The organism is Variovorax sp. MSC1_012 (genome assembly GCF_023667525.1).
In the GTDB taxonomy this organism is placed as follows: Bacteria; Pseudomonadota; Gammaproteobacteria; order Burkholderiales; family Burkholderiaceae_C; genus Variovorax; species Variovorax beijingensis_B.
In genome coordinates this window covers 4,973,659-5,028,783 of record NZ_CM174443.1, presented here as the reverse complement: position 1 = coordinate 5,028,783, position 55,125 = coordinate 4,973,659, and the positions used below count along the sequence as shown (strand labels likewise).

At 67.7% G+C, this 55,125-nt stretch carries 54 protein-coding genes and 1 riboswitch (2 of these 55 cut by a window edge); of the genes, 15 read left to right on the top strand and 39 right to left on the bottom strand.

All coding sequences use genetic code 11. The annotated features are described in order from the left end of the window. Positions 1 to 847 carry the 3' portion of a phosphatidate cytidylyltransferase gene (locus L1081_RS23675; protein ID WP_489414327.1) on the top strand. The gene continues 107 nt to the left of window position 1, outside the view, so the window shows 847 of its 954 coding nt (coding positions 108-954); its start codon lies beyond the left edge, outside the window; it ends in the stop codon at positions 845 to 847. Then, positions 844 to 1,434 carry a YdeI/OmpD-associated family protein gene (locus tag L1081_RS23670; protein ID WP_489414326.1) on the top strand — a complete coding sequence of 197 codons (591 nt, stop codon included), beginning with the start codon at positions 844 to 846 and terminating at the stop codon, positions 1,432 to 1,434. Before L1081_RS23675 ends, L1081_RS23670 begins: the two co-directional genes overlap by 4 nt. Before the next feature lie 15 nt (positions 1,435 to 1,449). Here the strand turns inward: L1081_RS23670 and L1081_RS23665 are convergent, their stop codons facing one another. Together L1081_RS23665 and ruvA are read right to left on the bottom strand one after the other, a co-directional pair. Next, entirely contained in the window at positions 1,450 to 2,070 is a 621-nt protein-coding gene (locus tag L1081_RS23665) for a hypothetical protein (RefSeq protein WP_489414325.1), read from the bottom strand. A 21-nt stretch (positions 2,071 to 2,091) separates the two neighbouring features. Next, the gene (ruvA, locus tag L1081_RS23660) at positions 2,092 to 2,664 is read right to left on the bottom strand and encodes a Holliday junction branch migration protein RuvA (protein ID WP_489414324.1); all 573 of its coding nucleotides are present in this window, start codon (positions 2,662 to 2,664) and stop codon (positions 2,092 to 2,094) included. Between the two features lie 169 nt (positions 2,665 to 2,833). On the opposite strand from ruvA, the gene L1081_RS23655 reads away from it, so the two are divergent. Both L1081_RS23655 and ybeY read left to right on the top strand, forming a co-directional pair. Next, entirely contained in the window at positions 2,834 to 3,775 is a 942-nt protein-coding gene (locus tag L1081_RS23655) for a PhoH family protein (protein ID WP_489414323.1), read from the top strand. Between the two features lies 1 nt (position 3,776). Further along, positions 3,777 to 4,235 (top strand): rRNA maturation RNase YbeY, encoded by a 459-nt coding sequence (gene ybeY / locus L1081_RS23650; RefSeq protein WP_489414322.1) that lies wholly within the window; start codon positions 3,777 to 3,779, stop codon positions 4,233 to 4,235. Positions 4,236 to 4,253: 18 nt separating this feature from the next. Here the strand turns inward: ybeY and dtd are convergent, their stop codons facing one another. Both dtd and L1081_RS23640 read right to left on the bottom strand, forming a co-directional pair. Next, positions 4,254 to 4,694, bottom strand: a complete 441-nt coding sequence (dtd, locus tag L1081_RS23645; RefSeq protein ID WP_018906190.1) for a D-aminoacyl-tRNA deacylase — start codon at positions 4,692 to 4,694, stop codon at positions 4,254 to 4,256. After that, positions 4,691 to 5,605, bottom strand: coding sequence for a cation diffusion facilitator family transporter (locus L1081_RS23640; protein WP_489414321.1), 915 nt, complete (start codon positions 5,603 to 5,605; stop codon positions 4,691 to 4,693). Before L1081_RS23640 ends, dtd begins: the two co-directional genes overlap by 4 nt. Before the next feature lie 140 nt (positions 5,606 to 5,745). Here L1081_RS23640 and L1081_RS23635 point away from each other — a divergent pair, with 140 nt between their 5' ends. Together L1081_RS23635 and L1081_RS23630 are read left to right on the top strand one after the other, a co-directional pair. Continuing rightward, entirely contained in the window at positions 5,746 to 6,240 is a 495-nt protein-coding gene (locus L1081_RS23635) for a FecR domain-containing protein (protein ID WP_489414320.1), read from the top strand. Next, on the top strand, positions 6,237 to 6,854 hold the full coding sequence (locus tag L1081_RS23630; protein ID WP_489414319.1) for an OmpA family protein: 618 nt from the start codon (positions 6,237 to 6,239) through the stop codon (positions 6,852 to 6,854). The genes L1081_RS23635 and L1081_RS23630 overlap by 4 nt, the downstream gene beginning before the upstream one ends. A 40-nt stretch (positions 6,855 to 6,894) precedes the next feature. On the opposite strand, the gene tyrS is transcribed toward L1081_RS23630, so the two are convergent. Then, a complete protein-coding gene (gene tyrS / locus L1081_RS23625) occupies positions 6,895 to 8,127 on the bottom strand; it encodes a tyrosine--tRNA ligase (protein ID WP_489414318.1) in 1,233 nt (410 codons plus the stop codon). 158 nt (positions 8,128 to 8,285) lie between these two features. On the opposite strand from tyrS, the gene L1081_RS23620 reads away from it, so the two are divergent. Both L1081_RS23620 and L1081_RS23615 read left to right on the top strand, forming a co-directional pair. Next, positions 8,286 to 9,626, top strand: a complete 1,341-nt coding sequence (locus L1081_RS23620; protein ID WP_489414317.1) for a peptidoglycan DD-metalloendopeptidase family protein — start codon at positions 8,286 to 8,288, stop codon at positions 9,624 to 9,626. Positions 9,627 to 9,669: 43 nt separating this feature from the next. After that, the gene (locus L1081_RS23615) at positions 9,670 to 10,797 is read left to right on the top strand and encodes an anhydro-N-acetylmuramic acid kinase (protein ID WP_489414316.1); all 1,128 of its coding nucleotides are present in this window, start codon (positions 9,670 to 9,672) and stop codon (positions 10,795 to 10,797) included. Positions 10,798 to 10,912: 115 nt separating this feature from the next. Here the strand turns inward: L1081_RS23615 and erpA are convergent, their stop codons facing one another. From erpA to rplM, 3 genes are all read right to left on the bottom strand, one after another. Further along, on the bottom strand, positions 10,913 to 11,278 hold the full coding sequence (gene erpA, locus L1081_RS23610) for an iron-sulfur cluster insertion protein ErpA (RefSeq protein WP_007827949.1): 366 nt from the start codon (positions 11,276 to 11,278) through the stop codon (positions 10,913 to 10,915). Between the two features lie 178 nt (positions 11,279 to 11,456). Beyond that, the gene (rpsI, locus tag L1081_RS23605; protein ID WP_319439585.1) at positions 11,457 to 11,849 is read right to left on the bottom strand and encodes a 30S ribosomal protein S9; all 393 of its coding nucleotides are present in this window, start codon (positions 11,847 to 11,849) and stop codon (positions 11,457 to 11,459) included. Between the two features lie 12 nt (positions 11,850 to 11,861). Then, a complete protein-coding gene (gene rplM, locus L1081_RS23600; protein WP_015867439.1) occupies positions 11,862 to 12,293 on the bottom strand; it encodes a 50S ribosomal protein L13 in 432 nt (143 codons plus the stop codon). Positions 12,294 to 12,485: 192 nt separating this feature from the next. On the opposite strand from rplM, the gene L1081_RS23595 reads away from it, so the two are divergent. Next, positions 12,486 to 13,436 (top strand): 23S rRNA (adenine(2030)-N(6))-methyltransferase RlmJ, encoded by a 951-nt coding sequence (locus L1081_RS23595; RefSeq protein ID WP_489414315.1) that lies wholly within the window; start codon positions 12,486 to 12,488, stop codon positions 13,434 to 13,436. A gap of 30 nt (positions 13,437 to 13,466) precedes the next feature. On the opposite strand, the gene L1081_RS23590 is transcribed toward L1081_RS23595, so the two are convergent. The 4 genes from L1081_RS23590 to ahcY form a co-directional block, all read right to left on the bottom strand. Then, complete coding sequence (locus L1081_RS23590; RefSeq protein WP_489416831.1) at positions 13,467 to 14,084, bottom strand: septal ring lytic transglycosylase RlpA family protein; 618 nt, start codon at positions 14,082 to 14,084, stop codon at positions 13,467 to 13,469. Positions 14,085 to 14,173: 89 nt separating this feature from the next. Beyond that, a complete protein-coding gene (gene metF / locus L1081_RS23585; RefSeq protein ID WP_489414314.1) occupies positions 14,174 to 14,998 on the bottom strand; it encodes a methylenetetrahydrofolate reductase [NAD(P)H] in 825 nt (274 codons plus the stop codon). Positions 14,999 to 15,007: 9 nt separating this feature from the next. Continuing rightward, on the bottom strand, positions 15,008 to 15,799 hold the full coding sequence (locus L1081_RS23580) for an SAM-dependent methyltransferase (protein WP_489414313.1): 792 nt from the start codon (positions 15,797 to 15,799) through the stop codon (positions 15,008 to 15,010). After that, entirely contained in the window at positions 15,799 to 17,238 is a 1,440-nt protein-coding gene (ahcY, locus tag L1081_RS23575) for an adenosylhomocysteinase (RefSeq protein ID WP_489414312.1), read from the bottom strand. The genes L1081_RS23580 and ahcY overlap by 1 nt, the downstream gene beginning before the upstream one ends. Positions 17,239 to 17,305: 67 nt before the next feature. Next, positions 17,306 to 17,374: riboswitch (S-adenosyl-L-homocysteine riboswitch) on the bottom strand. Between the two features lie 259 nt (positions 17,375 to 17,633). On the opposite strand from ahcY, the gene phaP reads away from it, so the two are divergent. Beyond that, the gene (gene phaP, locus L1081_RS23570) at positions 17,634 to 18,125 is read left to right on the top strand and encodes a TIGR01841 family phasin (protein WP_489414311.1); all 492 of its coding nucleotides are present in this window, start codon (positions 17,634 to 17,636) and stop codon (positions 18,123 to 18,125) included. A 77-nt stretch (positions 18,126 to 18,202) separates the two neighbouring features. After that, entirely contained in the window at positions 18,203 to 19,831 is a 1,629-nt protein-coding gene (locus L1081_RS23565) for a peptide chain release factor 3 (protein WP_489414310.1), read from the top strand. Positions 19,832 to 19,838: 7 nt separating this feature from the next. Here L1081_RS23565 and L1081_RS23560 read toward each other — a convergent pair whose 3' ends face one another. The 3 genes from L1081_RS23560 to L1081_RS23550 all read right to left on the bottom strand — a co-directional run bounded on the left by L1081_RS23560 (position 19,839) and on the right by L1081_RS23550 (position 22,789). Then, a complete protein-coding gene (locus L1081_RS23560; protein ID WP_489414309.1) occupies positions 19,839 to 20,642 on the bottom strand; it encodes an ABC-2 family transporter protein in 804 nt (267 codons plus the stop codon). 312 nt (positions 20,643 to 20,954) lie between these two features. Then, the gene (locus tag L1081_RS23555; protein WP_489414308.1) at positions 20,955 to 21,797 is read right to left on the bottom strand and encodes an ABC transporter permease; all 843 of its coding nucleotides are present in this window, start codon (positions 21,795 to 21,797) and stop codon (positions 20,955 to 20,957) included. Beyond that, positions 21,794 to 22,789 (bottom strand): ATP-binding cassette domain-containing protein, encoded by a 996-nt coding sequence (locus L1081_RS23550; RefSeq protein WP_489414307.1) that lies wholly within the window; start codon positions 22,787 to 22,789, stop codon positions 21,794 to 21,796. The genes L1081_RS23555 and L1081_RS23550 overlap by 4 nt, the downstream gene beginning before the upstream one ends. Positions 22,790 to 22,886: 97 nt before the next feature. On the opposite strand from L1081_RS23550, the gene L1081_RS23545 reads away from it, so the two are divergent. Next, positions 22,887 to 23,714: an HAD-IIB family hydrolase gene (locus tag L1081_RS23545; protein WP_489414306.1), complete on the top strand. Its 828-nt coding sequence runs from the start codon at positions 22,887 to 22,889 to the stop codon at positions 23,712 to 23,714. A 109-nt stretch (positions 23,715 to 23,823) separates the two neighbouring features. Here L1081_RS23545 and L1081_RS23540 read toward each other — a convergent pair whose 3' ends face one another. The 5 genes from L1081_RS23540 to uvrA all read right to left on the bottom strand — a co-directional run bounded on the left by L1081_RS23540 (position 23,824) and on the right by uvrA (position 34,406). After that, on the bottom strand, positions 23,824 to 25,020 hold the full coding sequence (locus tag L1081_RS23540) for a porin (protein WP_489414305.1): 1,197 nt from the start codon (positions 25,018 to 25,020) through the stop codon (positions 23,824 to 23,826). Between the two features lie 234 nt (positions 25,021 to 25,254). Further along, a complete protein-coding gene (locus L1081_RS23535) occupies positions 25,255 to 26,229 on the bottom strand; it encodes a tripartite tricarboxylate transporter substrate-binding protein (RefSeq protein ID WP_489414304.1) in 975 nt (324 codons plus the stop codon). 101 nt (positions 26,230 to 26,330) lie between these two features. Continuing rightward, positions 26,331 to 27,380, bottom strand: coding sequence for a histone deacetylase family protein (locus L1081_RS23530; RefSeq protein WP_489414303.1), 1,050 nt, complete (start codon positions 27,378 to 27,380; stop codon positions 26,331 to 26,333). Positions 27,381 to 27,388: 8 nt separating this feature from the next. Then, positions 27,389 to 28,438 (bottom strand): ornithine cyclodeaminase, encoded by a 1,050-nt coding sequence (gene ocd, locus L1081_RS23525; protein WP_489414302.1) that lies wholly within the window; start codon positions 28,436 to 28,438, stop codon positions 27,389 to 27,391. 118 nt (positions 28,439 to 28,556) lie between these two features. Beyond that, on the bottom strand, positions 28,557 to 34,406 hold the full coding sequence (gene uvrA, locus L1081_RS23520; protein ID WP_489414301.1) for an excinuclease ABC subunit UvrA: 5,850 nt from the start codon (positions 34,404 to 34,406) through the stop codon (positions 28,557 to 28,559). A 170-nt stretch (positions 34,407 to 34,576) separates the two neighbouring features. On the opposite strand from uvrA, the gene L1081_RS23515 reads away from it, so the two are divergent. Both L1081_RS23515 and L1081_RS23510 read left to right on the top strand, forming a co-directional pair. After that, on the top strand, positions 34,577 to 35,683 hold the full coding sequence (locus L1081_RS23515) for an ABC transporter substrate-binding protein (RefSeq protein ID WP_489414300.1): 1,107 nt from the start codon (positions 34,577 to 34,579) through the stop codon (positions 35,681 to 35,683). A 136-nt stretch (positions 35,684 to 35,819) separates the two neighbouring features. After that, complete coding sequence (locus tag L1081_RS23510) at positions 35,820 to 36,935, top strand: ABC transporter substrate-binding protein (RefSeq protein ID WP_489414299.1); 1,116 nt, start codon at positions 35,820 to 35,822, stop codon at positions 36,933 to 36,935. A 30-nt stretch (positions 36,936 to 36,965) separates the two neighbouring features. On the opposite strand, the gene L1081_RS23505 is transcribed toward L1081_RS23510, so the two are convergent. The 13 genes from L1081_RS23505 to L1081_RS23445 all read right to left on the bottom strand — a co-directional run bounded on the left by L1081_RS23505 (position 36,966) and on the right by L1081_RS23445 (position 47,608). Next, on the bottom strand, positions 36,966 to 37,112 hold the full coding sequence (locus L1081_RS23505; RefSeq protein ID WP_164547807.1) for a hypothetical protein: 147 nt from the start codon (positions 37,110 to 37,112) through the stop codon (positions 36,966 to 36,968). Between the two features lie 120 nt (positions 37,113 to 37,232). Beyond that, positions 37,233 to 38,927 (bottom strand): MFS transporter, encoded by a 1,695-nt coding sequence (locus L1081_RS23500; RefSeq protein WP_489414298.1) that lies wholly within the window; start codon positions 38,925 to 38,927, stop codon positions 37,233 to 37,235. Positions 38,928 to 39,093: 166 nt separating this feature from the next. Continuing rightward, positions 39,094 to 39,738: a 2-hydroxychromene-2-carboxylate isomerase gene (locus L1081_RS23495; RefSeq protein ID WP_319439606.1), complete on the bottom strand. Its 645-nt coding sequence runs from the start codon at positions 39,736 to 39,738 to the stop codon at positions 39,094 to 39,096. Continuing rightward, complete coding sequence (locus L1081_RS23490; protein ID WP_489414297.1) at positions 39,735 to 40,013, bottom strand: DUF1289 domain-containing protein; 279 nt, start codon at positions 40,011 to 40,013, stop codon at positions 39,735 to 39,737. Before L1081_RS23490 ends, L1081_RS23495 begins: the two co-directional genes overlap by 4 nt. Positions 40,014 to 40,017: 4 nt before the next feature. After that, positions 40,018 to 40,506, bottom strand: a complete 489-nt coding sequence (locus L1081_RS23485) for a YbaK/EbsC family protein (RefSeq protein ID WP_489414296.1) — start codon at positions 40,504 to 40,506, stop codon at positions 40,018 to 40,020. A 31-nt stretch (positions 40,507 to 40,537) separates the two neighbouring features. Then, the gene (locus L1081_RS23480; RefSeq protein WP_489414295.1) at positions 40,538 to 41,458 is read right to left on the bottom strand and encodes a hydroxymethylglutaryl-CoA lyase; all 921 of its coding nucleotides are present in this window, start codon (positions 41,456 to 41,458) and stop codon (positions 40,538 to 40,540) included. A gap of 140 nt (positions 41,459 to 41,598) precedes the next feature. Then, complete coding sequence (locus L1081_RS23475) at positions 41,599 to 41,892, bottom strand: acylphosphatase (RefSeq protein ID WP_489414294.1); 294 nt, start codon at positions 41,890 to 41,892, stop codon at positions 41,599 to 41,601. Positions 41,893 to 41,905: 13 nt separating this feature from the next. Further along, the gene (locus L1081_RS23470) at positions 41,906 to 43,075 is read right to left on the bottom strand and encodes an acyl-CoA dehydrogenase family protein (protein WP_489414293.1); all 1,170 of its coding nucleotides are present in this window, start codon (positions 43,073 to 43,075) and stop codon (positions 41,906 to 41,908) included. Then, positions 43,072 to 44,298 carry a CoA transferase gene (locus L1081_RS23465; RefSeq protein ID WP_489414292.1) on the bottom strand — a complete coding sequence of 409 codons (1,227 nt, stop codon included), beginning with the start codon at positions 44,296 to 44,298 and terminating at the stop codon, positions 43,072 to 43,074. The genes L1081_RS23470 and L1081_RS23465 overlap by 4 nt, the downstream gene beginning before the upstream one ends. Before the next feature lie 130 nt (positions 44,299 to 44,428). Then, a complete protein-coding gene (locus tag L1081_RS23460) occupies positions 44,429 to 45,439 on the bottom strand; it encodes a tripartite tricarboxylate transporter substrate-binding protein (RefSeq protein WP_489414291.1) in 1,011 nt (336 codons plus the stop codon). 26 nt (positions 45,440 to 45,465) lie between these two features. Next, positions 45,466 to 45,849: a cupin domain-containing protein gene (locus L1081_RS23455; protein WP_489414290.1), complete on the bottom strand. Its 384-nt coding sequence runs from the start codon at positions 45,847 to 45,849 to the stop codon at positions 45,466 to 45,468. Positions 45,850 to 45,858: 9 nt separating this feature from the next. Then, positions 45,859 to 46,596, bottom strand: a complete 738-nt coding sequence (locus L1081_RS23450) for an IclR family transcriptional regulator domain-containing protein (RefSeq protein ID WP_489414289.1) — start codon at positions 46,594 to 46,596, stop codon at positions 45,859 to 45,861. A gap of 91 nt (positions 46,597 to 46,687) precedes the next feature. Further along, positions 46,688 to 47,608 (bottom strand): NAD(P)-dependent oxidoreductase, encoded by a 921-nt coding sequence (locus tag L1081_RS23445; protein ID WP_489414288.1) that lies wholly within the window; start codon positions 47,606 to 47,608, stop codon positions 46,688 to 46,690. Between the two features lie 115 nt (positions 47,609 to 47,723). Here L1081_RS23445 and L1081_RS23440 point away from each other — a divergent pair, with 115 nt between their 5' ends. Then, complete coding sequence (locus L1081_RS23440) at positions 47,724 to 48,038, top strand: EthD family reductase (protein ID WP_125965217.1); 315 nt, start codon at positions 47,724 to 47,726, stop codon at positions 48,036 to 48,038. A gap of 14 nt (positions 48,039 to 48,052) precedes the next feature. Here the strand turns inward: L1081_RS23440 and L1081_RS23435 are convergent, their stop codons facing one another. The 6 genes from L1081_RS23435 to L1081_RS23410 form a co-directional block, all read right to left on the bottom strand. Continuing rightward, complete coding sequence (locus tag L1081_RS23435; protein WP_489414287.1) at positions 48,053 to 48,997, bottom strand: DUF4349 domain-containing protein; 945 nt, start codon at positions 48,995 to 48,997, stop codon at positions 48,053 to 48,055. Positions 48,998 to 49,055: 58 nt separating this feature from the next. Then, entirely contained in the window at positions 49,056 to 51,059 is a 2,004-nt protein-coding gene (locus tag L1081_RS23430; RefSeq protein ID WP_489414286.1) for an acetyl-CoA carboxylase biotin carboxylase subunit, read from the bottom strand. Next, positions 51,052 to 51,723 carry a DUF4126 family protein gene (locus L1081_RS23425; RefSeq protein ID WP_489414285.1) on the bottom strand — a complete coding sequence of 224 codons (672 nt, stop codon included), beginning with the start codon at positions 51,721 to 51,723 and terminating at the stop codon, positions 51,052 to 51,054. Before L1081_RS23425 ends, L1081_RS23430 begins: the two co-directional genes overlap by 8 nt. A gap of 10 nt (positions 51,724 to 51,733) precedes the next feature. Then, positions 51,734 to 52,525, bottom strand: coding sequence for an enoyl-CoA hydratase-related protein (locus L1081_RS23420; protein WP_489414284.1), 792 nt, complete (start codon positions 52,523 to 52,525; stop codon positions 51,734 to 51,736). Between the two features lie 316 nt (positions 52,526 to 52,841). Then, entirely contained in the window at positions 52,842 to 54,464 is a 1,623-nt protein-coding gene (locus L1081_RS23415; RefSeq protein WP_489414283.1) for a carboxyl transferase domain-containing protein, read from the bottom strand. Then, positions 54,461 to 55,125 carry the final stretch of a fatty acid CoA ligase family protein gene (locus L1081_RS23410; RefSeq protein ID WP_489414282.1) on the bottom strand. The gene runs 1,006 nt beyond the window's last position, so 665 of the gene's 1,671 nt are visible here — the last part of the coding sequence; its start codon lies beyond the right edge, outside the window; the stop codon is at positions 54,461 to 54,463. The genes L1081_RS23415 and L1081_RS23410 overlap by 4 nt, the downstream gene beginning before the upstream one ends.

Sequence of the window (55,125 nt, the reverse complement as noted above, 5' to 3'; positions counted from 1 at the left end):
TGCGGGGCAGCCGAACTCGGTGATCGACAACCTCAATGCGCGCGTCAACGCATGGTGGGTGATGGTGGCGGTGATCGGCCTGGCCTTCGCGTTCGGCAAGGGCGGCGTGATCGTGCTGTTCTACCTGATCTCGTTCTATGCGCTGCGCGAGTTCATCAGCCTGGCCTACACGCGGCGCGGCGACCATCATGCGATTGCGGCGGCTTTCTACATCGGGCTGCCGGTGCAGTATTTCCTGGTGTGGATCGACTGGTACGGGCTCTATTCGATCTTCATCCCGGTCTACGCCTTTCTGGTGCTGCCGATTCTCGCGGCCGCGGGCGGCGACACGCAGCGCTTCCTGGAGCGCACCTCCAAGATCCAGTGGGGCCTGATGGTCTGCGTGTTCTGCATCAGCCACGTGCCCGCGCTGCTTACGCTGCAGATCCCCGGCTTCGAAGGCCGCAACCTGCTGCTGATCGCCTTCCTCGTGATCGTGGTGCAGGGCAGCGACGTGCTGCAGTACGTGTGGGGCAAGCTCTTCGGCCGGCGCAAGGTCGCGCCCGAGCTCTCGCCTTCCAAGACCTGGGAAGGCCTGGTCGGCGGCGTGGCCAGCGCCACCGCGCTGGGCGCGGCGCTCTACTGGGCCACGCCTTTCAACCCGTGGCAGGCCGCGTTGATGGCGCTCACCATCTGCCTCATGGGCTTTTTTGGCGGGCTCGTGATGTCGGCCATCAAGCGCGACCGCGGCGTGAAGGACTGGGGCTCGATGATCGAAGGCCATGGCGGCATGCTCGACCGGCTCGACTCGGTGATCTTCGCGGCGCCGATCTACTTCCATGCATTGCGCTACTGGTGGGTGCCATGAGCACGACCAAACGCGTTCCACACGACACGCCCATCGAATGCACCAGCGCCGCCGCATGGGAACGCTGGCTCAAGCGCCACCATGCGACCGCCGCCGGCGTGTGGATCCGCATGGCCAAGAAGGCCAGCGGCATCGCCTCGATCGACCACCCCGCGGCGCTCGAGGTGGCGCTGTGCTACGGCTGGATCGACGGGCAGCGCAAGGGCGACGGCGAGCAGTATTTCCTGCAGCGCTTCACCCCGCGCACGCCTCGCAGCACCTGGTCGAAGATCAATCGCGACAAGGCCCTGAAGCTGATCGAGGAAGGCCGCATGCAGCCCGCCGGCCTGGCCGAAGTGGAGCGCGCCCGCGCCGACGGCCGCTGGGATGCGGCCTACGACGCCCAGAGCGTCGCCACCGTGCCGCCCGACCTGCAGGCCGCGCTCGATGCCAACCGCAAGGCGGCGGCCTTCTTCGCCAAGCTCGATTCGCGCAACCGCTACGCGGTGCTGTTCCGCACGCAGGGCGCGAAGAAGCCCGAGACACGGGCGAAGCGCATTGCGCAGTTCGTGGAAATGCTGGCCAAGGGCGAGAAAATCCACCCCTGAGGACCGCCGCGGACGCTACGTAACCGCTCGCTGGAGCGTGTACTCGCCGGGCTTGTACGGCCCCATTGCCACGCCGATGTCCCACAGCTTCAGCGCGCCCGGCAACACGGTCCGGCTACCGACCTTGGCAACACCGCGTTTTCGGATCTCGCGATTGAGTCTGGATGAGAAGGACGTGATCTTTGCGAAGTCCCAGGCCTCGACCTCGGCCAGACCCTCCGCTGTGTCCGACCACAATTGCGCACGCTTGAGCGAGTTGTGGTTGGTGTGCGAGTCTTCCAGGCGCACGTCACCCGCGGAAGCCGAGCCCAGGTAAAGCTGCACCAGGCCCCATCCGTCCGCGTTGTAGCGGAAGGTAGCGCCGCCGCAAGCTACCGGGTCCAGTTCCACACGACGGGGCTTGAAGGCAGGACCCGCGCCGCGCACATACAGCTGCAGATGCACCGAACGCCACTTTCTGCCGTTGGAGTAGCTCCGCTCGAATTGCGCCAGCACCTCCGCTGCGGAGCGAAACCGTTTCAACGGCTGCTCGAAGTCGGACGCGAGTTCATGGACGTCGCAGCTCTCTTCCGCAAAAAGCCACGAGAGCAGGCCCCCGTGGTCTTCCTTCGTCGCATAAAAATCGCAATTGGGCATGGACCGTCCCGTGCGTTCGCCCTACTTCGCCAGCGCCTTCAGCGCCAGCTTGATCCCTTCGCTCACCGTCGCGTCCTGGGGCAGCGCCTTGAGCGCCAGCGCGGCTTCCTTGTCGCTGTAGCCCAGCGCGACCAGCGCCTGCAGGATGTCGGCCTGCGCGTCGGTGGCCGCATGCGCAGGCAGGCCGATGTCGGCGCCCAGCTTGCCCTTGAGTTCGAGCAGCAGCCGCTCGGCGGTCTTCTTGCCGATGCCCGGGATCTTCACGAGCCGGCCCAGTTCCTGCGTCGTGATCGCCTGCGACAGCTCGCCCACGCTCATGCCAGACAGCAGGCCGAGCGCGGTGCGCGGCCCCACGCCGGTGATCTTGATGAGTTGCCGAAAGGCCGCACGCTCCTCGGCGGTGCCAAAACCGTAGAGAATCTGCGCGTCCTCGCGCACCACGAAGTGCGTGAGCAGCGAAACGCGCTCTCCGGTGCCGGGCAGGTTGTAGAACGTGCTCATCGGCACATCGACCTCGTAACCGACGCCATTGCAGTCCACCACCACCTGCGGTGGGTTGCGCTCGGCCAATACGCCGGTGAGTTTGCCTATCATTGGCCCACCCCCGTTGCTTGCTCACTTCGTGTAGCCGCCTCCCCCCTTAAGGGGGCAACACCGGCGGCCCGGCAAAGCCGGTTCCGCGGTGTTCCCCGCTTTGGATTGCGTTTTTTCGAGCATGGCTGGTCTTGCATAGGGCTGCCAAAAAGATGGAAATGGATACCGCGTGATTCTGCGACACACCTTTGCTCCTCCCAACAACTCGCGCCTGGGCCACCTGTGCGGCCCGCTGGACGCGCACCTGCGCCGCATCGAGGAGGCCCTGGGCGTGAAGATCGCTCACCGCCACGAGCAGTTCAAGGTCGACGGCCCCAAGGCCGCCGCGCAGCGCGCGATGGACGTGCTGCAGGCGCTCTACGAGATCGCGCAGCGCCCGATCGATCCGGCCGTGGTGCAGCTCACGCTCGCGGGCGACGGCTCGATGAGCGACGAGGACTCGGCCATGCTCGTCACCCGCCGCGCCGACCTGCGCGCGCGCACACCCACGCAGGCGCTGTACCTCGACAACATCGCCAAGCACGACATCACCTTCGGCATCGGCCCGGCCGGCACCGGCAAGACCTACCTCGCGGTGGCCTGCGCGGTCGATGCGCTGGAGCGTGCCGCGGTGCAGCGCATCGTGCTCACGCGCCCGGCGGTGGAAGCCGGCGAGCGGCTCGGCTTCCTCCCGGGCGACCTGACGCAGAAGGTCGACCCCTACCTGCGCCCGCTGTACGACGCGCTCTACGACCTGATGGGCTACGAGAAGGTGCAGAAAGCCTTCGAGCGCAATGCGCTCGAGATTGCGCCGCTGGCCTTCATGCGCGGACGCACGCTGAACAATGCCTTCGTCATCCTCGACGAAGCGCAGAACACCACGGTCGAGCAGATGAAGATGTTCCTCACGCGCATCGGCTTCGGCGCCAAGGCGGTGGTGACGGGCGACGTGAGCCAGATCGACCTGCCCAAGCAGCAGCTGAGCGGCCTCATCGATGCTGAGCGCGTGCTCAGGCGCGTGAACGGCATCTCGATCACGCACTTCACCAGCGCCGACGTGGTGCGCCATCCGCTGGTGGCCAAGATCGTCGATGCCTACGACGGGCAGCGCAAGCGCAGCGGAGCGCATTGAGATGGCATTGCCCGCACTGTCCCTTTCGCTGCAGTTCGCGCGCTTCAAGGGCGTCGAACGGCACCGCGCCGCGCTGCCGCGCCACAGCGTCGCGCGCTGGATCCGCCATGCACTCGAGATCGACGCGGAGATCACGGTGCGCATCGTCGATGCCGAGGAAGGCCAGCGCCTGAACCGCGAGTTCCGCGGCAAGGACTACGCCACCAACGTGCTGACCTTCGACTACACCCAGAGCCCGATGGTGATGGCCGACCTGGTGCTGTGCGCGCCGGTGGTCGCGAGCGAGGCGAAGGAGCAGCGCAACACCCTGGCCGCGCACTATGCGCACCTGCTGGTTCACGGCACGCTGCATGCGCAGGGCTGGGACCACGAGACCGGCGAGGCCGACGCCGAGGCCATGGAAGCGCGCGAAATCGAGATCCTCGCCGGCCTCGGCATCCGCAATCCGTACGGCCGGTGAGGCCCGCGCGCAGCCGCGTTACGCCATCTGCAGCGGGATGGTGACCGGCCCGTCGTTGACCAGATGCACCTGCATGTCGGCGCCGAACTCGCCGGTGGCCACCACCGGATGCGCGGCACGGGCCCGGTCCACGAAATAGTCGTAGAGCCGCCGCCCCTCGTCGGGCGCCGCCGCCTGCGTGAAGCTGGGCCGGTTGCCGCCGCTCACGTCGGCGGCGAGCGTGAACTGGCTCACCACCAGCAGGCCGCCGCCGATGTCCTGCACGCTGCGGTTCATCTTGCCCGCTTCGTCGGAAAAAATGCGCAGCTTCAGGAGCTTGGCAAGCATGCGGTCCGCCATTGCATCGGCGTCGCCGCGCTCGGCGCACAGCAGCACGAGCAGGCCGGCGCCGATCGCGCCGACGGTCTGCCCTGCGATGTCGACGCGCGCACTGGCCACGCGCTGGACGATGGCCTTCATGCGGCTTCTTCCTCGATGCGCGGGCCGCGTGCTTCCATGCCCAGGGGCAGCAGCTGTATGGTCACGCGCAGGCCCGGCACGGCGTCCATCAGCGCCTGTTCCAATTCGTCGCGCATCGCGGCGGCATGCTGCAGCGTCCACTCGCCGGGCACATGCATGTGCAGGTCGGCAAAGCGGCGCTGGCCCGCGCGCCGCGTCACCATGTCGTCGAAGCGCATGCGCGTGCCTTCCGGCATGCGTGCGGCGAACTGGTCGAGCGTGGCGCGCAGCGTGGCAATGGTCTCGGGGTCGAGAGCCTCGTCCATCAGCCCCTGCGACGAGCGCCACACCAGCCTGACGCCTTCACGCACGATGTTGAGCGCCACGCCAATGGCCAGCACCGGATCGAGCCAGAGCCAGCCGCTGAAATGCACCGCCACGATGCCCACCACCACCCCGGCCGAGGTCCACACGTCGGTCATCAGATGCCGCGCATCGGCTTCGAGCGCAATCGAGCGATGCGTTCGCGCGGCGCGGAACAACGCAAAAGCCAGGGCTGCGTTGAAGCCCGAGCTGACCACCGACAGCCCGAGCCCCCAGCCCAGCTGCTCCAGCGGCTGCGGCGAAAGCAGCCGCTGCACCGAGACCCAGAGGATCGCGACCGCCGCGCCGACGATCAGGATGCCTTCGAAGCCCGAAGAGAAATATTCGGCCTTGTGGTGGCCGTAGGGATGGTCTTCATCGGCCGGCCGCGAGGCGATGGTCACCATTCCCAGTGCGAACATCGCGCTGGCAAGGTTGACGAAGGACTCCATCGCATCGGAGATCAGGCCCATCGAGTTGGTCACGTAGCCCGCCAGGCCCTTGAGCAGGATGGTAACGAGCGCAACCGCCACGGAAACACGAAGCAGCGTCTTGGGCGTGAAAGTCATGCGGGGAAGGCGTAGGCGATAAAAGTCGGCAAGAATGCGGCAAAGGTCCGCATCCGCGATCGAATTATCGAGCGCGGCCTCCATCCGCCGACTCTATGTATTTAATATTTGTGGCACCGCGAGACATTCGCAGAAGAACGATGATGAAAAAATTCCTGATCGCCGTGGGAGGCTTCGCCTTCTGGGGCGCAGCGGCGTTGGCTCAGACGCAGACGCCTGCGCGTCCTGCAGGCTCCATGCCCTCCGCAGAACCACAGGCAGGGTTCGTGAAATCGGTGCGGGGCAACGTGCAGCTGCTCAGCACCGCCGGCACGCCCCGCGCGGCCAACGCCGGCGACCCGCTGGCCGCCGTGGACCGCATCCTGACCGGCCCCGACTCTTCCGCTTCCGTGGTCTTGCGCGACGACACGACACTGGTGGTCGGGCCTTCGTCGCGGCTGGACCTGAAGGAATTCCATTTCAACGCCACCACGCACGAAGGCGGCGTGCTGGTCTCGCTGCTGCGAGGCTCCATGCGCATGATCACCGGCCTGATCGGCAAGACCAATCCCGACGCGATACGGGTGGAGACGCAAACCGCCACCATCGGCATTCGCGGAACCGACTTCATCGTGCAGACCGACGGCCAGCCATGAGGAAGATGACGACGGACCGGGCCTTTCTTTTCACTGCCGTGCTGGCCACCGCGCTGCTTGCCGCATGTTCGACGCCGGGCACCCGCGTGGTGCTGCTGCCCCAGGCGGATGACAAGCCTTCTGCCGTGATCGTGCGCGCAAAGGATGGCGAGGAGGTTCTTTCCAGGCCCTACCAGCGTGCAACTGCCGCGGTCGGCGCTTCCGGCGCGCCGGTGGTCGACCAGGCCGACCCCGCCAAGGTGCAGGCGGACCACAAGGTCCTGTTCGACATGCGGCCGCCCGCGCCACAGCGCTACACGGTGTATTTCGAGGTGGGCGGCACCACGCTCACGCCTGCGTCGCAGCAGGTCATGAACGAAGCGCTGATTGCCGCGCAAACCCGCAGCGGCAGCGACATCGTGGTGACCGGGCACACCGACACCAAGGGCGCGCTCGAGCAGAACGACATGCTTTCGCAGCGGCGGGCGCAGGAAGTGGTGCAGCTTTTCGTGGAGCGGCAGTTCCCCGCCCAGCGCATCGAGGCCGTGGGCCGCGGCGAGCGCGAGCTCGCGGTACCCACCCCCGACGAGGTGGACGAGCCGCGCAACCGGCGCGTCACCATCGAAGTCCGCTGACGGCGAGGCGCGCGGCGCCCACCGCCCTCGACCGGCTCCCTCAGCTGAGAGTCACGCGCGCGAACTTGCGCTTGCCGACCTGCACCACATAGCTGCCCGCGGGCAGCTTGAGCGCCTTGTCGCTGATCACCACAGAGTCGACGCGCACGCCGCCGCCGTCGATCAGCCGGCTGCCTTCGGAGGCCGAAGGCGCGAGCCCGGCCTGCTTGAGCAGCTGCGCGATGCCCAGCGGAGCCCCGCCCAGCGACAGCTCGGGAATCTCGTCGGGCACGCCGCCCTTGCTGCGGTTGATGAAATCCTGTTCCGCCGCCTCGGCCGCCGCCGCGCTGTGGAAGCGCGCGGTGATTTCCTTGGCCAGCGCCACCTTCGCATCCTTGGGGTTGCGGCCGGCCGCGATCTCGGCCTTGAGCGCCTCGATCTGCGCGAGCGACTGGAAGCTCAGCAGCATGTACCAGCGCCACATCAGCTCGTCGGAAATCGACAGCACCTTGGCGAACATGGTGTTGGCGTCTTCGCTGATGCCGATGTAGTTGTTCTTGCTCTTGGACATCTTCTCGATGCCATCGAGCCCCTCCAGCAGCGGCATAGTGAGTATGCACTGCGGTTCTTGGCCGTATTCCTGCTGGAGATGGCGGCCGACGAGCAGATTGAATTTTTGGTCTGTGCCACCCAGCTCAAGGTCGCTCTTCAAGGCCACCGAGTCGTAGCCCTGCATCAGCGGGTACAGGAATTCGTGCACCGAGATCGACTGGCCGGACTTGAAGCGCTTGTTGAAGTCGTCGCGCTCCATCATCCGCGCCACGGTGTACTTGGCGGCGAGCTGGATCATGCCGCGGGCGCCCAGCGGGTCGCTCCACTCGGAGTTGTAGCGAACTTCTGCACGATCCACGTTCAGCACGAGGCGCAGCTGGTCGAAATAGGTGGTCGCATTGGCCTCGATCTGCTCCCGCGTCAGCGGCGGCCGCGTGCTGTTTCGCCCGGAAGGGTCGCCGATGGTGGTCGTAAAATCCCCGATCAGGGGAATCACTGTGTGGCCCAGGTCCTGCAGCTGGCGTAGCTTGTTGAAGACCACGGTGTGCCCGAGATGGATGTCGGGAGCCGTCGGATCCAGTCCGAACTTGATGCGCAGCGGCGTTCCAGTGGCTTCCGAGCGCTGCAGCTTGCGCACCCATTCATCCTGCGGCAGCAGTTCGTCGGTGCCCCTGAGCGATATTTCGAGCGCTCGTCTTACACCATCCGAGAGGCTTGTGGATGTAACAGATTCGGCATTCATAGGCTTTTTTTGCTGATTTTCAGGTTGCCGAAGCTATACTCAGCCCGACTTTTCTAGCGCCGAATTCTAAGCGGCGCTTTTTTCCGCACCGCCCTGCCGCCCTGTCCGTCCTGGGCTTTGCAGCGCGGATTTGCAGAACCTGAGCTGGAATTCATAGTTTGATCAACGGCATTCTCGCCGCCGAGGAGCTTTTGGCTTCTCGCGTGGCCTATACGTTCCGGACCTATCCCAAGCAGATCACCGCGCTCATCGCGGCTGCCTTGCTGAGCGCCGGAACCCTGGCAGTGGCCTCCCTGGGCCCCGACGCCTCCGACCTCCCGGTGCAGCAGGTCCTCGAAGCGACCGCTCCGCTGTCTTTCGCCGAACAGAGCGAATCGCTGGAAAACTTCAGCTTCACGCTGTTTCGCACCGACATCACGCGCTCCAGCGACACGGCCGAGGCCCTGCTGAAGCGCCTGGGCATCTCCGACCCTGCCGCCACCGCCTTCGTGCGCGGCAGCAGCGAAGCCCGCAATGCCCTGTTCGCCCGCGCCGGGCGCACCGTCACGGCCGAAGCCACGCAGGAAAACCAGCTCAAGAAGCTGAGCGCCCGCTGGATTCCCGATGGCGACGGCGGCTTCAAGCGCTTCGTCATCGAGCGCACGCCAGTCGGCTTCGTGGCGCTCACCGAGCGCGACACGCTGACGCCGGGCACGCGCCTGGCCAGCGGCACCATCCGCACCTCGCTGTTCGCCGCCACCGACGACTCCCGCGTGCCCGACGCGGTGGCCAGCCAGCTGGCCGACATCTTCGCGGGCGACGTCGACGTGCGCGCGCTGCGCAAGGGCGACCGTTTCGCCGTGGTCTACGAAACCTTCGAGGCCGACGGCCAGGCGCTGCGCAGCGGCCGCGTGCTCTCGGCCGAGTTCGAGAGCGGCGGCAAGGTGCACCAGGCCGTGTGGTTCCAGCCCCCGGGCCAAAAGGGCAGCTATTACCGCCCGAACGGCGATAGCCTGCGCAAGGCCTACCTGAGCTCGCCGGTCGAGTTCTCGCGCGTGTCGAGCGGCTTCGCGATGCGCATGCACCCGATCCTCAACAGCTGGCGCCAGCACAACGGCATCGACTTCGCGGCGCCCACGGGCACCGCGGTGCGCAGCGTTGGCGACGGCACGGTCGATTTCGCCGGCACGCAAAGCGGCTACGGCAACATCGTCATCATCAAGCACCGCAACAACCAGCAGACGGCCTACGCCCACCTGAGCCGCATCAACGTCAAGGCCGGCGAGAGCATCACCCAGGGCCAGACGATCGGCGCCGTGGGCTCCACCGGCTGGGCCACGGGCCCGCACCTGCACTTCGAGTTCCGCGTGAACGGCGAATACCAGGACCCGGCCTCCATCGCGCAGGAGGGCGGCGCCCCGATCACCGCGGCCATGCGCCCGGCCTTCGAACGCATGGCGGTCGGTGCGCGCACCGAACTGGCCGCCGCGTTCTCGGTCGTCCAGGCCAGCGCAGACTGAGCCTCGCGCCGCCCCCGGCGCGCGGCTCGCCTTCCGTATTTCGATGGCCGCCGAACTGTTCATCGGCCTGATGTCTGGCACCTCGCTCGACGGGGTTGACGGCGTGCTGGCGGATTTCGCAGACGGCCGTATCACCGTGCGGGCCTATGCCACGACCCCCTTTCCCGCCGCCTTGCGCGCCGAGCTGATGGCACTCAACGCCCCGGGCGACAACGAGCTCCACCGTGCCGCGCTGGCCGGCAGCGGCCTGGCCCGGATCTACGCCAGCGTCGCCAGCCAGCTGCTGGGGGACAGCGGCACTCCTGCCAGCCAGGTGGCGGCCCTCGGCGCACACGGGCAGACGGTGCGCCACCGGCCCACCGAGTTCGACGGCGTCGGCTACACCCTGCAGATCAACAACCCATCGCTGCTGGCCGAGCTGACCGGCATCGACGTGGTGGCGGACTTCCGCAGCCGCGACCTGGCGGCGGGCGGACAGGGCGCGCCGCTGGTGCCGGCCTTCCACCGTGCGCTGTTCGCGCGCGCGGGCGAACCCGTGGCGGTGCTGAACATCGGCGGCATTTCCAACCTGAGCCTGCTGCCGGCGGCCGATGCGCCGGGAGAGCCGACGGTGCTCGGCTTCGACTGCGGCCCCGGCAATGCCCTGATGGACCACTGGAGCCAGCTCCATACCGGCCAGCCCTTCGATCGCGGCGGGCAATGGGCAGCCAGTGGGCAGGTGCTGCCCGAACTGCTGGCGCGGTTGCAGGCCGATCCGTATTTTGCGAAGGCGCCTCCCAAGAGCACCGGGCGCGACCTGTTCAATCCTGCGTGGCTTTCCGCCTCCTTGGGCCCGGCCACCGGCGCAGCGCCCGCCGACGTGCAGGCCACCCTGACCGAACTCACCGCCAACGTATGTGCAGCCGACGTTCTTCGCTACGGAAGCGATAGCAAGCTGCTGATCGTCTGCGGCGGCGGGGCGCTGAACGACCATCTGATCGAGCGCCTGCGCGCGCACCTGCCCGGCGTGGAAGTGGCCGTCTCCACCGCGCACGGCCTGCCCCCGCTGCAGGTCGAGGCCGCAGCCTTTGCCTGGCTGGCCCGCAGCACGGTACGGCGCGAAGCCGGGAACCTGGCCAGCGTGACCGGCGCAAGAGGCGGGCGCGTGCTCGGGGCGATCTACCCCGCCTGACCGCCGCCACGCCGAGGCTCATGGGCGTTCATGGCCATTGCAGCGGGCAGCAAAAAAAGCCGCCCGAAGGCGGCTTTTTTAAAGGGCGAATGCTGGCGACAGCACCAGCCGGGCATCAAGCCGAGAAGCTCGATCCGCAGCCGCAGGTGCTGGTGGCATTCGGGTTCTTGATCACGAACTGGGCGCCTTGCAGGTCTTCCTTGTAGTCGATCTCGGCGCCGACCAGGTACTGGTAGCTCATGGCGTCGATCAGCAGCGACACACCGTTCTTGGTCATGGTGGTGTCGTCTTCGTTCGTGATTTCATCGAAAGTGAAACCGTACTGGAAGCCCGAGCACCCGCCACCCTGCACGAACACGCGCAGCTTGAGGTCGGGATTGCCCTCTTCGGCGATCAGGTCGGCCACCTTGGCGGCCGCACTGTCGGTGAAGACGATCGGTTCGGGCATCTGGGTCTGGATGTTTTCGGCAACAGCGCTCATGGGGATAACTCCTTGGGGGCCGTACATGCGGCCAATGAACCAATGCTACTGCAATGCCGCATTCCTGGCTGGCGAGTGGCAACGAGCACCCAACACAAGTGGGGTCGAACACACACCCGCCAAGGCCGCGGCAATGAAAAAGCCGCCCGAAGGCGGCTTTTGTTCGCAATGAACAGTATCAGCGCTTGCTGAACTGCTTGCGGCGGCGTGCAGAGTGCAGACCGACCTTCTTACGCTCGACTTCACGTGCATCGCGCGTGACGTAGCCGGCCTGGCTCAGCACCGGCTTGAGGCTTGCGTCGTAGTCGATCAGCGCACGGGTGATGCCGTGGCGCGTTGCGCCGGCCTGACCCGATTCGCCGCCACCATTCACGTTGACCATGACGTCGAACGCTTCGGTGTTGTTGGTCAGCACCAGGGGCTGCTTGGCAATCATGATCGAGGTTTCGCGGCCGAAGAACTCTTGGATGTCCTTGCCGTTGACCGTGATCTTGCCGGTGCCCTTTTTCAGAAACACACGGGCGACGCTCGATTTGCGACGGCCGGTGCCATTGTTCCATTCACCAATCATTCTCAAGGCTCCTTACAGTTCCAGCACTTTGGGCTGTTGGGCGGTGTGCGGGTGCTCTGCACCGCCGTACACCTTGAGTTTCTTGATCATCGCGTAGCCGAGCGGGCCCTTGGGCAGCATGCCCTTGACGGCCTTTTCCAGGGCGCGGCCCGGGTGCTTGGCTTGCATGTCGCGGAAGTTCGTGGCCGTGATACCGCCCGGGTAGCCCGAGTGACGGTAGTAGACCTTGTCGATCGGCTTGGCGCCGGTGACGCGCAGCTGGGCTGCGTTGATGATGACGATGAAGTCACCGGTATCGACGTGAGGCGTGTAAATGGCCTTGTGTTTGCCGCGCAAACGGAGAGCAACTTCGCTGGCTACTCGTCCGAGGACCTTATCGGTCGCGTCAATCACAAACCACTCGTGCGTCACGTCAGCGGGCTTGGCGCTGAACGTTTTGGTCATGAGTTTTCTCTATAAAGAGGGTTTGGCGAGCCCTTTTCCACGGTCGGCGTTCCTCTGACGGGAATCTCTTAGGTGGGGATAATCTCCGCCGCGGGGCTACAAAAACGCTGCGAAGCCCGCGATTATACGAAGAATCGGCCAATCGGGGCAAATTTGGACCAAGAGGCTGCCCAAGCCGTTACCATCGACCCCATGTTCAGTTACCGCCACGCCTTCCACGCCGGCAACCACGCCGACGTGCTCAAGCACACGGTGCTGATTGCCACGCTCGACCACCTGCTCGAAAAAGAAGCAGCGCTGACCGTGGTCGACACCCACGCCGGCGCCGGCCTGTACCGCCTGGACGGCGACTACGCCGGCACCAGCGGCGAGGCCGCCGAGGGCGTGCTGCGCCTGCTGGCGGACAAGAAAGCCCCCGCCTCGCCGATCCCTGCCGCCAAGTCCGCCGCCAAAAAGGCAGCGCCCGAAGCCGAGGCGCCTCTGGCCGACGCGATTGCGCGCTACCTGAGCGTGATCCACGACTTCAACCCCAAGGGCGGCGCCCGCATCTATCCCGGCTCGCCTTTCATCGTGCAGCACCTGCTGCGCGACCACGACAAGCTCAAGCTGTTCGAGCTGCACCCGACCGATGCCCGCACGCTGGACGCCAACATCGCCCAGCTCGAGGCGGGCCGGCAGATCGCGGTGCTGCGCGAGGACGGGTTCGGCAGCGCCACCAAGTTCCTGCCGCCGCCCTCGCGCCGCGCGCTGGTGCTGATGGACCCGAGCTACGAGATCAAGAGCGACTACGGCCGCGTGCTCGACTTCGCGGCCGAGGCGCTCAAGCGCTTTGCCACCGGCACCTACGCGATCTGGTACCCGATCATTCCGCGCCCCGAGGCGCACGACCTGCCGCGCCGGCTCAAGACCCTGGCCACCAAGGCGGGCAAGCCCTGGCTGCACGCCACGCTCACGGTCAAGTCGAGCAAGCTGACCACCACGCCAACGGGTGAAACCCAGCGCCCTGGCCTGCCGGCCAGCGGCATGTTCCTGATCAACCCGCCCTACACGCTGAAGCCGCTGCTGGCGGCCGCCCTGCCCCAGCTGGCGGAGCGGCTGGCGCAAGACCGGAACGCCACCTTCTCGCTCGACGCGGGCGGCTAGCAGCCTCCCCCTGCGGGTCTTCTTGCGGATTTATCGGCGGCGGCGCGGCGGCACTTTCACCTGGCGCCGTGCAGGTGCGGGAGAGGCCGCCGGAGCCTGCGCCTCGCCCTCCTCCACCTCGGAGCCGCCGCAGCGCATGCCCTCGCGGTCGATGATCGTCAGCGCCACCTGCTTGATGCCGAGCCCGATCAGGCCGATGCGCTCGGCCGCGCCGCGGCTCAGGTCGATGATGCGGCCCTGCGCGTAGGGCCCTCGGTCGGTGATGCGCACCAGCACCTCGCTGCCGTTGACGAGGCTGCGCACGCAAACGCGGGTATTGAACGGCAGGGTCTTGTGGGCCGCAGTCATGGCCATCATGTCGAAGCGCTCGCCGCTCGCGGTCTTGCGCTGGTGGAACTGAATGCCGTACCAGGAGGCACCGCCGCGCTCGAAGATCTCGCGCGGGCCGCTGTCTCCGGGCACGCCGTCGTCGGGCCCCAGTTCGCCGGTGCCCGATACCGCGAGGTCATAGCGAACCGAAGGCACGCTCGAGCGGGCCGGGGCGCCCGGCGGCACCGCCAGCTTGCGCGGCAGGGGCAGCAGCTTTGCATTGGCGTCCTTGTCCTTCTGCGCGTCCGCCGCGGCTCCGCCCTCGGTGGCCGGCGGCATGGCGCAGCCGGCCAGCACGCAGGTTGCCGCGACGAGCGCAATGCGAAGCGAAGTGAGCAGCCGATGGCCCGCTCCAGGACGCCACCCCTTCAACCGAGGCGCTCCAGTACAGCCAGCGTGGCCACCGACTGGTTCATCGTGTAGAAGTGCAGCGCCGGCGCGCCGCCGCCCTGCAGCCGCGCGCAGAGGTCGGTCACCACGTCGAGGCCGAAGGCCTTGATGGAGGCCGTGTCGTCGCCGAAGCCCTGCAGCCGCAGCCGGATCCAGCGCGGGATTTCGGCGCCGCAGGCATCCGAGAAGCGCATGAGCTGCGTCGAGCTGGTGATCGGCATGATGCCCGGCACGATCGGCACGTCGAGCCCGAGCTTGCGTGCGTCGTCGACGAAGCGGAAGTACGCCTCGGGGCTGAAGAAATACTGCGTGATCGCCGAGTCGGCCCCGGCCTTCACCTTGGTGGCGAAGGCCTGCAGGTCGGCCTCGGGTGAACGAGCCTGCGGATGCACCTCGGGGTAGCAGGCCACCTCGATGTGGAAGTCGCGGCCGGTTTCCTCGCGGATGAAGGCCACGAGGTCGCTCGCGTACTGGAATTCGCCGCCGATGCCGTAGCCGCTCGGCAGGTCGCCGCGCAGGGCGACCAGGCGCTTCACGCCCATCGCCTTGAGCTCGGCCAGTTGCTCGCGCACGGTGGCGCGCGTGGCGCCGATGCACGAGAAGTGGCTCGCGGCATCGACGCCCTCGGACAGGATCTCCTGCACCGCACCGAAGGTGCCCTGGTGCGTGGAGCCGCCCGCGCCGTAGGTCACCGAGCAGAACTCGGGCTTGCGCGCATACAGCTGCTGGCGCACCGCGCGCAGCTTGACCGCGCCTTCGGGCGTCTTGGTCGGAAAGAATTCGAAACTCAATGGAAGGCGCACCTGCGTCTCCTAGGAACCGTTCGCAGTGTCCGCGCGAACGGCGTGAATGAAAAACTCGCGGTTGCCGTCGCCGCCCGCAATGGGGCTGTCGAACCACCGCAGCACGCGCAGCCCGAGCGCCTCGCAGGCATCGCGCAGCCGCTTCTCGACCACCGCGTACATCGACGCGTCGCGCACGATGCCGCCCTTGCCGACCTGCCCCGGCTGCAGCTCGAACTGCGGCTTGACAAGCATCAGCAGCTGGCCGTCGCCGGCCAGGAACGGCACCACGGCCGGCAGCACCAGCGTGAGCGAGATGAACGACAGGTCGCCGACGATCAGGTCGAAGCGCAGGACGGAAGGCTCCTCGCCTTCCTCCTCCTGCAGATCGTCCGGCGACAGCGCACGCGCATTGACGCCTTCGATGGCCACCACGCGCTCGTCCTCGCGCAGCTTCGGATGCAGCTGCCCGTGGCCGACGTCGACGCCCACCACCTTCGCCGCGCCGCCTTGCAGCAGGCAGTCGGTGAAGCCGCCTGTCGACTGGCCCACGTCGAGGCACAGCTTGCCGTCGGCGCTGACGCCGCTGGCTGCCAGCGCGCCTTCGAGCTTGAGCCCGCCGCGCGAGACGTAGCGCGCCTCGGCCGCATCGTCGAGCTCGACCTCGGCGGACTCGGGCACCTCGTCGCGGTTCTTCACCACCGAGCGCCACGCGTCCGCGCTGCCCGCATCGCGCCAGCGCATGCCGCCGGCAATCAGCCGCACGGCCTGCGAACGCGACGCGGCAAGGCCGCGCTCCACCAGCAATTGGTCGGCGCGCATCAGTACCGGTACGTGTCCGGCTTGTAGGGGCCGTTCTTGCTCACGCCGATGTAGGCGGCCTGTTCGTCCGTGAGCTCGGTCAGCATCGCGCCGACCTTCTTCAGGTGCAGGCGCGCGACCTTCTCGTCGAGGTGCTTGGGCAGCACGTAGACCTTGCCGGCCTGGTAGGCGTCGGGCTTGGTGAAGAGCTCGATCTGGGCGATGGTCTGGTTGGCGAACGACGACGACATCACGAAGCTCGGGTGGCCCGTGCCGCAGCCCAGGTTCACGAGGCGGCCCTTGGCCAGCAGGATGATCTTCTTGCCGTCGGGGAAGGTGATGTGGTCGACCTGCGGCTTGATCTCTTCCCACTCGTATTTCTCGATCGACGCGACGTCGATCTCGTTGTCGAAGTGGCCGATGTTGCAGACGATGGCCTGGTCCTTCATGGCGGCCATGTGCTCGTGGCGGATCACGTCCTTGTTGCCGGTGGTGGTCACGAAGATGTCGGCCTTGTCGGCGGCATATTCCATCGTGACGACCTTGTAGCCTTCCATCGCGGCCTGCAGCGCGTTGATGGGGTCGATCTCGGTGACCCACACCTGGGCGCTCAGCGCGCGCAGCGCCTGGGCCGAACCCTTGCCCACGTCGCCGTAGCCGGCCACGCAGGCCACCTTGCCGGCAATCATCACGTCGGTGGCGCGCTTGATGCCGTCGACAAGCGATTCGCGGCAGCCGTAGAGGTTGTCGAACTTGCTCTTGGTGACGGAGTCGTTCACGTTGATGGCGCGGAACAGCAGCGTGCCCTTGGCGCTCATCTCGTTCAGGCGGTGCACGCCGGTGGTCGTTTCCTCGGTCACGCCGATGATCTCGGCCGACTTGCGGGTGTACCAGGTCGGATCGACCGCCAGCTTGGCCTTGATGGCGGCGTAGAGGACGCGTTCTTCCTCGCTGGTGGGTTTGGCGAGCACGCCCAGGTCCTTCTCGGCGCGCTGGCCCAGGTGCATCAGCAGCGTGGCGTCGCCGCCGTCGTCCAGGATCATGTTGGGGCCTTCGCCCTGCGAGCCCTTGGGGCCGAAGTCGAAGATGGCGTGGGTGTAGTCCCAGTAGTCCTTCAGCGACTCGCCCTTGATCGCGAACACCGGCGTGCCGGCGGCGGCAATCGCGGCGGCGGCATGGTCCTGCGTCGAGAAGATGTTGCACGAGGCCCAGCGCACGGTGGCGCCGAGCGCCTGCAGCGTCTCGATCAGAACGGCCGTCTGGATCGTCATGTGCAGCGAGCCCGTGATGCGCGCGCCCTTGAGCGGCTGCGCCTTCGAGAATTCCTCGCGGATGGCCATCAGGCCAGGCATTTCGGTTTCCGCGATGCGGATTTCCTTGCGGCCCCAGGCGGCCAGCGAGAGGTCGGCAATTGCCTGGTCGGCGGTGGAAACGGGGGTGGGCTTGAGAACAGCGCTCATGAGAACTCCAACAAAGCTAGTTTGAAAGGTGCCACTGCGTTCGGGGGAAAAGACTCACCGCGAGAACAGCGGGTGAGCGTGGTTGCGATGTGGTCCGAGCCTCACGCCTGGCGGCGCTGCAACGCTCCTCGGAACCGCGGATTGTAGACGGGGCGCCCAGGCGAGCCAACCGCCGGGGCATCCCACATGCCGGAAAGCGCAATTCGCATCCGGGGCATAAATCGACTTGGCCCCAACCCCCCGGAAGTTCCAAGGGAAATCCCGCAGGCAAATCTTGCCGCCGCGGCGCCGCGGGCGGGCTGCCGCGGCGTATCGTGGCGAGGGACTGTTGGCCCTCCGGCCGGTCCTTGCCGCTCACCCGTTCGTTCTTCACCCGACACAGGAGATACCGCACCATGGCCACTGCCAAGAAAGCCGCCGCGAAGAAGACCACCGCCAGCAGCAGCACCAGGGCGGCTCCCGAAGCCGCCGACATGCTCGACCCCATGAAGAATCTCAAGGCCATGACCGACCGCCTGCAGGACCTCAACCTGACCGGCGGCGCGAGCAAGTTGCTCGAGAGTGGACAGAAGGACCTCCAGGCGCTGATGCAGGCGAACCAGAAGTCCTACCAGGGCCTGCAGACCGTGGTGCAGCGGCAGACCGAGATGATCAAGAGCGCCATCGCCGAATGGCAGACGGCCGCCAAGGAAATGCCCGGCAAGGATGCCAAGGCCAACCTCGCCAAGCTCGACGAACTCGGCCGCCAGTCGTTCCAGCGCGCCATCGACGACATCAAGGAACTGGCCAACCTCGCGGCCAAGTCGCAGGCCGATGCGTTCGAGCTGGTGCGCCAGCGGATCCAGGCCAATGTGGATGAAGTGACGAAGTTGCTGCAGCGCAAGTAAGGCGTTTTCGGCGGGTCGGACAGGCGGTTCGGGGCCGCCTTCTAAAATCGGGCCATCCCCCTGCAGATTGCCCCATCTTGTCTTTTCTCTCCGAAACCCGCCGCCGTCGCACCTTCGCGATCATTTCCCACCCCGACGCCGGCAAGACCACGCTGACCGAGAAGCTGCTGCTTTTCTCCGGCGCGATCCAGATCGCCGGTTCGGTGAAGGCGCGCAAGGCCTCGCGGCACGCCACCTCCGACTGGATGGAAATCGAGAAGCAGCGCGGCATCTCGGTGGCTTCGTCGGTCATGCAGATGCTGTATCGCGACCACGTGATCAACCTGCTCGACACGCCCGGCCACAAGGACTTCTCGGAAGACACCTACCGCGTGCTCACGGCGGTCGACTCTGCCCTGATGGTGATCGACGCGGCCAACGGCGTGGAGGCGCAGACGCGCCGGCTGATCGAGGTCTGCCGCCAGCGCGACACGCCCATCATCACCTTCGTCAACAAGATGGACCGCGAGGTGCGCGAGCCGCTCGACATCCTCGACGAGGTGGAGCGCGAGCTCGGGATGCCCTGCGTGCCGATGACCTGGCCCGTGGGCCAGGGCAAGAGCTTCCGCGGGATCATGAACCTGCGCACACAGGCAATGACGGTGTTCGAGTCGGGTAGCGAGCGGCTGCCGCAGGATTTCGAGACCATCGCGCTGACCGAACGCGACACGCTCACGAAGCGCTTCGGCGCCGACTTCGAATCCGCCATGGACAGCATGGAACTGGCCACCGGCGCCTCGCCCACCTGGGACCGCGAGGCCTTCCTGGCCGGCAAGCAGACGCCGGTGTTCTTCGGCTCCGGCGTGAACAACTTCGGCGTGATGGAAGTGCTCGACGCGCTGGTCGACCTCGCGCCTTCGCCGCAGTCGCGCACCAGCACCACGATGGTCAACCGCCAGCCGGTGGTGAAGGAGATCCAGCCCGAGGACAAGGACTTCGCGGGCGTGGTGTTCAAGGTGCAGGCCAACATGGACGCCAACCACCGCGACCGCATCGCCTTCGTGCGCATGGCCTCGGGCAAGTACACGCCGGGCATGAAGCTCAAGGTGCAGCGCACGGCCAAGGAGCTGCGCCCCACCAGCGTCGTGACCTTCATGAGCCAGCGCCGCGAGGCAGTCGAGGAGGCCTACGCCGGCGACATCGTGGGCTTCACCACGCACGGCGGCGTGCAGCTGGGCGACACCATCACCGACGGCGCGAGCCTGCAGTTCACCGGCCTGCCCTTCTTCGCGCCCGAGCTGTTCATGACGGTGATCCTCAAGAATCCGCTGCGCACCAAGCAGTTGCAGCAGGGCCTGGCCCAGCTCGGCGAGGAAGGCGCCATTCAAGTGTTCCGCCCCGAGATCGGCGGGCCGATGCTGCTGGGGGCCGTCGGGCAGCTGCAGTTCGAGGTGGTGCAGCACCGCCTGAAGGCCGAGTACGACGCCGACGTGCGGCTCGAAGGCTGCCAGTACACCGGCGCGCGCTGGATCACGGCCGATTCGCCGGCCGAGCTGCGCGAATTCGTCAACGCCTATCCGCAGCGCATGGCGAAGGACGCGGCCGATACGCTGGCCTTCCTGTGCACTTCGCCCTACGACGTGCGGCTGGCGCAGGAGCGCTTTCCGAAGATCCACTTCCATCCGCTGCGGGAGCACGCGGGGCTGGCGCTGCAGAACGCGGGCTGACGCAGGCTCAGCTGCCCGTCGAGGCGTAGTGGCGCAGCCCGATGCGCCATGCGCCGAAAGCCGCCGCGAGGAACACGAAACCGGCGAGCGGCGACACCATGCCCACCCAGCGCGGCGCGCCCAGCGGATCCGGCTTGCCCAGGATCGCGAGCGCCGGGTAGTACGCCACACAGGCCAGCGGCACGATGAAGGTCAGCACGCGGCGGAACCACTGGGCATAGAGCGCCAGCGGGTACTGCGCCGCCTGCACGCCGCCGTAGGTGAGCACGTTGGCGATCTCGAGGCTTTCGACGGTCCAGAACGACAGCGTGCCCTGCAGCACCAGGATGCCGAGGAAGAGCGCGATGCCGCCGGCCATGGCGAACAGCGCGACGGCCACGGCGCTGGGCGTCCATGCGATGTCGGCCTGCACGGTTGCGAAGGCCAGCACGAGCAGGCCCTGCAGCAGACGGCCCAGGCGGCTGATGCGCACGTCGTGGCCCATGAGCTGCAACGCCAGCGGACGCGGGCGCAGCAACAACCGGTCGAAAGTGCCGGTGCGCAGGAACTCGGTGCCCAGCACGTCGAAGCCGCGCCCCAGTGCGTCAGCAATCGCGAACATGCAGTTGACCAGGCCATAGAACAGCGCGGCCTCGCCGATGCTCCAGCCCTGCACTTCGCCAAAGCGGTGGAACAGCGCCCAGACGGCGATCACCTCGATGCCTGTGCCGAGGAACTGGCCCAGCGTCAGCAGCAAGGCGGACGCGGGGTACCTGGCCTGGCCGCTGATGGAGGCGGCCATGAGGCGGAAGAAGAGAGGGAGGGCGCCCATCTTCAGTGGCCCTCGCCGCTGTTCAGGGCGCGTGCACAGGCCACCGGGTACTTCCCTCCGCGAATGTCCCCCGGGCTTCGCCCTCCTCCTTGATTTCGCTGCGGGAAGCGCCCGGTGTCCTGTGCACACCTAGCGCGGTCGTTGTGCTGATCGATCAACGACCGCACTGCCCAACGCTCACGTCGATGGGGTGCCTTGCGCGGCGAAATCAAGGAGGAGGCCGCAGGCCGGGGGACATTCGCTTCGCCGCGTACTCCGTCGGCGGGAGTGCGCCCTGAACGACGGCGCGCAGCAAGGAAACAGCAAGTCACCCTAGCCACCCTGCACCTGCAGACTACGCATCGTGCGCCCCATCGCCAGGCGGCCGAATGCGACCAGCAGGGCAATCCAGAAGCACTGCAAGCCCAAGCCCCCCAGCGCATGCCAGCCGCTCAGCTGCCCGAAGTACAGCCGCGCCGGAATGTCGAACAGCCCCGCCAGCGGCTGCACCAGCAGCGCGGCCTGCCAAGCGTCGGGCAGCAGCGCCAGCGGCAGCAGGTTGCCCGAGAACACGATGACCACGGGGGTGGCCACCGCGCTGATGCCGCGCTCGTTGAGCGCCGCCGTGGCCGCCACGTTGAGCAGCATCACCATCGCGGTCGACAGCAGCAGCGCGAGCCCGATCGAGAGCAGGAAGGCCATGCCGGCCACCGCATTCGCGGGCAGCTGCCAGGCCCACTCGCCCAACCCCGCCAGCGGTAACGCGACCGCCGCGAAGGCCGCCATCAGCGCCATGCGCGGCAACAGCCGCGCCGCGATCCAGCCGGCGCTGCGCGCGAACCACAGTGCGTACGCATCCACCGGCCGCAAACGGTCGTAGGCGACCGCGCCGGTGCGCACGGCCTGCGCCACCTCGGGGTCGCCGAGCCAGGGCAGCAGCACCAGCAGGCCTTGCGCGAGCCAGGTGTAGCTGATGGCTTGGGCGAGCGACATCGGCGAGGCCGCGCCCGCGATGGCGCTGCCGCTGTAGAACGCCGCGAACACCATCACCTTGATGCCGCCCCACCAGCACTGCGTGGCAAAACCGGCAAGCGCCGCCGTGCGGTACTGCAGCATCTGCATGAAGCGCGACACGAAGGCCGCGGCATAGGGGCGCAGCAGCTCGCGCGGGCTCACGCTTCGGCCGCTCCGTGCATGGCATAGAAGCGCGCGATCACGGCCTCGATCGCCATGCCTTCGAGGCGGATGTCTTCCACCGCGTGTTCAGCGGCGATGCGCGCGATCAGCGCGGGGGCGGAGGTCAGCGCAGGATCGAAATCGAGCACCAGCGTCTGGCCGTCCCGCGCGTGCACCGTGGCGCCGGGCACCTGGTCGGGCAGCGCCGCTTCCTGTGCGAAGTCGACCACCAGCCGGCGCTCGGCCATCACCTGCGCGCGCAGCGCCTCGACCGGGCTGTCGGCCAGCACGCGGCCGTGGCCGATGACGATCACGCGCTCGGCCAGCGCCTCGATGTCATGCATGTCGTGCGTGGTCAGCAGCACGGTGGTGCCGCGCTCGCGGTTGGCGCGGCGTACGAAGTCGCGCACCGCGAGCTTTGAGGGCGCATCGAGGCCGATGGTCGGCTCGTCGAGAAACAAGATGTCGGGCTCGTGCAGCAGCGCCGCCGCGATCTCGGCGCGCATGCGCTGGCCCAGCGAGAGCTGCCGCACCGGCTGGCCGAGCACGCGCTCCAGGTGCAGCAGCGCGACCAGTTCGTCGCGCGTGCGCCGATAGCGCGCCGGCTCGACGCGGTAGATGTCGCGCAGCAGGTCGAAGCCGTCGCCCACCGGCAGGTCCCACCACAGCTGCGTGCGCTGGCCGAAGACCACGCCGATGCGAGCCACGTGCCGCTCGCGGTCCGCGAAGGGATCGCGTCCGTCGATCTCCACGCGCCCGCCGTCGGCCCGCAGGATGCCCGAGAGAATCTTGATGGTGGTCGACTTGCCCGCGCCGTTCGGTCCGATGAATCCCAGCAGCTCGCCACGCTCGAGCGAGAACGACACGCCCGACAGCGCCTGCACCGTGCGATGGCGGCGCTGCACGAGGCCGCGCAGCGCACCCATCACGCCCGGGTCGCGCTCGGAAATGCGGTAGCTCTTGAGAAGGTGGTCGACGAGGATGTGGGGCATGGAAAGCGCCGCGCCGGCCTGGAACGCGCGGCGGGGGCGGGATGCTACACGAAACCGCCGGTACGATCACGGGCTCTCCAGAGATTGCCCGCCCGCCATGCCTTCGCCGCCTTCCCTGCCGCCCTCGCCCACCCATCTGCTGCCGCTGGACCGCTGGGCCGCGCCCACGCGCCGCGCGCTCGCGGGCATGTTCACGGACATCGACGACACGCTCACCACCGAGGGCGCGATCACCCCCGACGCATTGCAGGCGCTCGGCGATCTCAGGGCCGCGGGCCTCGCCGTCGTGGCAATCACGGGCCGGCCGGTGGGCTGGAGCCTGCCCTTTGTCAACACCTGGCCGGTCGATGCCATCGTGGCGGAGAACGGCGCGGTGGCGCTGCTGCCTGCGGCCGAGGGCAAGATCGAGAAGCGCTACATGCAGGACGCGCCCACGCGCACCGCCAACTTCGAGCGCATGCAGGCCGTGCTGGCGCGCATCGAACGCGAGATCCCGGGCGCGCAGCGCGCCACCGATTCACCGGGCCGCGAGACCGACATCGCCATCGACCACAGCGAGTTCGTGCTGCTGAGCGAAGAAACCATCGCCCGCGTCGTCGCGCTGATGCGCAGCGAAGGCATGCACGCCACCGTGAGCAGCATCCACATCAACGGCTGGTACGGCGACAACGACAAGCTCGAAGGCGCGCGCTGGATCGTGCGCGAACTCTGGGGCCGCGCGCTCGACGACGAACTCGACCGCTGGGCCTATGTGGGCGACTCCACCAACGACCAGCTGATGTTCCGCACCTTCGCGAGCAGCATCGGCGTGGCGAACGTCGCGCGCTTCGTGCCTCAGTTGGAGCACCTGCCGCGCTACGTGACCGGAGGCGAGCGCGGCGCGGGCTTTGCCGAGGCGGCGCGCGCCGTGCTATTGGTTCGCTGACCGGCAGTTGCGGCCCAGGGAATCGCGGGCCAAAAAAGGCCCGCACGAGGCGGGCCGAATGGATCGGTTCAACGACCCTTGGAGAAACTGTTGTGGCAGCTCGCGCGGCTCAGAACGTGTGGCGGATGCCGAACTCGTAGCCGGTCGAGGTCCTGGCCTGCAGCGCGGTGCCGTTGAAGGCCGTGGGGAACGACGGACCGGCGCCGACCGTGAGCCCCGCACCATTCTTGTTGCGCACGCGCGCGACCGTGCCGTACAGCGCCGTGCGCTTCGACAGGTTGTGCACGTAGCCCAGTGCGATCTTGTTGGCCTTGGGGTCAGCGATGTTCGCGCCGAAGGTCGGCACGCGGTTGAAGTCATACTTGACCTGCGAATAGGACGCGCGGATCACGCCCGGGCCCACCGGCACGGTGACGCCGAGCAGGTAGCCCGTGAGGTCGACGTCCTGTCCCGCCGAGAAGATGTTCAGCGCATCGCGTTCGTCCTTCGAGCGCGAATATTCGCCGAACAGCTTGGCCACGCCGAAGTCGTAGGTCGCGCCGAGATTGAAGGTCTTGATCTGGCCCGGGCGCGCCACGGCGGAAGCACCGCTGCCGGTCGTGAAGCTCGTGTCGTTCTGCGCATAGCTGGCGGCGATGTCGAACGGGCCCGTCGTGTAGCCGAGGCGTCCGCCGATGTGGCGGCCGGTGTTCGTCGTGGCGGCAGCGGTCGGCGACGTGCGGGTCTGCTCGTGCAGGCCGTAGGCCAGGTTGCCGTAGAAGCCGCCCAGGCGCGGCAGGAAGTACTGCACCATGTTGCCGGCACGCTTGTAGGTGCTGTTGCTGCCGTAGCCGGTGCCCGGCACGCTGGCTTCGTTGGCGTCGATGATCAGCGAGCCGCCGATGCCGGTGTCGCCGAACGGGTCGAACTGCTCCTCGTTCATCACGGTGGCGGTCTTGTCGCGGCCGAGGCGGAACTCGCCGAAGCTGCCCGCCAGGCTCACCGTCGAACGGCGGCTGAAGCTGGAGACGCCGGTGGCGCCATCGTCGTTGGTGATCGGGGCTTCGAGCCAGAAGCTGGCCGACAGGCCGCCGCCCAGGTCTTCCACGCCGCGGAAGCCGAGGCGGCTCGAGCTCAGGCCCGAATTGGCCAGCTCGGTGCGGCTGGCCTTCACGCTGTAGGCCGGGCCGAAAGGATTGGTCGACGTGCTCTTGTTCGATACGTTGCGGTAGGCGGCATCGACCACGCCGAACAGCGTCACGGTCGATTGCGCCGACGCGGCGCCGCATGCCGCCAGGGCAGCCAGAACAAGCAGGGATTTTTTCATTCGTGTCACTCCAGGATGGGAAAGTCGCCGCTCCGAGGCCGGGCGCGACCGTGGACGTCCGGGCCTTGTCGCCGCGAGACTGGGTCCGAGTTTTCCAACACTGGAAGACAAAGGAATTACATAGGGTTAGCACCTAAATCGCAAAGGGCCATCGGGCGCGGCATCGCGACGCCGATCACAAATCGGGTAGGTGCGGCTGCGCGGCCGGCCACCGCGCCACCTCCGCAAGCCGGCTCACTTCTCCTTCGCAAGCCCCAGCTTCTCGATCACCGCCTTCTCGCGCACCACCGTGTCCTGCGCAAACTTGGTGTACGCCGCCGAGCTCATGTAGTTGGGCAGCATGTCGTAGCGGCCGAGCGAGGCCACGTAGCTCGGCTCTTCCATCGCCTGCTTGAAGGCGTCGTGCAGCTTCTTCACCACCTCGGGCGGCGTGCCCTTGGGGGCGCCGATGCCGAAGGGCGAGTTCTGCACGATGTCGTAGCCCAGTTCCTTCAGCGTCGGCGCGTCGGGGAACTTGGCGAGGCGCTTCTCGCCCCAGGTGTTGAGCACGCGCAGCTTGCCGGCCTCCACCTGCGGCGCAAAGCCGGTGCTGTCGGCGGCCGCCATCAGTTGGCCGCTGACCACCGCGAGCATCAGGTCGGCGCTGCCCTTGTAGGGCACGTGCTGCAGCTGGATGCCGGCCTTCTGCGCAATGATCTCGGTCGTGAGATGCGGGCTGGTCAGGTTGCCGGTGGAGCCGTAGGTGAGCTTGCCGGGGTTGGCCTTGGCGTAGGCGACGAAGTCGGCCCAGGTCTTGAACGGGCTGTCGGCCGGCACCACGATGCCGAAGGCATAGCCCGTGACGTTGAGCACGTAGCTGATGTCCTTGAGCGGATCCCAGTTGATCTTGGTGGTGTAGCCGAGGCGGAACACGCCGAGCGGAATCTGCGCGACGGTGTAGCCGTCAGGCTGCGCGGTCTGCAGCGCCTGCGCGGGCAGGGTGCCGCCGGCGCCGGGCTTGTTGTCGACGATGACGGGCTGGCCGAGGATCTTGCTCGCATTGTCGGCCAGCTGGCGCATCGTGATGTCGGTAGGCCCGCCCGCGGGGAACGCGATGACCAGCTTGATCGGCTTGGCGGGAAAGGCCTGCGCGAGCGCCGCCAGCGGGGAAAGAAGAAGCCCGCAGGCTGCGGCGAGCGTGGCGGCACGGAAAAGGGATCGGCGGGACATGGTGGCGGGTTCCTGAATCGGGAAAAAAGCAAAAGGGCGCATTGGGCCCTGCCCTTGGCGCGGCGGCAATCGGTGCTCACCCGACTGCTGTCGCATGCAGCTCAGCCCGCAGCCTGCTGCTTGAATCCCTGCAGCACGTTGACGGCGTTGACGCCCACCTCCGCCACCGCATAGCCGCCTTCGAACACGAACACCGTGGGCAGGCCGGCGCGCGCCAGGTCTTCGCCCATGCGCAGGTAGTCGTCGCTCCTGAGCCGGAAGCCCGCGATCGGGTCGCCTTCGAAGGTGTCGACGCCGAGCGACACCACCAGCGCGCCCGCGCGCACCGCGGCAATGCCGTCGAGCGCGGCCTTCAGCGCCGCGCGCCAGGTGGCGAAGTCGGTGCCGCGCGCGAGCGGCAGGTTGTGGTTGAAGCCGAGCCCGGCCCCCGCGCCGCGCTCGTCGGCATGGCCCAGGTAGTAGGGATAGTCGGTCAGCGGATCGCCATGCAGGCTCGCGAAATGCACGTCGCTGCGCTCGTAGAAGATGGCCTGCGTGCCGTTGCCATGGTGGTAGTCGACGTCGAGCACCGCCACCCGCTCCACGCCCGCAACGCGCAGCGCCTGCGCGGCCACCGCGGCGTTGTTGACGAAGCAGTAGCCGCCGAAGAAATCGGCGCCCGCATGATGGCCGGGCGGCCGCGTGAGCGCGAAGGCGGCGCGCTCGCCGCCGATGACGCGCTGCGCCGCGGTCCAGGCGCAGGCCGCGCCGTGGCGCGCGGCGGCCCAGCTGCCGGCCATGAGCGGCGTGCCCGCGTCGAACGAGAACAGCCCCATGCGCGCGGGAAAACTCTTCGGCAATACATCGGTGCGCATGCCGCGCGTGGGCCAGTACGAAGGCAGGGCATCGCGCGATGCGTTGGACGGATCGAGCGCCACCCACTCGTCCCAGGCATGGGCGATGAAGTCCAGGTAGCGCGGCGCATGCACCCTGGCCAGCAGCGCCTCGTCGAAGGCATCGGGCAGCTGCAGCGGGCCCAGGCCGCGGCGCTCCAGTTCATGTTTCACATGGTCGACGCGGGCGGGCACCTCGAAGCACGGCACCAGTTCGCCGCGGAACATCTCGACTTTGCCCTGGTGCAGTGCGTGCTGGTCGTTGTAGATGGTGAGCATGCCGCCCATCATGCCGCACGCCGCAGCACCGCCCGGCGCCGGCCGGAGGCGGTCAGCCCGAACAGGTCCTTCGGGTCGTCGAGTTCGGGCACCAGCGCGATCTGCTGGCCGATGCCGCGCTCCAGCGACAGCTGGTGGATGTAGCGCAGCGCCGTGTAGTCTTCGAGCGCGAAGCCGACCGAGTCGAACACCGTGACCTGCCCGGCGCTCTCGCGCCCGGGCACGCTGCCGAGCAGCACCTTCCAGAGCTCGTGCACCGGAAAGTCGGCCGGCAGCTGCTGGATCTCGCCCTCGATGCGGGTCTGGGCTTCGTACTCGACGAACACGCGCGCGAGGCGCAGCACGTCGGGATGCAGCTCGGTCTTGCCGGGGGAGTCGCCGCCCACCGCATTGATGTGCATGCCCGGCTCGATCATCCCGGGCGCGAGCACGACCGCGTGGCCCTGGTGCGCCGTGACCGTGGTCACGATGTCGGCGCCGCGCACCGCATCGGCGATCGACGGCGCGCGCACCACCTCGAGCGGCGTGCAGGCGGACAAGTGGCGCACCAGCTTGTCGGTGGCGCGCGGATCGATGTCGAACACGCGCACCTCCTCGATGCCCAGCAGCGCATGGAAAGCCAGCGCCTGGAACTCGCTCTGCGAGCCGTTGCCGATGAGCGCCATGCTGCGCGAGCCGGGCCGCGCCAGCGCCTGCGCCGCCATGGCCGAGGTGGCGGCCGTGCGCAGCGCGGTGGTGAGCGTGAGCTCCGACAGCAGCACGGGGTAGCCCGTATCGACCTCGGCCAGCACGCCGAACGCCATGACCGTGGGCAGCCCCACGGCCGTGTTGTGCGGATGGCCGTTGACGTACTTGAAGGCATAGGCGCCGTCGTCGGCCACCGGCATCAGCTCGATCACGCCGAGGTGCGAGTGGCTGGCCACGCGCGCCTTCTTGTCGAACTCGCGCCAGCGCATGAAGTCGTCGCGCAGCGCATCGGCCAGGGCCTTGAGGAATTCAGGAACGCCGGTTTCGTCCACCAGGCGAACCAGGCTGTGAACATCGATGAAGCGGGTCATGGCGCGGCTCCTTGCGTAGCCCGGACGCGGCGCTTCATTCCTTCAAGTGTTCACTCCACCATGGCTGATCCAGGATGCGCCTGCGCCAGGGGTTGGAGCCATTGTGCGCCCGCGCGCATCAACGCGCCAGCACCGGCGCCAGGGCCACGCCGGTGTGCGTGCCGAGGCGCACCACTTCCTCCGGCGGCGCCGCGGCCACGATGCGCCCGCCGGCGTTGCCGCCCTCGGGCCCGAGGTCGATGATCCAGTCGGCCTCGGCGATCAGGTCGAGGTCGTGCTCGATCACCACCACGCTGTGGCCGCCGTTCACCAGCCGGTGCAGCACGTGGATCAGCTTCTCGACGTCGGCCATGTGCAGGCCCACGGTCGGCTCGTCGAGCACGTAGAGCGTGTGCGGCGCCTTCTGGCCGCGGCGCGTGACGTCGTCGCGCACCTTGCTGAGTTCGGTCACCAGCTTGATGCGCTGTGCCTCGCCGCCCGAGAGCGTGGGCGAGGGCTGCCCCAGCGTGAGATAGCCCAGCCCCACGTCCTTCAGCAGCTGCAGCGGATGGCTGATGTTGGGCATGGCCGCGAAGAACTCGACCGCCTCGTCCACTTCCATCTGCAGCACCTCGCCGATGCTCTTGCCGCGCCAGCTCACGGCCAGCGTCTCGGGGTTGAAGCGCGCGCCGTGGCAGACCTCGCAGGGCACCTTCACGTCGGGCAGGAAGCTCATCTCGATGGTGCGCACGCCGGCGCCGTCGCAGCCGGGGCAGCGGCCTTCGCCGGTGTTGAAGCTGAAGCGCGCCGGGCCGTAGCCGCGCGCCTTGGCTTCGAGCGTGTCGGCGAACAGCTTGCGGATGGTGTCCCAGAAGCCGATGTAGGTGGCCGGGCAGCTGCGCGGCGTCTTGCCGATGGGAGTCTGGTCGACCTCGAGCACGCGGTCGATGGTCTCGTAGCCTTCGACGCGCTCGCAGCCGGACCAGGCCGGGCGCTTGCCCGCGGCATCGGCGTCGCGGCCGGCCTTGGTCATGCGCTGGACCACGATGCCATGCACGCTGGCCAGCAGCACGTCGCGCGCGAGCGTGGACTTGCCCGAGCCGCTCACGCCGGTGACCACCACCAGGCGGTGCAGCGGCAGCGTGGCGGTCACGCCCTGCAGGTTGTGCAGGTCGGCGCCGTGCACCGTGAGCCATTGGCCGCTGTCTTCCGCCTTCGGGTCGGGCGAGGGAATCAACCGCCGCGCCTGCAGCGGATGCTTGATCGCATCGCGCAGGTAGCGCCCGGTCTGCGAATCGCCCGCCTTCTGGATGTCGGCCACCGAGCCCTCGGCCACCAGACGGCCGCCGCGCTTGCCGGCGCTCGGGCCGATGTCGATGATGTGGTCGGCGCGGCGGATGGTGTCTTCGTCGTGCTCCACCACCACCAGCGTGTTGCCCTTGTCGCCGAGCTTGTGCAGCGCGTCGAGCAGGATCTGGTTGTCGCGCGCATGCAGGCCGATGGTCGGCTCGTCGAGCACGTAGCACACGCCCTGCAGGTTGCTGCCGAGCTGCGCGGCCAGGCGGATGCGCTGCGCTTCGCCGCCGCTCAGCGTGGGCGCGCCGCGGTCGAGCGTGAGGTAGCCCAGGCCCACCTCCTCGAGGAATTCGAGCCGGCTCTTGATCTCGGGCACCAGGTCGCGTGCGATCTCGGCTTCGCGGCCGGTGAGCGCCAGGCCTTCGAACCACTGCCGCACCTCGGTCACGCTCATGCGCGCGAGTTCGGTGATGCCGATGCCGCCCATGCCGTCGGCGACCGATGCGCCGAAGCCCACCGCGCGCGCCGTGGCATTGAGCCGCGTGCCTTCGCAGGTCGGGCAGGCGGTGTCGGCCAGGTCTTCGATCTCGGGTTCGGCGAAGGTCTGTTCGCGGCCCTTGTTGTCGTCGTCGCGGATCGAGTCGTCGAAGACCTTGCGCTGGTCCTTGCTGAGCTTGACGCCGGTGCCCACGCAGTCGGGGCACCAGCCGTGCTTGCTGTTGTAGCTGAACAGGCGCGGATCGAGCTCGGCATAGCTGGTGCTGCAGACCGGGCAGGCGCGCAGCGTGGAGAACACGTTGACGCGGCCAATGCCGGAGGCCGGCGCGCCGGCGATCATCGCGGCCTTGAGGCCGTCGAGCTGGCTCAGCACGTGCACCACGCCCTTGCCGTGTTCGAGCGCCTTCGTGAGCGCCTCGCGCAGTTCGGTCTCCTTCGAGGGCAGCACGTCGAGGCTGGCCACCGGCAGCTCGATGCTGTGCTCCTTGAAGCGGTCGATGCGCGGAAAGCCGGTGGTCGGCAGGAACTCGCCGTCCACGCGCAGGTGCGTGAAGCCGCGCGGCCGCGCCCAGTCGGCGAGTTCGGTGTACACGCCCTTGCGGTTGCTCACCAGCGGCGCGAGCAGGCCGATGTGCTGGCCCTTGAAGTTGCGCATCAGCTGCGCGGCGATGCTGTCGGGCGTCTGCGGCTGCACCGCCGCGCCGTCGTGGATGCAGTGCTGGATGCCGAGCTTCACGTACAAGAGGCGCAGGAAGTGCCAGACCTCGGTGGTGGTGCCCACCGTGCTCTTGCGGCCGCCGCGCGACAGGCGCTGCTCGATGGCCACCGTGGGCGGAATGCCGTAGACCGCATCCACTTCGGGCCGGCCCGCAGGCTGCACGATGCTGCGCGCATAGGCGTTGAGAGATTCGAGGTAGCGCCGCTGCCCTTCATTGAACAGGATGTCGAAGGCCAGCGTCGACTTGCCCGAGCCGCTCACGCCCGTGACCACGCTGAACTTGCCGCGCGGAATGTTCACGCTGAGGTTCTTCAGGTTGTGCTCGCGCGCGTTGACGATCTCGATCGCATGGCTGCCGGGTGCCGTCTTGGCATTGGCGATGTAGCGCCGCGCGGCGCGCTCGGCCACCTTGTAGGCCTCGGGGCCGATGGCCAGGTCGTAGTCGGCCAGCGCCGCGCCGGTGAGCGAGGCGCGGTTCTCGCGCAACTGCTCGGGCGTGCCCTCGGCCACCACCTGGCCGCCGCCTTCGCCGCCTTCGGGGCCGAGGTCGATGCACCAGTCGCTGGCGCGGATCACGTCGAGGTTGTGCTCGATGACGATCAGCGAATGGCCGGCATCGAGCAGCTTGCGCAGCGCGCGCATCAGGCGCGCGATGTCGTCGAAGTGCAGGCCGGTGGTCGGCTCGTCGAACAGGAACAGCGTACCCCTGCGCGCGATCGATTGCTTGCTGGCGGTCGCGCTCTTCGCGGCCTCGGCCAGGAAGCCCGCGAGCTTGAGGCGCTGGGCCTCGCCGCCGCTCAGCGTGGGCACGGGCTGGCCGAGCTTGACGTAGTCGAGCCCCACATCGGAGATCGGCTGCAGCACGCGCAGCACGTCGCGGTCGGCCTCGAACACCACCGCAGCTTCGGCCACGGTGAGGTCGAGCACGTCGGCCACGTTGTAGCTCCGGCCCTTGCGCTCGACCTTCACCTCGAGGATCTCGGGGCGGTAGCGCTTGCCGTCGCAATCGGGGCAGCGCAGGTACACGTCCGAGAGAAACTGCATCTCGACGTGCTCGAAGCCCGAGCCGCCGCAGGTCGGGCAGCGGCCGTCGCCGGAGTTGAAGCTGAACTTGCTCGCGGTGTAGCCACGCTGGCGCGAGAGCGCCGCGGTGGCGAAGATCTCGCGGATCGCGTCCCATGCGCCCACGTAGCTCGCGGGATTGGAGCGCGCGGTCTTGCCGATCGGCGACTGGTCGACGAAGACCACGTCGCCCAGGTGATCGGCGCCCAGCAGGCGGTCGTGCGCACCCGGCGTTTCGGTGGCCTTGCCGAAATGGCGCATGAGCGCGGGCGCCAGCACGTCCTGGATCAGCGTCGACTTGCCCGAGCCGCTGACGCCGGTCACGCACACCAGCCGCGCGAGCGGAAACTCGACCGTGATGTTCCTGAGGTTGTGCTCGCGCACGCCTTCGAGGATGAGCCGGTGCGTGTTCTCGCTCACGAGCCGCTTGAAGCCCATGCCGATCTTCTTGCGCCCGCCCAGGTACTGGCCGGTCAGCGTGTCGGCATCGCGCAGCTGGTCGGTGCTGCCGTCGAACACGATCTGCCCGCCGCGGATGCCGGGGCCCGGGCCCATGTCGATCACGCGGTCGGCCGCGAGCATCACGGCCGGGTCGTGCTCGACCACCACCAGCGTGTTGCCGGCGTCGCGCAGGCGCAGCATGGCCTCGGTGATGCGGTTCATGTCGCGCGGATGCAGGCCGATGCTGGGCTCGTCGAGCACGAACAGCGTGTTGACCAGCGAGGTGCCGAGCGCGGTGGTGAGATTGATGCGCTGCACCTCGCCGCCCGACAGCGTGCGGCTCTGCCGGTCGAGCGTGAGATAGCCGATGCCTACGTCGTGCAGGTAGCGCAGGCGGGTGGTGATTTCTTCATGGAGAAGCTTGAGCGCCTGGGTTTCGCCCTGCCTTGCTCCTTCCCCCGCCGGGGGAAGGCCGGGATGGGGGCTCTCGGCCTCCCCCATTGCCACGGCTTTTGCCGAGGCCGCCTGCCCCCACCCCTGCCCTCCCCCGGCGGGGGAGGGAGCCAAGCCCATGCGGTCGAAGAATTGCCGCAGCCGCTCGATCGGCAGCAGCATCAAATCGTGCAGGCAGAGGCCAGGCAATGCCTCGAGCTGCGCGCGCGTCCACTTCACGCCAGTCGGCATGAAGCGCTTGGCGGGCTCCAGCACGGCATCCGCATCTTCCTTGCTGCCGATGCGCCAGATCAGGCTGTCGAGCTTCAGGCGCGCGCCGCTGCAGGTGGGGCACGGCGTGTAGCTGCGGTACTTCGATAGAAGCACGCGGATGTGCATCTTGTAGGCCTTGCTCTCCAGGTAGCCGAAGAAGCGGCGCACGCCGTACCACTGCTTGTTCCAGTTGCCCTCCTTGTAGTTGGGCGTGCCCTCGATCACCCAGTGCTTCTGCTCGTCGGTGAGCTTGTTCCAGGGCGTATCGCGCGGAATGCCGGCCGCCTCGGCGTGGCGCATGAGGTCGTCCTGCGCTTCCTTCCAGGCCGGTGTCTGGATGGTCTTGATCGCGCCGGCGCGCAGCGTGAGCTTGTCGTTGGGGATCACGAGGCCCAGGTCGACGCCGATCACGCGGCCGAAGCCGCGGCAGGTGTCGCAGGCGCCGACGGCCGAGTTGAACGAGAACATCGACGGGATCGGGTCGGCGTAGCGGATGTCGCTCTCGGGGCAGTGCAGGCCGGTGGAGAACTTCCAGACCTCGGTAGAAGCGTTTTCCTCGGCACCGGTCGCATGAACGGTGACGCGCCCGCTGCCGCGCTTGAGCGCCATTTCGATCGCCTCGACCACGCGCGAACGCTCGGCGCTCGAGATGCGAAAGCGGTCGGCCACCACGTCGAGCACCTTGCGCGGCCCGGTGGGCGTGGCCACCTCGCGCTCCGACTGCACGCGCGTGAAGCCGCTGGCGGACAGCCATTGCGTGACTTCTTCCGCCGATGTGCCCGCCGGCAGTTCGACCGGAAAGGTGACGACCAGGCGTGGATCTCCGGCGGCAGCCGCCCGCTCGGCGATCTGCGCGTAGATGCTGTCGGGTGAGTCGTGGCGCACCGGCAGCGCGGTCTCGCGGTCGAACAGCTGGGCCGCGCGCGCGTAGAGCAGCTTCAGGTGGTCGTTGAGCTCGGTCATCGTGCCGACCGTGGAGCGCGAGGAGCGCACCGGGTTGGTCTGGTCGATGGCGATGGCGGGCGGCACGCCCTCCACCTTGTCGACGGCCGGCTTGTCCATGCGGTCCAGGAACTGGCGCGCGTAGGCGGAAAAGGTCTCCACATAGCGCCGCTGGCCCTCGGCATAGAGAGTGTCGAACACGAGGCTCGATTTGCCCGAGCCGCTGGGCCCGGTGACCACGGTCATCTCGCCGGTGCGGATGTCGAGGTCGAGGTTCTGGAGGTTGTGCTGGCGCGCGCCGCGAATCCGGATGGAGCCCTGTGTCATGAGTGCCTTGGGGGGTGGGGCAAACATTCTAGGGAGCGGCCGGTGACGTATTCGTGCACTCCGTCACATGGTCCGCGGCCGCGCAGGGGTTTGTACTGATGGAGCTATTGTCACTTCGGTAACAAATAGCACCTTCGTTTACGTTCCTATTCGCACTTGAAAGTTATTCCATGAACAAGCTGCACGTTCTTTGCGCCGCCCTGCTCGCAGTGGCCGCGACATCCGCGCCGGCCCAGATCCTGATCGGCCAGACGGCGGGCATGACCGGCTCGGTGGCCGCCAGCGTGAATGAAACCATCGGCGGCGCCCAGCTGTTGATCGACGCCGCGAACGCCCAGGGCGGCATCCACGGCGAGAAGATCGAGGTGCTGCGCATGGACGACGGCTTCGACGTCAAGCGCGCCGCCGAGAACGCCCGCGTGCTGATCGAGGAGAAGAAGGTGGCGGCGCTCTTCATGAGCCGCGGCACGCCGCATTCGCAGGCCATCATCCCGTGGCTCGACAAGCACGACGTGCCCCTGATCGGCCCCTCCACCGGGGCCATGGTGCTGCACAAGCCGGTGCAAAAGCACGTGTTCAACGTGCGCGCCACCTATCAGCGCGAAGCCGAGAAGGCGATCCAGCACCTGCTCACCACCGGCATCGCGCGCATCGCCGTGGTGCACGTGACCGATTCGTTCGGACAGGACGCGCTCGAGGGCGCCATGACCGGCTTCGCCAAGGCGCAGGCCAAACCCATCGTGACCGTGCCTGCCGACCGCGAAAAGCCCGACTACAAGGCCATCGTGCCGGCCATCAGGGACGCCAATGCGCAGGCGGTGCTGTGGATCGGCTCGGGCGTCGCCGTGGTCGAGGGCATCAAGGCGCTGCGCGCCTCCGGCTCGGCCGCGCAAGTGGTCACCCTGTCGAACAACGCCTCGTCGGGTTTCATCAAGCAGCTGGGCGACGCGAGCAAGGGCGTGATCGTGACCCAGGTGTTCCCGAACGAGCGCTCCATCAGCTACCCCATGGTCAAGGAAGCGCTGGCGCTGGCACGCGCCAAGGGCCAGGCCGAGCTGTCGCCGGCCGCGCTCGAGGGCTTTGCCTCGGCCAAGGTGCTGCTCGAGGCGCTGCGCCGCGCCGGCCCCAAGCCGACGCGCGCCAAGGTGCTGGCGGCGCTCGAGAGCCTGCGCGGCTACGACCTCGGCGGGCTCGAGATCAGCTATTCGCCGCAGGACCATTCGGGCATCGACTTCGCCGATCTCGCCATCATCAGCGAGGGCCGCTTCAAGCGCTGAGCGCGGCACTGGCGGCAGCGCCAGGGCGCTGGGAACTATGGTTTGACAGGGTTTCCACGAGCGAGTGATTGTCACTTGCGGCAACACATTACACATCTTCTGACAGAAGCATCCGCTTCGCCCAAAGGCCTGTTCGATGATGAAGATGTTGTCCACGTCCCGTGCTGTTGCACTGCTCTTCGCCCTGTCCGCGCTCGGCGCGTCGGCGCAGATCGTGATCGGCCAGTCGGCCGACCTGTCGGGCCCGGTGGCCGCCAGCGTGAAGGAAACCATCATGGGCTCGCAGCTGGTCATCGACCAGGTCAATGCCCAGGGCGGCATCAACGGCGAGCAGGTCGAGGTGATCCGGCTGGACGACGGCCTGGACGCCAAGCGCTCGCTCGAGAACACGCGCATCCTGATCGAGGACAAGAAGGTGCTGGCGCTGCTGCTCAACCGCGGCACGCCCAACACCCTGGCCGTCATTCCGCTGCTCGACAAGCACGGCGTGGCGCTGGTGGGCCCCTCCACCGGCGCGATGGCGCTGCACAAGCCGCTGCAGAAGAACATCTTCAACGTGCGCTCGACCTACCAGCGCGAGGCTGAAAAGGCGGTGCAGCACCTGCACACCACGGGCATCCAGCGCATTGCCGTGGTGCAGGCCGACGACTCGTTCGGCAAGGACGCGATGGAAGGCGCGAGCAAGGGCTTCGAGAAGGCCGGGCTCGCACCGGCCGTGCTGGCGCTGGCCGACCGCAGCAAGCCCGACTATTCGACGATCGTGCCGCAGCTGGTCAAGGCCAATGCGCAGGCCGTGCTGTGGATCGGCTCGGGCACGGCGGTGACCGAAGGCGTGAAGGCGCTGCGCGCCGCGGGCTCGGCGGCGCAGATCATCACGCTGTCGAACAACGCGGCCTCGGGCTTCATCAAGGAGCTGGGCTCGGCCAGCGCCGGCGTGATCGTCACGCAGGTGCTGCCCTACGAGCGTTCGTTCGGCCATCCGCTGATCAAGGAAGCGATGGCGCTCGCCAAGGCCAAGGGGCAGACCGAGCTGTCGCCCGCGCTGCTCGAAGGCTTCGTCGCCACCAAGGTGATGGTGGAGGCGCTGCGCCGCACGGGCCCCAAGCCCACGCGCGCCCGGCTGATTGCCACGCTCAACAGCTTCCAGTACGACCTGGGCGGCAACATCGACGTGAGCTACTCGCCGACGGACCACACGGGCATCGACTATGTCGACCTGTCGATCGTCAGCGAAGGCCGCTTCAAGCGCTGATCGGCGCCGGCCGGCGCCTTGCCTGCTTAGTTACTTGGGTGCGGCAGCGGGCGCAGGCTCGTGCGTCGTGTCGCCGCCGTGCTTCTCGCCCGACATGTCGATCTTGTCGCCGGCTTGCGAGATGACGTACAGGGCAATGGCGGCAAAGATGACGAAGCCGACAACGAGTTTCCACATGGGTTCTGTCTCCTGATGGTGGGATGCAAGGGTTCAAGAAAAGGGCCTCATGCCGACGGCATGAAGCCCCTTTGTTGAACGGAGGGCCGGCTCTCGCCACCCTCCTGCCTGAACTTGCGGTCAGTCGTTTGCGTAGATGTCGACGTCCTTGGTTTCGCGGATGAAGAGCGTGCCCACCACCAGCGTGATACCCGCGATGATGATCGGATACCACAGGCCGTTGTACATGTTGCCGGTGGACGCCACGATGGCAAAGGCGGTGGTTGGCAGCAGGCCGCCGAACCAGCCGTTGCCGATGTGGTACGGCAGGCTCATCGAGGTGTAGCGGATGCGGGTGGGAAACAGTTCCACCAGCATGGCGGCGATCGGGCCGTAGACCATGGTCACCAGCAGCACCAGCCAGAACAGCAGCCCGACCGTCACCAGCTTGTTGATCTTCGCGGGGTCGGCCTTGGCCGGGTAGCCCGCGACCTTCAGGTCTTCGGCCACGCCCTTCTTGAAGGCAGCGATTTCCTTGGCGGAGTTCTCGTCGAACTTGAGGTTCACGACGTTGCCCACGGGCGCCTCGACCGTCTTGTCGCCGATCTTCACGATGGCCTTCGAGCCGGGGGCGCCGGCCACGTTCTCATAGCTCACCGAGTTCTGCACGAGGTAGCGCTTGGCGATGTCGCAGGAGCTCCTGAAGTCGATCTCGCGGGCCACCGGGTTGCCCTGGAACGAGCAGGTTGCCGGGTCGGCCGTCACCGTGACGCCGGCAGTGGCTTGCGCCTTGGCCAGGTCGGGATTGGCGGCTTCGGTCAGCATCTTGAAGACCGGGAAGTAGGTGACCACGGCCAGGAGGCAGCCGGCCATGATGATCGGCTTGCGGCCGATCTTGTCGGACAGCGTGCCGAAGACCACGAAGAACGGCGTGCCGAGCAGCAGCGCGGCGGCGATCATCAGGTTGGCGGTGGTCGCATCGACCTTGAGCTGCTGTGTCAGGAAGAACAGCGCGTAGAACTGGCCCGAGTACCAGACCACGGCCTGGCCTGCCGTGAGGCCGACCAGCGCCAGGATCACGATCTTGAGGTTCTTCCACTGGCCGAAGGATTCGGACAGCGGCGCCTTCGAGGTCTTGCCCTCGGCCTTCATCTTCTGGAAGGCGGGCGATTCGCTCAGCGAGAGGCGGATCCACACCGAGATACCGAGCAGTGCGATCGACACCAGGAACGGAACGCGCCAGCCCCAGTCGCCGAAGGCCTGTTCGCCGAGCCAGGTGCGCACGCCCAGGATCACCAGCAGGCTCAGGAACAGTCCGAGCGTGGCGGTGGTCTGGATCCACGAGGTGTAGGCGCCGCGCTTGCCGTGCGGCGAGTGCTCGGCCACGTAGGTGGCGGCACCGCCGTACTCGCCGCCGAGCGCGAGGCCCTGCAGCATGCGCAGCGCGATCAGGATCACCGGCGCCGCGACGCCGATGGTCGCGTAGCTGGGCAAGAGGCCGACGATGAAGGTCGACAGGCCCATGATCAGGATCGTGACCAGGAAGGTGTACTTGCGCCCGATCATGTCGCCGAGCCGGCCGAACACGATGGCGCCGAACGGCCGCACCAGGAAGCCCGCGGCAAACGCCAGCAGCGCGAAGATGAAGGCCGCGCCGGCATCCAGGCCGCTGAAGAACTGCTTCGCGATGATCGCGGCCAGCGAGCCGTAAAGATAGAAGTCGTACCACTCGAACACCGTGCCAAGGGAGGAAGCGAAGATGACCTTCTTTTCCTCCGCGGACATGGGCCGGGGGGCCGGGTGCGGCATCCCCCTCGAATCCAGTGTTGCTGCCATTTGCGTCGTCTCCTGTGTATGCGTTCGGTCGGCCCCGGCATTCGGGACCGTGAAGCATTCTTGGAGGCGCGACTGACCCGAGCCTTTCGCGAAACTGAACCGACGCTTACGGATTAAGGTGAAACCCGCGGGGTCCGTTTCAGCTTGTAAGAAATCGGCCGCTTGCTCAGCTTTTGCTGCTTCGCAGCAAGGACGGCCGCTGGTCGGCCGCGGCCCATTGCGGCCCGTCGAACCATGCGTCGCCGGCCAGATAGGCGCGCAGCATCGCGAGACCGTCGAAGCCCCAGAACAGGCGACCGTCGACCACGCACGTCGGCGTGCCGAACACGCCGGCCTGCAGGGCGCCGTCGGTGTTGCGCTTGAGCAGCGCCTTGTTCTCGTCGCCGTTCATGTCGCGCTTCGGTTCCAGCTGCGCCGCCAGCGCAGCCAGGCGCGCGGCATCGCCGGCTTCCTCGCCGCCACGCCACACATTGCGCAAGATGGTCTCGGCTACCAGGCGGCTGATGCTGCCGTCGTCCGAGGTCGACAGCGCGAGCCGCAGGTGCGGCAGCGGGTTGTACGGGTGCGAGGCCGGCATCTCGATCTGGATGCCGTTCGCATGGCCAAGCCAGAGCACATGGCGGTAGGTCCAGCTGCGCTTGGCGGGAATCTCCGCCGGTCCGAGCTGGCCGTGGTGCTTGAGGATCGCGCCGAGCAGCACCGGCTTGTAGGCCACGCTGCAGCTCAGGCCTTCGAGCGCCTGCGGCAGGTGCTCGAACGCAAGGTGCGCGTAGGGCGAGATGAAGTCGAGGTAGAAGTCGATGTGCTTCATGCGTGCTTGTCTCCTGAGGGTTCCGGAATGCGCCAGAGTCCGGCCCGCGCCCGCAACTCTATCGCGCGCCACACGCCGCGCCGCGCCTCGTCTTCCATCCTGCTCCAGCCCGCGATCTCGGAGATGGTGCGCAGGCACCCTTCGCAGAAGCCGCTCAGGCTGTCCATGCGGCAGACCGAGGTGCAGGGCGATGGCACATCGGGCGCATCGTCGCCGGCCGAGCGCTGCACGGCCTCGGCGCGTTCGGCCAGCGTTTGCGCGTCGCCCGGATTCACGTCGTCACACCACGTCCGCCACCGGCGCGCCGGTGAGCTTCTCGAGGTCTTGCGGACGCAGCTGGAACACCGCATGCGGATGGCCCGCGGCGGCCCAGATCTCCTCGAAGCGGAACAGCTCGCGGTCGATCAGCACCACCGGCGGCGTGGCATGCGCCACCGGCGACACGCCGCCGATCGTGAAGCCGGTGCGCGCCTTCACGAACTCCGCATCGGCGCGGCCGGTCTTGCCGACCAGCGCATCGACCTTCTTCTCGTCGACCCGCCTGTCGCCCGAGGTGATGACCAGCACCGCCGCGTCGTCGCTCTTGCGCCGGAAGACGATGCTCTTGGCGATCTGCCCGACCCCGATGCCGAGCGCGTCGGCGGCCTGCTGAGCGGTGCGGCAGGCGTCGTCGAGCATGCGCGGCGAATGGGGGTGGCCCGCGTCCTGCAGCACACGGGAAACGCGCTGCACGCCTTCAGGCAGCGAATGGAGTTCAGCGCCGCACATCAGATGCCTCCCCGCTTTGCGTCGATGCTCATCATCCCGCCCTCTTGGTACGGATCGCCTTGGAGGCGCGCGAATTCGGCTCGCGCCCCAGCGCCTCGCTGATGTACACGCCCGCGTCGATCAGCTTGTCGAGGTCGATGCCGGTCTCGATGCCCATGCCGTGCAGCATGTAGACCACGTCCTCGGTGGCCACGTTGCCGGTCGCGCCCTTGGCGTAGGGACAGCCGCCCAGCCCGGCGGAGGACGACTGGAAGTTCCAGACCCCCAGCTCCAGCGAGGCCAGCGTGTTGACCAGCGCCTGGCCGTAGGTGTCGTGGAAGTGGCCCGAGATGTGGTCCACGCCGAAGTGCGCCAGCGTGGCCTCGATGGCGGCCTTCACCTTCCCCGGCGTGCCCACGCCGATGGTGTCGGCCACGTCCACGCGCTGCACGCCGATGTCCTTCATCAGCTTGGCCAGCATGCCCACGCGCTCGGGCGCGACCTCGCCTTCGTACGGGCAGCCGACGGTGCACGACATGGCGCCGCGCACGTCGATGCCCTTTTCGCGTGCCGCGGCCACCACGGGTGCGAAGCGCTCGATGCTCTCGGCAATGGAGCAGTTGATGTTCTTCTGGCTGAAGGCCTCGCTCGCGGCGCCGAACACCACGATCTCGTCGGGCCACTCCTCGCGCGGTGCGGCAATGGCGGCCTCGAAGCCCTTCATGTTGGGCGTGAGCACCGAGTAGCGCACGCCGGGCAAGCGCCGAATGCCGTGCATCACGGAGGCAGCGTCGGCCATCTGCGGCACCCACTTGGGGCTCACGAAGCTGGTGACCTCGATCTCCTTCAGGCCGGCGTCCTGCAGGCGGTGCAAGAGGCCGATCTTGACTTCGGCGGAGACCGGTTGCTTCTCGTTCTGCAGTCCGTCGCGCGGACCGACGTCGACGATCTTTACCTTGGCGGGGAGTTTCATGGGATGTCTCAGGGTTCGCTGGGAAAAGAAAAAAACCGTCCGTCAATTGTCGGCCGTCTGCGTCCGGCGTGCTCGGCCGCGCCCGCCGCGGGAGTTGCAATGCCTGCCAGCGGCGTTGCAGATCGTGCCAACGCGGCTGCTCACGCCGTTTCGCGCTGCACGAAATCCGATGGGAGTTCGGCGGGCGCGGCGGCCTCCACCGCCTCGAGTGCATCCACGCGCGCCCCGTCCGGCCCGCTGCGGGCCCAGGCGACCAGCGCATCGACCGCAGCAGCCGGGCCGAAGGCCAGCGCCTCCACGCTGCCGTCCCGGCGGTTGCGCACCCAGCCGTGCACGCCCAGGCGCCGCGCGGCCTGCACCATCGACCAGCGATAGCCCACGCCCTGCACCAGGCCGCGGACGACGAGATGGCGGGTGACGGCGGATGGATTCATGGCATGGGCGACATCAGTACGACTTGGGCAGGCCGAGCGCCTTTTCCGCGATGAAGTTCAGGATCATCTGCGGGCTGACCGGCGCAATGCGCGGAATGTAGCTCTCGCGCAGCAGCCGCTCGACATGGTATTCCTTCGCATAGCCCATGCCGCCGAGCGTGAGAACCGCGTTCTGGCAGGCGTCGTGCGCCGCCTCGGCCGCGAGGTACTTGGCGGCATTGGCCTCGATGCCGCAGGGCTCGCCCGCGTCGTACAGCGTGGCGGCCTTGAACACCATCAGATCGGCCGCCTCGAGGTTGGCCCAGGCGCGCGCGAGCGGATGCGCCACGCCCTGGTTCTGGCCGATCGGCCGGCCGAACACGACGCGCTCCTGCGCGTACTGCGAGGCGATGCGCAGCGCGGCGCGGCCGATGCCGATGGCTTCGGCCGCAATCAAGATGCGCTCGGGGTTGAGCCCGTGCAGGATGTATTCGAAGCCGCGCCCCTCCTCGCCGATGCGGTCTTCCTCCGGCACTTCGAGCCCGTCGATGAAGAGCATGTTCGAGTCCACCGCCGCGCGGCCGAGCTTGTGGATCTCGCGCACTTCGACCTTGCCGCGGTCCAGCGGCGTATAGAACAGCGTGAGGCCCTGCGTGGGCTTCTTCACCTGGCCCTGCGGCGTGGTGCGTGTGAGGATCAGCATGCGGTCGGCCACCTGCGCGGTCGAGATCCAGATCTTGCGGCCGTGCAGCAGGTAGCTGCCGTTCGGCTGGCGCACCGCCTGCGTCTTGAGGCTCGTGGTGTCGAGCCCCGCGTCGGGCTCGGTCACGGCGAAGCAGGCCTTCTCGGTGCCGGCGATCAGCGGCGGCAGGAAGCGCTGGCGCTGCGCCTCGCTGCCGAACACCACCACCGGGTTGAGCCCGAAGATGTTCATGTGCACCGACGACGCGCCCGACATGCCCGCGCCCGAGGCGCTGATGGCGCGCATCATCAGCGCGGCCTCGGTGATGCCCAGCCCCGCGCCGCCCTGCGCCTCGGGCATCGCGATGCCGAGCCAGCCGCTGTCGGCCACGGCGCGGTGGAACTCGTGCGGGAACGCGGCGCGGTCGTCGTGGTCGCGCCAGTAGTCGGCGGGGAAGTCGTCGCACAGCCGCTCGATGGCGGCCACCAGCGAGCGCTGGTCTTCGTTGAGGGAGAAGTTCATTCGTCGTTGTCCTTGGGTGGAGCCGGCTGCAGCGTGATGCCACGTGCGAGCAGGTGGTCGATCTCTTCGTCGCCGTAGCCCGCTTCGCGCAGCAGCTCGACGCTCTGCTCGCCGATGCGCGGCGCCATGCGGCGGATGGCTGCGGGCGTGGCGCTGTAGCGGCCGACCGGCGCGAGCGTGCGGATGCGGCCTTCGCTCGGATGGTCGAACTCGGGAAAGAAGTCGACCGCGCGCAGGTGCGGGTCGCCGAGCAGGCTCTCGGTGCTGTGCAGCCGCGCGACCGGGATGTCGGCCGCCTCCAGCGCGGCCATCCAGTCATCGCTGCCGCGTGTGGCCATCACCTCGGCCACGAACGCATAGACCGCGCCGATGTTCGCGGCGCGCGCCGTGTGCGTGCCGAACATCGGCGAAGCACGCAGCTCGGGCCGGCCGATCAGGTCGAAGAAGGCCTGCCAGTGCTTGTCGTTGTAGATCAGCACGCTCAGGTAGCCGTCGGCCGTGGCGTAGGGCTTGCGGTGCGGCGCGAGCAGGCGCGCATAGCCCGTGGGACCGAGCGGCGGCTCGAAGCTGTGGCCGCCGAGGTGGTCGCCCATCACGAACTGCGAGAGCGCTTCGAACATTGGCACCTCGACCGCCTGGCCGCGGCCCGTGCGCTGCGCGTGCAGCACGGCCGCGAGCAGCGCGATGGCGGCCTGCAGGCCCACGGCGCGGTCGGCCAGCGTGACGGGCGCGTAGCGCGGTGCATCGCCGCTTTGCTGCGCGAACAGCGAGGCCACGCCGGCCGCGCCCTGGATCAGGTCGTCGTAGGCGGGCTTGCCGGCATAGGGGCCTTCTTCGCCATAGCCGAAGGCGCCGAGGTAGACGATCTTCGGATTGGCCGCCGCCACGGCCTCGTAGCCGAGCCCGAGCCGCGCCATGGCCTGCGGGCGCGTGTTGTAGATCAGCGCATCGCAGCCCGCCGCGAGCCGCAGGCACGCCTCGCAGCCCTCGGGCTGCTTGAGGTCGAGCACGATCGAGCGCTTGTTGCGGTTCAGGTGCAGTGCCATCGCGCCCATGCCGGCGTGGCGCATCGGACCGACCGCGCGCAGGTTGTCGCCGGAGGGCGGCTCGACCTTGACGATGTCGGCGCCAAGGTCGCCGAGCGTCTGCGTGGCATAGGGGCCCATCACCACGGCCGTGAGGTCGAGGATGCGGATGCCGTCGAGTGGTCCCGTGGTGTTCATGTCTTTGCTCCTTCCCCTTCCGGAGGAAGGTTGGGATGGGGGCAGGCAGGGCGCGCGATGGATACGCCGCTGGCCCCCACTCCTGCCCTCCCCCGGAAGGGGAGGGAGAAATTCAAATTCGACAGCACGCTCATTCCGGTTGAATGCCCGCAGCCTGGATCAGCTTCTTCCACTTGGCCAGCTCCGACACGGTGAACGCACCCAGTTCTTCCGGCGTGCTGCCGAACGCATCGAAGCCCAGCTTCGCCACCCGCTCGCGGAAGGCCGCGCCGTTCGCCATTTCCGACAGCACCTTGTTGAGCTTCAGCACCACATCGCGCGGCGTGCCGGCCGGCGCGAACACGCCGTTCCACGAGGTGATGTCGAAGCCCTTGAGCTCGGGCGTCTCGGCCAGCGGCGGCAGTTCGGGGAAGAGCTTGGTGCGCTCCTGCGTGGTGACCGCAATCGCGCGCATCTTGCCGGCCTTCACCGTGGCGAGCCCCGCGGCGAGGTCGACCACCATCATCGACACCTGCCCGCCGATCAGGTCGGCAATCGCGGGCGGCGTGCTCTTGTAGGGCACGTGCAGCATCGGCACGCCGCTCATGCGCGAGAGCGTGGCACCGCTCACGATGCCGGTGCTGTTGCCGCTCGCATAGGTCAGCTTGCCTGGGTGCGCGCGGCCCCAGGCCAACAGCTCGGCCACGCTCTTCACCGGCAGCTCGTTGTTGACCACCAGCATGAACGGCAGGTTGCCCATGCGGCTCACGGGCGCGAAGTCCTTCACCGGGTCGTAGGGCAGCGACTTCATCAGGCTCGGATTGGCCGAGTGCGTGGTGTTGGTGGTCATGAAGAGCGTGTAGCCGTCGGGCGGCGCCTTGGCCACGAACTCGGCGGCGATCACGCCGCTGGCGCCCGCGCGGTTGTCCACGATGACCGAGGCCTTGAGCGCCTCGCCCAGCATCTGCGCCGTGATGCGCGCCACCGCGTCGGTGCCGCTGCCGGCCGCGAAGGGCACGATCAGCTTGATCGGCTGCTTCGGGTAACCCTCCTGCGCAAAGGCCCAGGGCGCCGCGCCGGCCAGGCCCGCGGCGGCGCCGATGGAAATGAAACGGCGGCGGCTTGCCACCGCGACCGTGGTTGCCGCGTTCTTCGTCTGCATGGTTCTTGTCTCCGGGTGGTTGTCGTTCAGGGCCGGATCACGCGCTCCGGCGATTCCTCGTACGGCGGGCTGTAGATGACCAGCACGCGCACCGGCTCGTCGCTCACCACCGTGAAGGTGTGCATCGAATCGGCCGGAAAAAAGCAGCTGTCGCCGGGGTGCAGCTCCTGCCGCTGGCCGCCCACCTCGGCGACCGCGCGGCCTTCGAGCATGTAGCAGACCTGCTCGATGCCCGGATGTGCGTGGGGCAGCGCGCCCTTGCCCTTCTGGATGTGGCCGACCAGCACCTCGAGCTGCTTCGCGCCCACGGTCTCGGGGCCGATCAGCCGCTTGTTGAGGGTGCCGGTGTGGTTGGCCGGGTGGTAGCCGGCAATGTCGCTTTCGCGGACGAAGTAGCGTGGAGAAGTCATTGTTTTCAATCAGCCTTTGTGTTCGATGGCCAGGCAGGCGGAGCGCAGCATGGCCGCCACTTCGTCGATGCGCGGCTCGAGCCGGTAGCGCGGGCCCGCCACCGAGATGGCGTAGGCCTCGCCGCCGATGCGCAGCGGCCACGCAAGGCCGACCAGATCGGGAATGCTTTCACCGAGGTTGCCGTACCAGCCGCGCGCGGGCGAGCGTTCGAGCTCCTGCTCGATGGCTTCGGGCGTGGTCAGCGTGGCGTCGGTCAGCGGCGCCAGCGCAGTGGCTACCAGCAGTTTGCGGCGCGCCTCGGGCGCGAGCGTGGAGAGCAGCGCACGGCCCATCGAATTGGCATAGGCCGGGCGCGTCTCGCCCGCTTCGGCGGAATAGCGGATGCTCTGCGGCGCACTCAGCACTTCCAGGTAGACGACCGTGTGCGGATCGCGGAACTTGCCGAACAGCACGGTTTCCCGCGCCCCGTCGCGCAGCTCTTCGAGCGCAGGCCGCACGCGGTCGAGCACCGGGTCGTGCGCCGCGATGATCTGCGCCATCGCCAGCAGCCGGCCGGTCGGGTAGTAGCCCTGGCGGCGGCCGGTCTCGTACATGTAGCCCTGCTCTTCGAGCGTGCGGATCAGCCCGAGGCAGCTCGACACCGGCATCTCGAGCAGGCGCGCCATCTCGGACAGCGCCAGCGGCTGCTTCTCCCGGGCGAAGAGCTCGACGATCTCGATGACGCGAAACGCTGTTTTCACAACCATGAAGAAATTTTCGCGTATGTGAAAAACAATAGCCTCAGGGTTTGTCCCTGGCTGGGCCTCCTTTCAGCGTAATCGCCGGTAACGCACGCCTTCAGTAGCCCCGGACCGGATCGACCACGCCGCTGACCGGCAGGCCCTGTTCCATCGCGCGGATCTTTCCCGCGATCTGGGCGATGGACTCCTCGCGCAGCGTGCGCGCCGAGCCGTGCGGCGTGACGGTGATCTTCGGGTGGCGCCAGAAGGCGTGGTCGGTGGGCAGCGGCTCGACCTGGAACACGTCGAGCGTGGCGCCGGCCAGCTGGCCCGCATCGAGCATCGGGATCAGGTCGTCTTCCACCAGGTGCGCGCCGCGCGCGATGCTGATGAGATAGCCGCCCGCCCGCAGCTTGCCGAGCGTGTTGCGGTTGAGAATGCCGCGCGTGGCCTCGGTCAGCGGCAGCAGGTTGACCAGCACGCGCGTGGACGACAGGAACTCGTCGAACTGCGCCTCGCCGCTGAACACCTTCACGCCGTCGATGGCTTTTGGCGAACGGCTCCAGCCCAGCACCGGAAACTCGAACTGCGCGACCGCCCTGGCCACGCGCTCGCCGAGCACGCCCAGGCCCATGATGCCGACCGGAAAGTCGCGCCGCAGCCGCGGCTTGCGGTAGCTCCAGCGGCCTTCGCGCGCATCGGCCTCGTAGACGTCGAACTCGCGGAAGTGCCGGATCAGCGTGTGGCACACGTATTCGGCCATCTGCACCGACATGCCGGCATCGTCGAGCCGCACGATGCGCGTCTGCGCCGGCACTTTCAGCTTGAGCAGCGCATCGACGCCCGCGCCGATGTTGAACAGGCCGCGCAGCCCGGGCTGCTCGTCGAGCAGTTGCTGGGGCGGCGCCCACACCACCGCATGGTCGGCCTGGGCGGCGCCCGGCTTCCAGGTCTCGATCTGCGCATCGGGCAGCTCGGCCTTGAGGCCTTCGATCCAGGGTTCGGGGCGGTTGTCGGTCAGGGAAACGATGATTTTCATGAGCCGGATCTTAGGGGCCCGGGCCCATGAACCGAACCGGCGGCTTGTGGCACCCGGGGCCTTCTTCTATGCTCGTGCGCGACCATCCAGAACATCGACACACCCGGAGCCCCGCATGATCAAAGTCAGCGTGATGTACCCCTACACCGAAGGCGCACGGTTCGACCACGCCTACTACCGCGACAAGCACATGCCGCTGCTGAAGGCACGCATGGGCGATGCCTGCAGGTCGTACACCATCGACAAGGGACTGGCGGGCGGCGCGCCCGGCACGCCGCCGACCTATGTCGGCATGTGCCACGTGTTCTGCGACTCGGCCGAAGCCTTCCAGACGGCGTTCGGCCCGCATGCCAAGGAGATCCTGGGCGACATCAAGAACTACACCGACATCGCGCCGGTGATGCAGATCAGCGAAGTGGTGGTGGGCTGACCGGCCCTGGCTGCTCAAGCCGCCTTGATCCGGCGGCGGCGCCACAGCAGCCGCAGCAGCCACGCCAGCGGCAAGCCCACGAGCAGCAGCCAAGGGAGCACCGCCGCCAGGAAGGTGATGAGCGTGCCCACGCTCTCGGCCAGCACCGAGCCCGCTTCGCGCAGCGCGCGCATCATGGGGTTGTAGCTGCGCCCGCCCTGCACCAGCGTGCGCGCCGGTGTGAACTGGATCTGGACGTGCTGCTTGCTGGTCTGCTGCTCCAGCACCTTGCGCTGGGTGGCAATGGCATCGAGCTCAGCCTGCGTGTCGGACAGCGTGCGCTGGATGGCGAGCAGGTCGGCCATGGTGCGTTTGGTGACCGTGTCGCGCAGCATCAGGCGCAGGCTGTCGCGAAACTCGATGCGGTTCCTGATACGCGCCTCGACGTCGATCACCTCGGCGGTCTTGTCTTCGCTGGTGGTGTTTTGCGACACCACCCTGGCCACGCCGGCCAGGCCGCCGAGCAGCTTGTCGACATCGGCCGGCGCCACGCGCATCTCGAGCATGGCGTTGCCGGGCTGCTGCGGTGTCTCGCGCTGCAGCGAGGACGACAGCAGCTCGCACTGCAGCGTGCCGCACAGGTCGCGCACCTTGCCCCAGGCGTCGGCCAGTTGCTCGGGCGGGACTTCGACGTTCAGCTCCTGCCGTACCGCGAGAAAGCGCTGCTGCAGCGGCGTGTCCTGGGCCTGATCGGAAGCGGTGGCGGCCGCCGGCGGGGCCGCGGCTTCAAGCCGCGCGCTCTTCCTCTGCATCGATCCGCCGTAGGCCACCGCAGGCTCGGCGGCGGCCGAGGTCTCGTTGTCGCCCTTCTTGCAGCCCCCGAGCGACAGGGCGACGGCCAGAACCAGCAGGAGAACGCCCGGGCGGCGAGCGAAAGAAAAAGAAGAAAAAGGCGAAAGCGAGTGCTTGCGGCAGGTCATGAAAGTCCCTTGAAGAAATGGCTACCGCAGCTGATACGGGCGAGCGCCCGAAACGGGGTTAGGCCGCCGCCGCAACCATTCGCAACAGTTCGTCGCCTTCGGCCACCTGCTCGCCGGGCGAGAACATCAGTTCTTCCACCGTGCCGTCGGCCGGCGCCGCGATGGTGTGCTCCATCTTCATGGCCTCCATCACCGCGAGCGGCTGGCCGCGGCTGACCTTGTCGCCGGCCTTGACCGCGAACGAGACGACCTTGCCGGGCATCGGCGCCGTGAGCCGGCCGGCTTCGGCATGGGTGTCGCCGGCATGGGCCAGGCGGTCGATGGCGGTGATCTTCGTGGCGCCCTTCGACGCGAACACATGGGCCGTGGCGCCGTCCAGATGCACGTCCACGGTCTGCCGCGTGCCGGCAAACTCGACCTCGAACTCGCCCGTCGGAAACTGGCCCACGACCAGCGGGCCTTGGGCGCCGCCGGCTTCGAGCCACAGGCTGCCGTCGCGCCTGTAGGTCAGCAGGGCCGTCTGCTCGGCGCCGCGGAACTCGAAGTCGAAGTGGCGCCGGTATTCGCCCATCGCGCGCCAGCCGTCGCGCCGCTCGAAAGGATCAGGCACGCCGGTCGGCCGCTCGGTGATCAGCGTGCGCGTGATGGCGGCGGCCGCGGCCAGCGGCAGGCCCAGCGCCTCGCGGTCGAACAGCACGGCGCGCTCGCGCTCGATCAGCGCGGTGTCGAGGTTGGCTTTCGAAAACGATTCGGTCGCGAGGATGCCGCGCAGGAACTGCACGTTGGTCGACACGCCGACGATCTGCACCTGCGCCAGCGCCGCGTCGAGCCGCGCCAGCGCCTCTGCACGCGTGCTGCCGTGCACGATCAGCTTGGCGATCATCGAGTCGTAGAAGGGCGAGATCTCGCCGCCCTCGCGCACGCCGTCGTCGATGCGCACGCGGCTGCGCTGAAACGCGGTGGCCTGGGGCTTGCGGTATACGCGCAGCGTGCCGGTGGCGGGCAGAAAGTTGTTGTCGGGGTTCTCGGCGCAGATGCGCGCCTCGATGGCGTGCCCGTGGATCTGCAGCTCCTGCTGCTTCGCGGGCAACGACTCGCCCGAGGCTACGCGCAATTGCCATTCGACGAGATCGAGGCCCGTGATGGCTTCGGTCACGGGATGCTCCACCTGCAGCCGCGTGTTCATCTCCATGAAGAAGAAATTCATCTCGCCGCCTTCGCGCTGCTCGACGATGAACTCGACCGTGCCGGCACCGACGTAGTTCACCGCGCGCGCCGCGGCCACCGCCGCCTCGCCCATCTGCTTGCGCATCGCCTCGGTCATGCCGGGCGCCGGCGCTTCCTCGAGCACCTTCTGGTGGCGGCGCTGCACCGAGCAGTCGCGCTCGAACAGGTAGACGTAGTTGCCGTGCGTGTCGCCGAACACCTGGATCTCGATGTGGCGCGGGCGCTGCACATACTTCTCGATCAGCACCGCGTCGTCGCCAAAGCTGTTGATCGCCTCGCGCTGGCACGAGGCGAGCGCCGCCGCAAAGTCTTCGGCCCGGTCGACCGCGCGCATGCCCTTGCCGCCGCCGCCCGCGCTGGCCTTGATGAGCACCGGGTAGCCGATGCGGTCGGCCTCGCGCTGCAGCAGCTGCGGGTTCTGGTCGTGGCCGTGATAGCCGGGCACCAGCGGCACACCGGCCTTTTCCATCAGCTGCTTCGACTCGGCCTTGAGGCCCATGGCCTTGATGGCCGAGGGCGGCGGGCCGATGAAGACCAGGTCCGCGTCGGCGCAGGCCTGTGCGAACTCCTCGTTCTCGCTCAGGAAGCCGTAGCCCGGATGCACGGCTTCGGCGCCCGTGGCCTTGGCGGCTTCCAGGATCTTCTCCCAGCGCAGGTAGCTGTCCTTGGGCGCGCTGCCGCCGAGGTGCACCGATTCGTCGCAGGCGCGCACGTGGTTGGCATGCGCGTCGGCGTCGGAGTACACGGCGACCGTGCGGATGGCCATGCGGCGTGCCGTCGCGGCGACGCGGCAGGCGATCTCGCCTCGGTTGGCGATCAGGATCTTCTTAAACATTCGGAGTGTCTCCCGGAGGATTCTTTTTCAGTTGAAACGCAGGCGTGACGCCCGGATCGGGCCGGCCGCTGAAGATGCGGGCCACGCGAGTGAACAGCGCCTTGAGAAAGCGCCAGCTCTTGCGGATGAGCCAGACGCTGAGCACCAGCACCAGGACGAACAGCACCAGGAAGACCAGCGGATGCGCCACCGCGAGCCAGAGCCCGGTTGGCACCATCGTGTCTTCGACCAGCGACGCGCCCACGTTCGAGAACGGTTCGGGCGATGTGTTGATGGCCGCGCGCGTCGTGGCCTTGGCCGCATGCGCGGTGGCCGCGAAGCCGCCGCCCACGAGCGCGGCCACGATGGCCATCGCGCCGTGGTCGGCACCGAACACGCTGGCCGCGAGCGCCGCGCCGGCGGGAATGCGGATGGCCGTGTGCACCACGTCCCACAGCGAATCGAGGCCCGGGATCTTGTCGGCGAAGAACTCGATGAACACCATGAAGCCGCTGGCCGCGATGACGACCGGATGCGCGAGCAGCTGCAAGCCGCTGGGCAGCGGTACCCAGCCGAAGTAGCCGGCCAGCCCCGTCAGCAGCACGACCAGGTACAGCCGCACCCCACTGGCCCAACCGATGGCCGCGGCCAGTGCGAGCAGCTGGGGCATGTCGAGCGCAGTCATCGCCTGGCGCTCAGTGGCCCAGCCAGGACGGCTTGCGCTTCTGCAGGAAGGCCTGCACGCCCTCGCGGCCTTCGTCGCTGGCGCGGATGTCGGCAATGCCTTCGACGGTCTTGACGATCAGCGCGTCGTCGATCTCGCGGCCGTCCACGTCGGCGATCAATTGCTTGCAGGCACGCACCGCGGCGGGGCTGGCACTGGTGAGCGCCTTCAGGAGTTCGTCGACCTTGGCATCGAGCGCATCGGCCGCGACGACTTCATGCACGAAGCCGATGCGGTGCGCCTCGGCGGCCGTGAAGCGCTCGGCCGTGAGAAAGTAGCGCTGCGATGCGCGCGTGCCCATGGCGCGCAGCACATAGGGGCTGATGGTCGCGGGCACGAGGCCGATCTTGACTTCGCTGAGGCAGTACGACGCGGTATCCACGCTCACGGCCATGTCGCAGACCGCGACCAGGCCCATGCCGCCCGCATACACGTCGCCCTGCACCCGCGCGATGGTGGGCTTGGGGCATTCGGCAATGGTGCGCAGCATCGCGGCCAGCTTGCCCGCATCGGCGATGTTCTCGTCGCGCGTGTAGTCGGCCATGCGGCGCATCCAGTTGAGATTCGCGCCCGCGCAGAAGGCCGGGCCGTTGGCGCCGAGCACGATGGCCTTCACCTGTGGCGCGGCGCCGGCTTCGGCGAAGGCCTGCGTGAGCTCGGCGATGACCACGTCGTCGAAGGCATTGCGCGCGTCGGGCTGGTCGAGCCAGATGCGCGCAATAGCGCCTTCGCTTGTTTCGAGTTTCAGTTTGGTGAAGGTCATGTCAGTGATGTTTGTTCGGGGCGTGTGCACAGGCCACCGGGTACTCCCCTCCGCGAATGTCCCCCGCCTTCGGCTCCTCCTTTATTTCGCTGCGGGGAGCACCCGATGCCCTGTGCACAAGAGGCGCGGCTGTTGTGCTGGCCAATCAACGACCGCTCTGCATAACGCTCACGTCGATGGGGTGCCCTGCGCAGCGAAATAAAGGAGGAGGCCGCAGGCCGGGGGACATTCGCGGAGCAGGGCACCCCGTCGGCGGGAGCGCGCCCTGAAGCACGATGACCGCATCGACTCGAATTACGCAGAAGCGGTGCCATGGCTACATCCGGAAGATGCCGAATTTCGGCTCGGGAATGGGCGCGTTGCGCGCAGCAGCAAGACCGAGCGCCAACACCCGCCGCGTGTCCGCCGGATCGATGATCCCGTCGTCCCACAGCCGCGCCGTCGCGTAGTAGGGGTGGCCCTGGTCTTCGTACTGCTGGCGGATCGGCGCCTTGAAGGCCTCTTCCTCTTCCTTGCTCCAGCTGCCGCCCTTCAATTCGATGCCGTCGCGCTTCACCGTGGCCAGCACGCTCGCGGCCTGCTCACCGCCCATCACGCTGATGCGCGCGTTGGGCCACATCCAGAGAAAGCGCGGTGAGTACGCGCGGCCGCACATGCCGTAGTTGCCGGCGCCGAAGCTGCCGCCGATGATGATGGTGAACTTGGGCACGTTGGCCGTGGCCACGGCCGTCACCATCTTGGCGCCGTGGCGCGCGATGCCCTCGTTCTCGTACTTGCGGCCCACCATGAAGCCGGTGATGTTCTGCAGGAACACCAGCGGCGTCTTGCGGTGGCAGCACAGCTCGATGAAGTGCGCGCCCTTCTGGGCCGATTCGGAAAACAGGATGCCGTTGTTGGCGATGATGCCCACCGGCATGCCCTCGATCTCGGCAAAGCCGCAGACCAGCGTGGCGCCGAAGCGGGCCTTGAACTCGTGGAACTCGCTGCCGTCGACGATGCGGGCAATGATCTCGCGCACGTCGAAGGGCTTGCGCGTGTCGGTGGGGATCACGCCGTAGAGCTCTTCGCGCGGGAACGCGGGCTCGCGCACCTCGGCCTTTGCCGGGGCATCGGCCGCCCTGGCGTTGAGGTTGGCCACCGCCGACCGTGCGAGCGCCAGCGCATGCAGGTCGTTCTGCGCCAGGTGGTCGACCACGCCCGAGAGCCGCGTGTGCACGTCGCCGCCGCCCAGGTCTTCGGCCGTGACGACCTCGCCCGTCGCGGCCTTCACGAGCGGCGGGCCGCCCAGGAAAATGGTGCCCTGGTTCTTCACGATGATCGACTCGTCGCTCATCGCCGGCACATAGGCCCCGCCCGCCGTGCACGAGCCCATGACCACGGCGATCTGCGCAATGCCCTGGGCGCTCATGTTGGCCTGGTTGTAGAAGATGCGGCCGAAGTGGTCGCGGTCGGGGAACACCTCGTCCTGGTTCGGCAGGTTGGCGCCGCCCGAGTCGACGAGGTAGATGCAGGGCAGGCGGTTCTGTTCGGCGATCTCCTGCGCGCGCAGGTGCTTCTTGACCGTCATCGGGTAGTAGGTGCCGCCCTTCACGGTCGCATCGTTGCAGACGATCATGCAGTCGACGCCGTTCACGCGGCCAATGCCCGCAATGAGGCCCGCACCGGGCGCGGACTCCGCACCCTTGGCATCGAGGTACATCGCATGCGCGGCCAGCGGCGCGATTTCCAGGAACGGCGTACCCGGATCGAGCAGCTCGGCCACGCGGTCGCGCGGCAGCAGCTTGCCGCGCGCCGTGTGCTTGGCGCGCGCGGCCTCGCCGCCGCCCTGCTCCACTTTCGCGAACTGCTTGTGCAGGTCGTCGACCAGCGCGCGCATGGCTGCGGCATTGGCCTGGAAGTCGGCCGAACGCGCATTCAGTTTGGTTTCGAGTTTGCTCATGCGGTCTTTTCTTGTGTCAGGCCGAGTTGCTCGGCCATCGCTTCGCGGATCTTGAATTTCTGGATCTTGCCGGTCACCGTCATCGGAAACTCGGTGACGAAGCGGATGTACTTCGGCACCTTGTAGTGCGCAATCTGCCCTTTGCAGAAATCGCGGATCTCGTCTTCGGTCGCGGCCTGGCCGGGCTTGACGATGATCCAGGCGCACAACTCCTCGCCGTACTTCCTGTCGGGCAGGCCGACCACCTGCACGTCCTGCACCTTGGGGTGGCGATACAAAAATTCCTCGATCTCGCGCGGATAGATGTTCTCGCCGCCGCGGATCACGAGGTCCTTGATCCGGCCGACGATGTTGACGTAGCCCTCGGCGTCCATGGTGGCCAGGTCGCCGGTGTGCATCCAGTGCTCGGCATCGATCGCCTCGCGGGTCTTCGGCTCGTCCTCCCAGTAGCCGTGCATCACCGAGTAGCCGCGCGTGCAGAACTCGCCGGAGCTGCCGCGCGGAACGATGGCGCCGGTCTCGGGGTCGATGATCTTGATCTCCAGGTGCGGCTGCACCGTGCCCACGGTGGACACGCGCTTGTCGAGTGGCGTGTCGGTGCTGCTCTGGCAGCTCACCGGGCTCGTCTCGGTCATGCCGTAGGCGATGGTGATTTCGCTGA

Bases quoted from the DNA above. Each gene is read 5' to 3' on its own strand.
- phaP (WP_489414311.1), top strand. From the start codon at position 17,634: ATGGCCACTGCCAAGAAAGCCGCCGCGAAGAAGACCACCGCCAGCAGC.
- L1081_RS23425 (WP_489414285.1), bottom strand. From the start codon at position 51,723: ATGACTGCGCTCGACATGCCCCAGCTGCTCGCACTGGCCGCGGCCATC.
- L1081_RS23580 (WP_489414313.1), bottom strand. From the start codon at position 15,799: ATGCGCGCCGACCAATTGCTGGTGGAGCGCGGCCTTGCCGCGTCGCGT.
- L1081_RS23670 (WP_489414326.1), top strand. From the start codon at position 844: ATGAGCACGACCAAACGCGTTCCACACGACACGCCCATCGAATGCACC.
- ruvA (WP_489414324.1), bottom strand. From the start codon at position 2,664: ATGATAGGCAAACTCACCGGCGTATTGGCCGAGCGCAACCCACCGCAG.
- L1081_RS23545 (WP_489414306.1), top strand. From the start codon at position 22,887: ATGCCTTCGCCGCCTTCCCTGCCGCCCTCGCCCACCCATCTGCTGCCG.
- L1081_RS23530 (WP_489414303.1), bottom strand. From the start codon at position 27,380: ATGCTCACCATCTACAACGACCAGCACGCACTGCACCAGGGCAAAGTC.
- ocd (WP_489414302.1), bottom strand. From the start codon at position 28,438: ATGACCCGCTTCATCGATGTTCACAGCCTGGTTCGCCTGGTGGACGAA.
- L1081_RS23595 (WP_489414315.1), top strand. From the start codon at position 12,486: ATGTTCAGTTACCGCCACGCCTTCCACGCCGGCAACCACGCCGACGTG.
- L1081_RS23465 (WP_489414292.1), bottom strand. From the start codon at position 44,298: ATGAACACCACGGGACCACTCGACGGCATCCGCATCCTCGACCTCACG.
- L1081_RS23455 (WP_489414290.1), bottom strand. From the start codon at position 45,849: ATGACTTCTCCACGCTACTTCGTCCGCGAAAGCGACATTGCCGGCTAC.
- L1081_RS23500 (WP_489414298.1), bottom strand. From the start codon at position 38,927: ATGGCAGCAACACTGGATTCGAGGGGGATGCCGCACCCGGCCCCCCGG.
- L1081_RS23540 (WP_489414305.1), bottom strand. From the start codon at position 25,020: ATGAAAAAATCCCTGCTTGTTCTGGCTGCCCTGGCGGCATGCGGCGCC.
- L1081_RS23615 (WP_489414316.1), top strand. From the start codon at position 9,670: ATGGCCGCCGAACTGTTCATCGGCCTGATGTCTGGCACCTCGCTCGAC.
- ahcY (WP_489414312.1), bottom strand. From the start codon at position 17,238: ATGAGCGCTGTTCTCAAGCCCACCCCCGTTTCCACCGCCGACCAGGCA.
- L1081_RS23590 (WP_489416831.1), bottom strand. From the start codon at position 14,084: ATGCCGCCGGCCACCGAGGGCGGAGCCGCGGCGGACGCGCAGAAGGAC.
- dtd (WP_018906190.1), bottom strand. From the start codon at position 4,694: ATGAAGGCCATCGTCCAGCGCGTGGCCAGTGCGCGCGTCGACATCGCA.
- rplM (WP_015867439.1), bottom strand. From the start codon at position 12,293: ATGACCAAAACGTTCAGCGCCAAGCCCGCTGACGTGACGCACGAGTGG.
- L1081_RS23450 (WP_489414289.1), bottom strand. From the start codon at position 46,596: ATGGTTGTGAAAACAGCGTTTCGCGTCATCGAGATCGTCGAGCTCTTC.
- L1081_RS23420 (WP_489414284.1), bottom strand. From the start codon at position 52,525: ATGACCTTCACCAAACTGAAACTCGAAACAAGCGAAGGCGCTATTGCG.
- L1081_RS23635 (WP_489414320.1), top strand. From the start codon at position 5,746: ATGATGAAAAAATTCCTGATCGCCGTGGGAGGCTTCGCCTTCTGGGGC.
- rpsI (WP_319439585.1), bottom strand. From the start codon at position 11,849: ATGATTGGTGAATGGAACAATGGCACCGGCCGTCGCAAATCGAGCGTC.
- L1081_RS23430 (WP_489414286.1), bottom strand. From the start codon at position 51,059: ATGTTTAAGAAGATCCTGATCGCCAACCGAGGCGAGATCGCCTGCCGC.
- L1081_RS23440 (WP_125965217.1), top strand. From the start codon at position 47,724: ATGATCAAAGTCAGCGTGATGTACCCCTACACCGAAGGCGCACGGTTC.
- L1081_RS23665 (WP_489414325.1), bottom strand. From the start codon at position 2,070: ATGCCCAATTGCGATTTTTATGCGACGAAGGAAGACCACGGGGGCCTG.
- ybeY (WP_489414322.1), top strand. From the start codon at position 3,777: ATGGCATTGCCCGCACTGTCCCTTTCGCTGCAGTTCGCGCGCTTCAAG.
- tyrS (WP_489414318.1), bottom strand. From the start codon at position 8,127: ATGAATGCCGAATCTGTTACATCCACAAGCCTCTCGGATGGTGTAAGA.
- L1081_RS23535 (WP_489414304.1), bottom strand. From the start codon at position 26,229: ATGTCCCGCCGATCCCTTTTCCGTGCCGCCACGCTCGCCGCAGCCTGC.
- L1081_RS23560 (WP_489414309.1), bottom strand. From the start codon at position 20,642: ATGGGCGCCCTCCCTCTCTTCTTCCGCCTCATGGCCGCCTCCATCAGC.
- L1081_RS23460 (WP_489414291.1), bottom strand. From the start codon at position 45,439: ATGCAGACGAAGAACGCGGCAACCACGGTCGCGGTGGCAAGCCGCCGC.
- uvrA (WP_489414301.1), bottom strand. From the start codon at position 34,406: ATGACACAGGGCTCCATCCGGATTCGCGGCGCGCGCCAGCACAACCTC.
- L1081_RS23480 (WP_489414295.1), bottom strand. From the start codon at position 41,458: ATGAAACTCCCCGCCAAGGTAAAGATCGTCGACGTCGGTCCGCGCGAC.
- L1081_RS23470 (WP_489414293.1), bottom strand. From the start codon at position 43,075: ATGAACTTCTCCCTCAACGAAGACCAGCGCTCGCTGGTGGCCGCCATC.
- L1081_RS23505 (WP_164547807.1), bottom strand. From the start codon at position 37,112: ATGTGGAAACTCGTTGTCGGCTTCGTCATCTTTGCCGCCATTGCCCTG.
- L1081_RS23515 (WP_489414300.1), top strand. From the start codon at position 34,577: ATGAACAAGCTGCACGTTCTTTGCGCCGCCCTGCTCGCAGTGGCCGCG.
- L1081_RS23415 (WP_489414283.1), bottom strand. From the start codon at position 54,464: ATGAGCAAACTCGAAACCAAACTGAATGCGCGTTCGGCCGACTTCCAG.
- L1081_RS23445 (WP_489414288.1), bottom strand. From the start codon at position 47,608: ATGAAAATCATCGTTTCCCTGACCGACAACCGCCCCGAACCCTGGATC.
- L1081_RS23550 (WP_489414307.1), bottom strand. From the start codon at position 22,789: ATGCCCCACATCCTCGTCGACCACCTTCTCAAGAGCTACCGCATTTCC.
- L1081_RS23640 (WP_489414321.1), bottom strand. From the start codon at position 5,605: ATGACTTTCACGCCCAAGACGCTGCTTCGTGTTTCCGTGGCGGTTGCG.
- L1081_RS23485 (WP_489414296.1), bottom strand. From the start codon at position 40,506: ATGTGCGGCGCTGAACTCCATTCGCTGCCTGAAGGCGTGCAGCGCGTT.
- L1081_RS23475 (WP_489414294.1), bottom strand. From the start codon at position 41,892: ATGAATCCATCCGCCGTCACCCGCCATCTCGTCGTCCGCGGCCTGGTG.
- L1081_RS23495 (WP_319439606.1), bottom strand. From the start codon at position 39,738: ATGAAGCACATCGACTTCTACCTCGACTTCATCTCGCCCTACGCGCAC.
- L1081_RS23630 (WP_489414319.1), top strand. From the start codon at position 6,237: ATGAGGAAGATGACGACGGACCGGGCCTTTCTTTTCACTGCCGTGCTG.
- L1081_RS23510 (WP_489414299.1), top strand. From the start codon at position 35,820: ATGATGAAGATGTTGTCCACGTCCCGTGCTGTTGCACTGCTCTTCGCC.
- L1081_RS23435 (WP_489414287.1), bottom strand. From the start codon at position 48,997: ATGACCTGCCGCAAGCACTCGCTTTCGCCTTTTTCTTCTTTTTCTTTC.
- erpA (WP_007827949.1), bottom strand. From the start codon at position 11,278: ATGAGCGCTGTTGCCGAAAACATCCAGACCCAGATGCCCGAACCGATC.